General features: G+C 61.8%; 57 protein-coding genes (2 of these 57 cut by a window edge). 23 read left to right on the forward strand and 34 right to left on the reverse strand.

Features of this window, described 5'->3' with window-relative positions; translation table 11 throughout:
* Positions 1-508, reverse strand: partial view of a peroxidase-related enzyme gene (locus KTR60_RS25170; protein ID WP_228401367.1) — the 5' portion only. Its footprint begins 65 nt before the window's first position; only the first 508 of its 573 coding nucleotides appear in the window; its start codon is at positions 506-508; its stop codon lies beyond the left edge, outside the window.
* 154 nt (positions 509-662) lie between these two features.
* Between KTR60_RS25170 and KTR60_RS25175 the strand changes: the two genes are divergently transcribed.
* Positions 663-1,541, forward strand: coding sequence for an AraC family transcriptional regulator (locus tag KTR60_RS25175; protein ID WP_228401368.1), 879 nt, complete (start codon positions 663-665; stop codon positions 1,539-1,541).
* A gap of 63 nt (positions 1,542-1,604) precedes the next feature.
* On the opposite strand, the gene KTR60_RS25180 is transcribed toward KTR60_RS25175, so the two are convergent.
* Both KTR60_RS25180 and KTR60_RS25185 read right to left on the reverse strand, forming a co-directional pair.
* On the reverse strand, positions 1,605-2,252 hold the full coding sequence (locus KTR60_RS25180; protein WP_007730017.1) for a CoA transferase subunit B: 648 nt from the start codon (positions 2,250-2,252) through the stop codon (positions 1,605-1,607).
* A complete protein-coding gene (locus KTR60_RS25185) occupies positions 2,249-2,995 on the reverse strand; it encodes a CoA transferase subunit A (RefSeq protein ID WP_030536554.1) in 747 nt (248 codons plus the stop codon). Before KTR60_RS25185 ends, KTR60_RS25180 begins: the two co-directional genes overlap by 4 nt.
* A 171-nt stretch (positions 2,996-3,166) precedes the next feature.
* On the opposite strand from KTR60_RS25185, the gene pcaH reads away from it, so the two are divergent.
* Genes pcaH through KTR60_RS25215 form a run of 6 tightly spaced genes read left to right on the forward strand, consistent with a single transcriptional unit; the run spans position 3,167 to position 9,095 of the window.
* Positions 3,167-3,886, forward strand: coding sequence for a protocatechuate 3,4-dioxygenase subunit beta (gene pcaH, locus KTR60_RS25190; protein WP_007730015.1), 720 nt, complete (start codon positions 3,167-3,169; stop codon positions 3,884-3,886).
* Positions 3,879-4,520 (forward strand): protocatechuate 3,4-dioxygenase subunit alpha, encoded by a 642-nt coding sequence (gene pcaG, locus KTR60_RS25195; protein WP_042924957.1) that lies wholly within the window; start codon positions 3,879-3,881, stop codon positions 4,518-4,520. Before pcaH ends, pcaG begins: the two co-directional genes overlap by 8 nt.
* A gap of 11 nt (positions 4,521-4,531) precedes the next feature.
* Positions 4,532-5,860, forward strand: a complete 1,329-nt coding sequence (pcaB, locus tag KTR60_RS25200) for a 3-carboxy-cis,cis-muconate cycloisomerase (protein ID WP_003940620.1) — start codon at positions 4,532-4,534, stop codon at positions 5,858-5,860.
* Complete coding sequence (gene pcaD, locus KTR60_RS25205; RefSeq protein WP_228401369.1) at positions 5,857-7,038, forward strand: 3-oxoadipate enol-lactonase; 1,182 nt, start codon at positions 5,857-5,859, stop codon at positions 7,036-7,038. Before pcaB ends, pcaD begins: the two co-directional genes overlap by 4 nt.
* Positions 7,035-7,859, forward strand: coding sequence for an IclR family transcriptional regulator domain-containing protein (locus KTR60_RS25210; RefSeq protein WP_054828151.1), 825 nt, complete (start codon positions 7,035-7,037; stop codon positions 7,857-7,859). Before pcaD ends, KTR60_RS25210 begins: the two co-directional genes overlap by 4 nt.
* Before the next feature lie 24 nt (positions 7,860-7,883).
* Positions 7,884-9,095: an acetyl-CoA C-acetyltransferase gene (locus KTR60_RS25215; protein WP_007730007.1), complete on the forward strand. Its 1,212-nt coding sequence runs from the start codon at positions 7,884-7,886 to the stop codon at positions 9,093-9,095.
* Here KTR60_RS25215 and KTR60_RS25220 read toward each other — a convergent pair whose 3' ends face one another.
* Entirely contained in the window at positions 9,096-9,635 is a 540-nt protein-coding gene (locus KTR60_RS25220) for a MarR family winged helix-turn-helix transcriptional regulator (RefSeq protein ID WP_099698127.1), read from the reverse strand.
* Between the two features lie 72 nt (positions 9,636-9,707).
* Here KTR60_RS25220 and KTR60_RS25225 point away from each other — a divergent pair, with 72 nt between their 5' ends.
* Entirely contained in the window at positions 9,708-10,433 is a 726-nt protein-coding gene (locus KTR60_RS25225; protein ID WP_054188428.1) for an SDR family NAD(P)-dependent oxidoreductase, read from the forward strand.
* Here the strand turns inward: KTR60_RS25225 and KTR60_RS25230 are convergent, their stop codons facing one another.
* The 3 genes from KTR60_RS25230 to KTR60_RS25240 all read right to left on the reverse strand — a co-directional run bounded on the left by KTR60_RS25230 (position 10,434) and on the right by KTR60_RS25240 (position 12,249).
* The gene (locus KTR60_RS25230; protein ID WP_228401370.1) at positions 10,434-11,153 is read right to left on the reverse strand and encodes a dienelactone hydrolase family protein; all 720 of its coding nucleotides are present in this window, start codon (positions 11,151-11,153) and stop codon (positions 10,434-10,436) included.
* 46 nt (positions 11,154-11,199) lie between these two features.
* On the reverse strand, positions 11,200-11,604 hold the full coding sequence (locus KTR60_RS25235) for a hypothetical protein (RefSeq protein ID WP_228401371.1): 405 nt from the start codon (positions 11,602-11,604) through the stop codon (positions 11,200-11,202).
* Positions 11,605-11,715: 111 nt separating this feature from the next.
* Positions 11,716-12,249, reverse strand: a complete 534-nt coding sequence (locus KTR60_RS25240) for a hypothetical protein (RefSeq protein WP_228401372.1) — start codon at positions 12,247-12,249, stop codon at positions 11,716-11,718.
* 344 nt (positions 12,250-12,593) lie between these two features.
* Between KTR60_RS25240 and KTR60_RS25245 the strand changes: the two genes are divergently transcribed.
* The gene (locus KTR60_RS25245; RefSeq protein WP_003939930.1) at positions 12,594-12,797 is read left to right on the forward strand and encodes a cold-shock protein; all 204 of its coding nucleotides are present in this window, start codon (positions 12,594-12,596) and stop codon (positions 12,795-12,797) included.
* A 69-nt stretch (positions 12,798-12,866) separates the two neighbouring features.
* Here the strand turns inward: KTR60_RS25245 and KTR60_RS25250 are convergent, their stop codons facing one another.
* The 4 genes from KTR60_RS25250 to KTR60_RS25265 form a co-directional block, all read right to left on the reverse strand.
* Entirely contained in the window at positions 12,867-13,595 is a 729-nt protein-coding gene (locus tag KTR60_RS25250; protein WP_228401373.1) for a Clp protease N-terminal domain-containing protein, read from the reverse strand.
* 70 nt (positions 13,596-13,665) lie between these two features.
* Positions 13,666-14,451 (reverse strand): alpha/beta fold hydrolase, encoded by a 786-nt coding sequence (locus KTR60_RS25255; protein ID WP_042447011.1) that lies wholly within the window; start codon positions 14,449-14,451, stop codon positions 13,666-13,668.
* 83 nt (positions 14,452-14,534) lie between these two features.
* Positions 14,535-15,527 carry an ABC transporter substrate-binding protein gene (locus KTR60_RS25260; protein WP_007729992.1) on the reverse strand — a complete coding sequence of 331 codons (993 nt, stop codon included), beginning with the start codon at positions 15,525-15,527 and terminating at the stop codon, positions 14,535-14,537.
* Positions 15,528-15,955: 428 nt separating this feature from the next.
* Positions 15,956-16,594, reverse strand: coding sequence for a DUF2461 domain-containing protein (locus KTR60_RS25265; protein ID WP_003939783.1), 639 nt, complete (start codon positions 16,592-16,594; stop codon positions 15,956-15,958).
* 86 nt (positions 16,595-16,680) lie between these two features.
* Between KTR60_RS25265 and KTR60_RS25270 the strand changes: the two genes are divergently transcribed.
* Positions 16,681-17,526: a mechanosensitive ion channel family protein gene (locus KTR60_RS25270; RefSeq protein WP_024487521.1), complete on the forward strand. Its 846-nt coding sequence runs from the start codon at positions 16,681-16,683 to the stop codon at positions 17,524-17,526.
* Between the two features lie 94 nt (positions 17,527-17,620).
* Here KTR60_RS25270 and codB read toward each other — a convergent pair whose 3' ends face one another.
* Positions 17,621-18,952: a cytosine permease gene (codB, locus tag KTR60_RS25275; protein WP_228401374.1), complete on the reverse strand. Its 1,332-nt coding sequence runs from the start codon at positions 18,950-18,952 to the stop codon at positions 17,621-17,623.
* Complete coding sequence (locus KTR60_RS25280; RefSeq protein ID WP_003940577.1) at positions 18,949-19,413, reverse strand: nucleoside deaminase; 465 nt, start codon at positions 19,411-19,413, stop codon at positions 18,949-18,951. The genes codB and KTR60_RS25280 overlap by 4 nt, the downstream gene beginning before the upstream one ends.
* Before the next feature lie 175 nt (positions 19,414-19,588).
* Between KTR60_RS25280 and KTR60_RS25285 the strand changes: the two genes are divergently transcribed.
* Together KTR60_RS25285 and KTR60_RS25290 are read left to right on the forward strand one after the other, a co-directional pair.
* Positions 19,589-21,109, forward strand: coding sequence for a PucR family transcriptional regulator (locus tag KTR60_RS25285; RefSeq protein WP_228401375.1), 1,521 nt, complete (start codon positions 19,589-19,591; stop codon positions 21,107-21,109).
* 26 nt (positions 21,110-21,135) lie between these two features.
* Positions 21,136-21,780, forward strand: coding sequence for a formylglycine-generating enzyme family protein (locus KTR60_RS25290; RefSeq protein ID WP_228401376.1), 645 nt, complete (start codon positions 21,136-21,138; stop codon positions 21,778-21,780).
* On the opposite strand, the gene KTR60_RS25295 is transcribed toward KTR60_RS25290, so the two are convergent.
* Together KTR60_RS25295 and KTR60_RS25300 are read right to left on the reverse strand one after the other, a co-directional pair.
* Positions 21,763-22,338 carry an AAA family ATPase gene (locus tag KTR60_RS25295; RefSeq protein WP_228401377.1) on the reverse strand — a complete coding sequence of 192 codons (576 nt, stop codon included), beginning with the start codon at positions 22,336-22,338 and terminating at the stop codon, positions 21,763-21,765. The two genes, KTR60_RS25290 and KTR60_RS25295, sit on opposite strands and share 18 nt — an antisense overlap.
* A gap of 18 nt (positions 22,339-22,356) precedes the next feature.
* Positions 22,357-23,466, reverse strand: a complete 1,110-nt coding sequence (locus KTR60_RS25300) for a DUF6670 family protein (protein WP_047272028.1) — start codon at positions 23,464-23,466, stop codon at positions 22,357-22,359.
* Between the two features lie 146 nt (positions 23,467-23,612).
* On the opposite strand from KTR60_RS25300, the gene KTR60_RS25305 reads away from it, so the two are divergent.
* From KTR60_RS25305 to KTR60_RS25315, 3 genes are read left to right on the forward strand one after another with little or no spacing between them, the layout of a single operon-like run.
* Positions 23,613-24,455 carry an alpha/beta hydrolase gene (locus KTR60_RS25305; protein WP_019745522.1) on the forward strand — a complete coding sequence of 281 codons (843 nt, stop codon included), beginning with the start codon at positions 23,613-23,615 and terminating at the stop codon, positions 24,453-24,455.
* A 2-nt stretch (positions 24,456-24,457) separates the two neighbouring features.
* Positions 24,458-25,024 carry a nucleotidyltransferase family protein gene (locus KTR60_RS25310; protein WP_050654563.1) on the forward strand — a complete coding sequence of 189 codons (567 nt, stop codon included), beginning with the start codon at positions 24,458-24,460 and terminating at the stop codon, positions 25,022-25,024.
* Between the two features lie 58 nt (positions 25,025-25,082).
* Positions 25,083-25,886, forward strand: coding sequence for a transglutaminase-like domain-containing protein (locus KTR60_RS25315; RefSeq protein ID WP_030536536.1), 804 nt, complete (start codon positions 25,083-25,085; stop codon positions 25,884-25,886).
* Between the two features lie 6 nt (positions 25,887-25,892).
* On the opposite strand, the gene KTR60_RS25320 is transcribed toward KTR60_RS25315, so the two are convergent.
* The 4 genes from KTR60_RS25320 to KTR60_RS25335 form a co-directional block, all read right to left on the reverse strand.
* Entirely contained in the window at positions 25,893-26,864 is a 972-nt protein-coding gene (locus KTR60_RS25320) for an alpha/beta hydrolase (RefSeq protein WP_030536535.1), read from the reverse strand.
* A 143-nt stretch (positions 26,865-27,007) separates the two neighbouring features.
* Positions 27,008-27,445: an SRPBCC family protein gene (locus KTR60_RS25325; protein WP_007729979.1), complete on the reverse strand. Its 438-nt coding sequence runs from the start codon at positions 27,443-27,445 to the stop codon at positions 27,008-27,010.
* A 76-nt stretch (positions 27,446-27,521) separates the two neighbouring features.
* On the reverse strand, positions 27,522-28,052 hold the full coding sequence (locus KTR60_RS25330) for a gluconokinase (RefSeq protein WP_003940404.1): 531 nt from the start codon (positions 28,050-28,052) through the stop codon (positions 27,522-27,524).
* A 12-nt stretch (positions 28,053-28,064) separates the two neighbouring features.
* Positions 28,065-29,453: a GntP family permease gene (locus KTR60_RS25335; protein ID WP_003939838.1), complete on the reverse strand. Its 1,389-nt coding sequence runs from the start codon at positions 29,451-29,453 to the stop codon at positions 28,065-28,067.
* A gap of 133 nt (positions 29,454-29,586) precedes the next feature.
* On the opposite strand from KTR60_RS25335, the gene KTR60_RS25340 reads away from it, so the two are divergent.
* Positions 29,587-30,315, forward strand: a complete 729-nt coding sequence (locus KTR60_RS25340) for a FadR/GntR family transcriptional regulator (protein WP_047272025.1) — start codon at positions 29,587-29,589, stop codon at positions 30,313-30,315.
* A 97-nt stretch (positions 30,316-30,412) separates the two neighbouring features.
* Positions 30,413-31,420: an NAD(P)H-dependent glycerol-3-phosphate dehydrogenase gene (locus tag KTR60_RS25345; RefSeq protein ID WP_003940093.1), complete on the forward strand. Its 1,008-nt coding sequence runs from the start codon at positions 30,413-30,415 to the stop codon at positions 31,418-31,420.
* Positions 31,421-31,474: 54 nt separating this feature from the next.
* On the opposite strand, the gene KTR60_RS25350 is transcribed toward KTR60_RS25345, so the two are convergent.
* From KTR60_RS25350 to KTR60_RS25365, 4 genes are all read right to left on the reverse strand, one after another.
* Positions 31,475-32,311, reverse strand: a complete 837-nt coding sequence (locus KTR60_RS25350; RefSeq protein ID WP_047272023.1) for an SDR family oxidoreductase — start codon at positions 32,309-32,311, stop codon at positions 31,475-31,477.
* Positions 32,312-32,484: 173 nt separating this feature from the next.
* Entirely contained in the window at positions 32,485-33,204 is a 720-nt protein-coding gene (locus KTR60_RS25355) for a M50 family metallopeptidase (protein WP_003940327.1), read from the reverse strand.
* Complete coding sequence (locus KTR60_RS25360; protein WP_042924931.1) at positions 33,201-34,388, reverse strand: ATP-binding protein; 1,188 nt, start codon at positions 34,386-34,388, stop codon at positions 33,201-33,203. Before KTR60_RS25360 ends, KTR60_RS25355 begins: the two co-directional genes overlap by 4 nt.
* Positions 34,389-34,857: 469 nt before the next feature.
* Positions 34,858-35,898, reverse strand: a complete 1,041-nt coding sequence (locus KTR60_RS25365) for an NAD(P)/FAD-dependent oxidoreductase (RefSeq protein WP_228401378.1) — start codon at positions 35,896-35,898, stop codon at positions 34,858-34,860.
* 662 nt (positions 35,899-36,560) lie between these two features.
* Between KTR60_RS25365 and KTR60_RS25370 the strand changes: the two genes are divergently transcribed.
* Genes KTR60_RS25370 through KTR60_RS25385 form a run of 4 tightly spaced genes read left to right on the forward strand, consistent with a single transcriptional unit; the run spans position 36,561 to position 41,955 of the window.
* Positions 36,561-38,198, forward strand: a complete 1,638-nt coding sequence (locus tag KTR60_RS25370) for an ABC transporter substrate-binding protein (protein ID WP_134929666.1) — start codon at positions 36,561-36,563, stop codon at positions 38,196-38,198.
* A 36-nt stretch (positions 38,199-38,234) separates the two neighbouring features.
* Complete coding sequence (locus KTR60_RS25375) at positions 38,235-39,188, forward strand: ABC transporter permease (RefSeq protein ID WP_047272018.1); 954 nt, start codon at positions 38,235-38,237, stop codon at positions 39,186-39,188.
* 1 nt (position 39,189) lies between these two features.
* Entirely contained in the window at positions 39,190-40,041 is an 852-nt protein-coding gene (locus tag KTR60_RS25380; protein WP_047272016.1) for an ABC transporter permease, read from the forward strand.
* Positions 40,042-41,955, forward strand: coding sequence for an ABC transporter ATP-binding protein (locus tag KTR60_RS25385; RefSeq protein ID WP_151098313.1), 1,914 nt, complete (start codon positions 40,042-40,044; stop codon positions 41,953-41,955).
* A gap of 774 nt (positions 41,956-42,729) precedes the next feature.
* Here the strand turns inward: KTR60_RS25385 and KTR60_RS25390 are convergent.
* The 6 genes from KTR60_RS25390 to KTR60_RS25415 form a co-directional block, all read right to left on the reverse strand.
* Positions 42,730-43,053, reverse strand: coding sequence for a putative quinol monooxygenase (locus tag KTR60_RS25390; RefSeq protein WP_228401379.1), 324 nt, complete (start codon positions 43,051-43,053; stop codon positions 42,730-42,732).
* A gap of 122 nt (positions 43,054-43,175) precedes the next feature.
* A complete protein-coding gene (locus KTR60_RS25395) occupies positions 43,176-44,642 on the reverse strand; it encodes an NAD-dependent succinate-semialdehyde dehydrogenase (RefSeq protein WP_054827041.1) in 1,467 nt (488 codons plus the stop codon).
* A complete protein-coding gene (gene gabT / locus KTR60_RS25400; RefSeq protein WP_134929664.1) occupies positions 44,639-46,027 on the reverse strand; it encodes a 4-aminobutyrate--2-oxoglutarate transaminase in 1,389 nt (462 codons plus the stop codon). Before gabT ends, KTR60_RS25395 begins: the two co-directional genes overlap by 4 nt.
* A gap of 23 nt (positions 46,028-46,050) precedes the next feature.
* Positions 46,051-46,812, reverse strand: a complete 762-nt coding sequence (locus KTR60_RS25405; RefSeq protein WP_228402302.1) for a maleylpyruvate isomerase family mycothiol-dependent enzyme — start codon at positions 46,810-46,812, stop codon at positions 46,051-46,053.
* A gap of 42 nt (positions 46,813-46,854) precedes the next feature.
* Complete coding sequence (locus tag KTR60_RS25410; protein ID WP_054827039.1) at positions 46,855-48,504, reverse strand: amidohydrolase; 1,650 nt, start codon at positions 48,502-48,504, stop codon at positions 46,855-46,857.
* 88 nt (positions 48,505-48,592) lie between these two features.
* On the reverse strand, positions 48,593-49,921 hold the full coding sequence (locus tag KTR60_RS25415) for an MFS transporter (protein ID WP_054827038.1): 1,329 nt from the start codon (positions 49,919-49,921) through the stop codon (positions 48,593-48,595).
* A gap of 150 nt (positions 49,922-50,071) precedes the next feature.
* Between KTR60_RS25415 and KTR60_RS25420 the strand changes: the two genes are divergently transcribed.
* Positions 50,072-51,247 (forward strand): PucR family transcriptional regulator, encoded by a 1,176-nt coding sequence (locus KTR60_RS25420; RefSeq protein WP_228401380.1) that lies wholly within the window; start codon positions 50,072-50,074, stop codon positions 51,245-51,247.
* A 56-nt stretch (positions 51,248-51,303) separates the two neighbouring features.
* On the opposite strand, the gene KTR60_RS25425 is transcribed toward KTR60_RS25420, so the two are convergent.
* Complete coding sequence (locus KTR60_RS25425; protein WP_065351473.1) at positions 51,304-52,317, reverse strand: AraC family transcriptional regulator; 1,014 nt, start codon at positions 52,315-52,317, stop codon at positions 51,304-51,306.
* Positions 52,318-52,386: 69 nt separating this feature from the next.
* Between KTR60_RS25425 and KTR60_RS25430 the strand changes: the two genes are divergently transcribed.
* Positions 52,387-53,622: an MFS transporter gene (locus KTR60_RS25430; RefSeq protein WP_228401381.1), complete on the forward strand. Its 1,236-nt coding sequence runs from the start codon at positions 52,387-52,389 to the stop codon at positions 53,620-53,622.
* Between the two features lie 87 nt (positions 53,623-53,709).
* Here the strand turns inward: KTR60_RS25430 and KTR60_RS25435 are convergent, their stop codons facing one another.
* From KTR60_RS25435 to KTR60_RS25450, 4 genes are all read right to left on the reverse strand, one after another.
* Positions 53,710-55,086: an amidase gene (locus KTR60_RS25435; protein WP_054827037.1), complete on the reverse strand. Its 1,377-nt coding sequence runs from the start codon at positions 55,084-55,086 to the stop codon at positions 53,710-53,712.
* Entirely contained in the window at positions 55,083-56,297 is a 1,215-nt protein-coding gene (locus KTR60_RS25440; protein ID WP_228401382.1) for a DUF1116 domain-containing protein, read from the reverse strand. Before KTR60_RS25440 ends, KTR60_RS25435 begins: the two co-directional genes overlap by 4 nt.
* Before the next feature lie 71 nt (positions 56,298-56,368).
* On the reverse strand, positions 56,369-57,256 hold the full coding sequence (locus KTR60_RS25445) for an alpha/beta fold hydrolase (RefSeq protein WP_047271999.1): 888 nt from the start codon (positions 57,254-57,256) through the stop codon (positions 56,369-56,371).
* Positions 57,257-57,298: 42 nt separating this feature from the next.
* Positions 57,299-57,671, reverse strand: partial view of a sodium:solute symporter family protein gene (locus KTR60_RS25450; protein WP_047271997.1) — the 3' portion only. 1,178 nt of this gene lie beyond the right edge of the window; only the last 373 of its 1,551 coding nucleotides appear in the window; the start codon falls outside the window, past its right edge; its stop codon occupies positions 57,299-57,301.

Genomic DNA, 57,671 nt, shown 5'->3' on the forward strand with positions numbered 1-57,671 from the left:
CCATGCGATTGCTGAGCCCGAAGAATGCAGTGATCGCGGCGATGTCCCACGCGTCCTCGTCGCCGAAGCCGTGCACACGAAGGGCGTCGAAGTCGGCGTCGGCGATTTCGTGCGAGGCGGAGTTCACCTTGGTGGCGAAGTCGAGCATCGCGCGCTGACGATCGGAGATTTCTGCGGTGCGATAGTTGACCGCAACCTGGTCGGCAACCAGCGGCTTCTTCTCGTAGATACGCAGAATTGCGCCGTGCGCGACAACGCAGTACGTACATTTGTTGACCGCAGAGATCGTGGTGACGATCATTTCTCGATCACCCTTGGTGAGTGCGGAATCTTCCTTGAGCATGATCGCGTCGTGGTATGCGAAGAATGCCCGGAACTCGGCTGGGCGCCGAGCGAACATCAGGAAGACGTTGGGCACGAACCCCGACTTCTCCTGGATCTCGAGAATCTTGGCGGCGATGTCCTCGGGCACCTCGGTCAATTCAGCCTGCGGAAAACGGGTGCTCACTGTGCCTCCTGGTCAGCCATCGATGTTCGATTCAAGATAATGATGATTAACTGAGTTGTCCAGATGCATTTCCTGCCCTACTTTTTCGGGCACGGATAGTCGGGTACGGCCCAAGCGATCTGCGTAGCGTGAAACCCGTGAACAGGAAGACACGATGATCGACGGACTGAACCGCGCGCTCGACTACATCGAAAGCAATCTGAGCGGCGAGATCGAGACAGCCGAGATGGCAAGGCTGGCAACCACCTCGGAGTATCACTTTCGGAGGATGTTCTCGGCCCTGGCTGGCATTCCCGTATCCGAATACATCCGTCGACGTCGACTCACCCTGGCTGGTCCCGAGTTGTCCGTCAGCAGATCAGGAGTGTTGGAGACCGCCGTGAAGTACGGCTACTCGTCCGCGGAAGCCTTCACACGAGCGTTCACCGCATTTCACGGCGTGAGCCCCGGCGCGGTCACACGCGCTCCCGCCGTTCTCAAATCCCAACAGAAACTTGCCATTCACGTGACACTGGAAGGAGCCACACCGATGGACTACATGCTTGTGGACAAACCTGCCCTGACGGTAGTCGGGTTCAAGACCCGGGTTCCATTGGTTCACGAAGGTCCCAATTCTGCGATCGAAGATTTCACCCACTCCGTGGACAAGGTTGCGTTGCGAGGGTTGCGCGAGCTCTCCGATCAGGACCCGGCGGGAATCGTCAGTGTCGTCGACAATTTGGCGCATCCCAGAACCGAAGGCACAGAACTGGATTACTACCTGGGAGTGGTCACCGGCAAACCTTCACCCACGGGTTTCGATGTGCTGACGGTCGACGCACACACGTGGGCCGTCTTCACCGCCGACGGGTCGGAAATCGAATCTGTGCAGTATTTGTGGCGAGATATCTACACGGAATGGTTCCCTGCCAACCCTTTTCGCTCCGTACCTGGTCCCGAGATCATGCGTACCGAATACAACGACGATTTCACCGTCGCACGGTTCGAGCTCTGGATTCCGGTCGAGAGCGAGCTGAGCGACGTCGGGGCGTAAAACAGCCGCCAGGTCGGATGGAAGTCACGACCCGGCGGCTGAGCCATCAGATGAAACAGACTGTCAAAGAATCAGTTTCGCTCCGGTAGCAGCAACCACGTCCTCGACGCTGATGCCCGGCGCCGTCTCCACCAGGCGGAGACCGTCGTCAGTCACGTCGATCACGGCCATGTCGGTGATGATTCGCTGGACGCAGCCCTTACCGGTCAGCGGAAGCGAGCACTCCTCGACGATCTTGTGCTCACCCTTCTTCGAGACGTGCTCCATCATCACGATGACGCGCTTTGCGCCGTGGACCAGATCCATCGCGCCGCCCATGCCTTTGACCATGTGGCCAGGGATCATCCAGTTCGCGAGGTCTCCGGTGGCACTGACCTGCATGGCACCGAGCACGGCAACGTCGACCTGGCCGCCGCGGATCATGCCGAACGACGCTGAGGAGTCGAAGAACGACGCACCGGGGAGAACGGTGATGGTCTCCTTGCCCGCATTGATCAGCTCGGGATCGAGTTCGTCCTCGGTCGGGTACGGCCCCACGCCCAGAACGCCGTTCTCCGAGTGCAATACAACGGTGATATCGGTCGGGAGGTAGTTCGGAACCAGCGTCGGCATACCGATGCCGAGGTTCACGTACTGCCCGTCCTCGAGTTCGCGCGCGACGCGGGCCGCCATCTCTTCGCGGGTAAGTTTGGTGGGTAGTACAGAAGTCATGCTCGTACCGTCCGATTCTCGATGCCGACCGTCACGGGGCCGACGTGGACAACACGCTGAACGTGAATGCCCGGCGTGTGGATCTCGGCGGGGTCGAGCTCACCCGGCTCTACGAGGTGCTCGACCTGCGCAATGGTGATGCGCCCCGACGTTGCTGCAGCCGGATTGAAGTTCTGGGTACTCGCGCGGTAGACGAGGTTGCCATGCCGGTCACCTTTCCAGGCATGGACCAGTGCATAGTCGGCGACGATGCCGCGCTCCATCACGTAGGTGACGCCGTCGAAGTCACGAGTTTCCTTGGGCGGACTGGCAACTGCGATGCCGCCGCTGCCGTCGTAACGCAGTGGCAGGCCGCCGTCGGCGACCTGGGTGCCGACGCCGGCCGGGGTGAAGAACGCGGGGATGCCCGCTCCCCCGGCGCGCATGCGCTCGGCGAGCGTGCCCTGCGGCGTGAGTTCTACTTCCAGCTCACCAGAAAGGTACTGACGCGCGAACTCCTTGTTGGAGCCGACGTACGAGCTGACAGTACGACGGATACGCCCCTTCTCCAGAAGCACTCCGAGCCCGAACCCGTCGGTGCCGCAGTTGTTGCTCACCGTTTCGAGTGATGTCGCGCCCTGCTCGAGGAGCGCATCGATGAGGATTTCCGGCACTCCGACGAGCCCGAAACCTCCGACAGCGATCGTGACGCCGTCCGGCACGTCGGCGACGGCCTCGGCAGCAGTGGGAATGACTTTGTCCATCATGTCGATCACAGTAGCGCGACCCGTACGTATTGTGAACCCCCGTCCGCATAACGAACATTTTTCGCCCCCGGCATTGCCTGGGTCACATCTACGAACTATTCTGTTCGCAGAGCGCAACACATGTACACATTGCGAACAACTTCACGTAACCGAACGACGAGGTTCCCTATGCTGCATCTACCGCCGAGGTACCAGCGGCCGACTGGCGTCAACGCCCCGGCCGATTTCGCGGACTACAAGACGACTTCCCTTCGCCACCCGAAGCAGCCGCTGAAGCTGCTCCCCCAGCGGCTCACGGAGCTCACCGGGCCGGTATTCGGCGAAGATCGCGTCGGCGCCGGCGAAAACGACCTGACCATTGCCAACGGCGGCGAAGCACAGGGACAGCGCATCGTCGTTCACGGCCGCGTACTCGACGGCGACGGAAAACCCGTCCCCCACACACTGCTCGAGGTGTGGCAGGCCAACGCCGGTGGACGCTACCGCCACACCGGCGACAACTGGCCCGCGCCGCTGGATCCGTTCTTCAACGGCCTGGGTCGCTGCGTCACCGACGCGAACGGCCACTACAGCTTCACCACGATCAAGCCGGGCGCCTACCCGTGGATGAACCACGACAACGCCTGGCGACCGGCACACATCCATTTCTCGCTGTTCGGCACGGCATTCACGCAGCGCCTCGTGACGCAGATGTACTTCCCCGACGATCCGATGTTCTTCCAGGACCCGATCTACAACGCGGTACCCGAAGCAGCACGTCACCGCATGGTCAGCGTCTTCGACTACGACGCCACAGTCCCCAACTGGGCTCTCGGGTTCCGCTTCGACATCGTCCTGCGCGGCCGTAACGCCTCCGTATTCGAGAACGAGGAAGACCACGATGACTGATCACACCGCGAAGCCCGCACCCACTTATCCGGTCGTCCCCGGCGACTTCACCACCACCCCCTTCGGTGTCACGCCCTCTCAGACCGTCGGGCCGTACTGGCACATCGGCCTCCCCTGGACGGACGGCCCCGACGCCGCTCCCGCCGATGCCCCCGGACGAATCACGCTGGCCATCACGGTGATCGACGGCGCCCGTACACCCGTCGCCGACGCGATGATCGAAACATGGCAGGCCGATACGCTCGGACGCTTCAACCATCCGGACGATCCCCGTGGCGCAGTGGAGCTCACTCCGGCTGGTTTTCGCGGATTCGCCCGCAGCGCAGCGGATCCCACGGGCACTGCACTGGTCCACACTGTCAAGCCCGGTGCGCAGCCCACTGAAACGGATGCGGACGAGGCCCCACACGTGAACGTGTCGGTCTTCGCTCGCGGCATGCTCGACCGCCTGGTCACCCGCTTGTACTTCCCCGAAGACGCCGACGCACACGCAACAGATCCGGTGCTGTCCTCACTGAGCGAAACCGAACGCGCGAAGCTGGTTGCAACCAAGGTCGACGGTGGGTACTCCTGGACGGTCTATGTTCAGGACGAGGACGCGAACGGCGTCGAGACGCCCTTCTTCGAGCTGTAAGAGGAGTACACATGCCCACTCGCGGCGCACTGTTCGACCCGGTGTTCGGGGCCACCCGCGTATCGGAGCACCTGTCCGACCAGGCGTGGGTCACCGCGTTGCTCGACGTGGAGGCCGCACTGAGTTGTGCGATGGCCACAGTCGGGTTGGCGGACGGGGAACATTGCGCCGCGGTGGCTGCTGCCGCGGCCGAACTCTCACAACCGGGCGGTCTGGACATCGTGGCGCTCGGCCGCGCGTCGGCCGCCGGCGGAAATCCCGTCATTCCGCTGGTGAAGATGCTGCGCGAAAGGGTCGGACAGGAAGGTGTGCCTGCCTCCGTGGTGCACCCGGGCGCCACGAGTCAGGACATCATGGACTGTGCGCTGATGCTGTTGACGCGACGCGCGGGCGCGGTGGTTCTGGCCGACCTGACCCGCGCCGCCGATTCCGCCGCCCACCTCGCCCGCATCCATCGCTCTACTCCGATGGTCGCGAGAACCCTGGGACAACAAGCACTTCCGACCACCTTCGGGCTACTGGCATCGAGTTGGTTCACCGCACTCGACGCCGCAGCGATTCGCCTCGAGATCGTGCTGTCCACGTTGCCGGTTCAATTCGGCGGCGCCGCAGGCACACTCGCTGCGTTGTATCCCGACGGGCTCAGGATCGCCGACGCGCTGGCCGACGAACTCGGCCTGGCCAGGCAGGTCACTCCCTGGCACACCGACCGCGTGACTATCGCAGAACTCGCGACCACACTCGGTATCGTCGCCGGCGCCGTTTCCAAGCCCGCCACCGACATCACCGTCATGGCGTCCACCGAACTGTCCGAGGTTGCCGAGAGCGCTCCGGGCGGCTCATCGGCCATGCCGCACAAGCAGAATCCGGTTGCCGCGATCACCGCCCGCGCGGCAGCGCGACGTGCTCCCGCGCTGGTGGCCACAGCCCTGTCGAACATGGATCACGAATTCGCTCGCGCCGCAGGCCCCTGGCACGCCGAGTGGGAAACCGTCACCGATCTCCTGCGTCTGGCAGGCGGAGCGGCGCACCAGCTTTCCGTGAGCCTCACCGGCCTGCAAGTACACACCGAGTCGATGGCTCGCAATCTCGACATCACCGGTGGCCTGATTCTCGCCGAGCGTGTCACCAAGGCCCTGTCCGCACACACTGATCGAGCGCGCGACATCGTCACCGCGGCAGCCACTTCCGGAACCAGATTGGATCGTGATCCCGCCATCGCAGAGCACCTGAGCGAAACCGAGATCGCCGAACTACTCGACCCCGCACACTATCTGGGCCACGCCACCGATCTGGTCGACCGTGCCCTCGCCGAACGCCCTACAGGAGGATCCCGATGAGCGTCGCGCTCAACTTTCAACAGACCGGCAATCCTGATGCTCCCGCAGTAGTTCTCCTGGGTTCACTCGGATCCGATCTGTCCATGTGGCAGCCGCAGATTCACACGCTGTCGAATCGGTACCGCGTCATCGCCGTCGACCATCGCGGCCACGGCAAGTCACCGGTGCCTGCGGGCCCCTACTCAATTGCCGATCTCGCCGGCGATGTCATCGCTCTCCTCGATTCGCTCGAACTCGAGTCCGTACATCTCGTCGGGCTCTCCCTCGGCGGCGCTGTCAGCCAATGGATCGCCGCGCACCACCCCACTCGCGTCGAGACGTTGACGTTGATGTGCACGTCCTCGCAGTTCGCCCCGGCTCAGCCGTGGATCGATCGCGCCCAGGCTGTCCGAGCGGACGGTATTGCATCCATCGCGGCCGCCGTGGTCGGACGCTGGTTCACGCCGGGTCTGGCCGACAACGATCCGGAACTAGTTGCCCGCCACGTCGCAATGGTCGAAGCCACACCCGACGAGGGCTATGCCGCCTGCTGCGAGGCGCTTTCGGTATGGGACGGCCGCGCCGACCTGGCCCGCATCGTCGCTCCGACGCTCCTCATCGCTGGCGAGCAGGATCCGGCGACGCCTCCGTCGACGTTGGGTGCGATCGCCGACGGCATCGCCGATGCGGTACTGCACGTGGTCGATCCGGGCGCACACCTGGCCAACGTCGAACAAGCCGGGCGCGTCACCAAACTACTTGCAACGCATATTGCCTCGCACACATCTGCGCTCGCCCAACGTAGCGCCGCGGTGTCGGCCGGCATGACCGTACGACGCCAGGTGCTCGGCGACGCCCACGTCGACCGTTCCATTGCCGGTGCCACCGAGTTCACCGCCCCTTTCCAGGACTTCATCACTCGCACGGCGTGGGGTGACATCTGGTCGCGCCCCGGCCTCGATCACCACACCCGCAGGCTCCTCACTCTCGCGATCCTCACCGCCGTCGGCAACGAACACGAACTCGACATGCACATTCGCGCTGCGCTGCGTGCCGGGATCGATCCCGACGAACTCGTGGAAGTATTTCTCCATACCGCGGTCTATGCGGGTGTGCCGAACAGCAACTTGGCTTTTGCGCTGGGAAAGCAAGCACTCGCGGACCTCTCGGCCGAACCTGAGGAGAACGAGACAACATGAGTGAGAACAGCAGCGAGCAGGCGCCGGGACCGTCCCCGGACTACGTGCAGTCGCTGGCCCGTGGGCTTTCCGTCATCAAGGCTTTCGACGGTGAGCACCCGCGTCGCACCCTCAGCGAGGTTGCCAGGCACACCGATCTCACGCGTGCGACCGCTCGCCGCTTCCTGCTCACACTCGTCGAACTCGAATACGTACGTACTGACGGTTCGGTGTTCTGGTTGACGCCTCGCGTCCTCGAACTCGGCTACAGCTACCTGTCCAGTCTGTCTCTCCCCGAGATTGCCGGGCCGCATCTGGAAGCTTTGTCCGCCAAGGTCCGTGAATCCACGTCCGTGTCGATCCTCGACGGTGACGACGTCGTCTACGTGGCTCGTGTTCCGGTCAGCCGCATCATGACGGTGTCCATCACCATCGGCACGCGCTTTCCCGCCTATGCGACGTCCATGGGCAGGGTCCTGCTCGCGGGCCTACCCGACGACGCATTAAACGCATACCTCGCCCGAGTGTCCTTCGCCCGCCTGACCGGCAAGACCATCTCCACGGCCGACGGACTACGCGCCGAACTCGAGAAGATTCGCGCCGACGGATTCGCGATAGTCGATCAAGAACTCGAAGAGGGTCTGCGCTCTCTTGCCGCACCCATCCGGGACGCAACCGGTGACGTGGTCGCGGCCGTCAACATCTCCACCCAGGCTGCCCGCTACAGCGCCGAAGCTGTTCGCGGTGAACTGGTTCCGGCCGCAGTCGCCACTGCGGACGCCATCTCCGTCGATCTCGGACGTACTCAGTCGTCCAACAATCACTCGGCTGCCACCCGCTGACCGAGCAGACCCAAGGAAGAACCAATGCCTGACGTTGTCATCTGTGAACCGCTCCGTACCCCTGTCGGCCGCTTCGGCGGTGTCTTCCGTGACGTAGCCCCGGAAGATCTCGCCTCGACGCTGATCACCGAACTCGTCACGCGTACCGGCATTTCCGGCGCGGAGATCGACGACGTCATTCTCGGCCAGGCTTCGCCGAACGGTGAGGCTCCGGCGATCGGACGCATCGCGGCGCTCAACGCGGGTCTGGGCATCGATGTTCCCGGCATGCAGGTGGATCGCCGGTGCGGGTCGGGATTACAGGCAGTCATCCAGGCCGTCATGCAGGTTCAGTCCGGTGGCAGTGACCTGGTCCTCGCGGGCGGTGCCGAGTCGATGAGCCAGGCCGAGTTCTACGCAACCGGAATGCGTTGGGGCGTCAAGGGTGAAGGAGTTGCGCTCAGCGATCGTCTCGCGCGGGCCCGCGTCACAGCCGGCGGACGTGACTTCCCGGTTCCCGGCGGAATGATCGAAACGGCAGAGAACCTGCGCGCCGAGTTCTCCATCAGCCGCGAGGATCAAGATGCACTCGCGGTTCAATCCCATCAGCGTGCAGTCGCCGCACAGAAGAACGGCGTCTTCGCCGAAGAAATCGTTCCGGTATCCGTTCCGCAGCGCAAGGGCGAGGCCCTGCTCGTCGACACCGACGAGCATCCACGCGCCGACACCTCGATGGAATCGCTTGCGCGCCTTCGTCCCATGCGCGCAAAGATCGACCCCGACTCCACCGTGACTGCAGGTAATGCCAGCGGTCAGAACGACGGCGCAGCACTGGCGATCGTCACCACCGCCGACAAAGCTCGTACCCTCGGACTGCGACCGCTCGCACGCCTCGCGAGTTGGAGCGTTGCGGGCGTTCCGCCGCGCACCATGGGCATCGGCCCCGTACCGGCGTCGGAGAAGGCACTCGGCCGCCTCGGGCTGTCCCTGGCGGACATGGACGTCATCGAACTCAACGAAGCCTTTGCGGCACAAGCCCTTGCAGTCCTGCAGAGTTGGAATCTCGAGGCCGACGACCCACGCATCAACCCCAACGGCTCCGGCATCTCCCTCGGACATCCGGTCGGAGCTACGGGTGGACGAATCCTGGCCACCCTGTTGCGCGAGATGGACCGTCGCGAAGCGCGTTACGGCCTCGAGACGATGTGCATCGGCGGCGGGCAGGGCCTGGCTGCGGTCTTCGAGCGCCTGTCCTGATCAAGCCCCGACGTGCGCGACGCCGGAGTCACCGAGTTCGCCGCGTAGGCCGTCGAGAAAGACACGCAGCAGTTCGGTGAGTTCGGCCTGCTGCTGCTCGGTGAGAATCGACGTCAGTTCGGCTTCACGGCCGAGAACTCGGTCCACCAATTGCTCCACCAGTTCGTGACCGGCGGCAGTGAGGGTCACGAGCACTATTCGTGACCCTTGCGCGGCGGAGGACCTCTCCACCAGACCCGCGTTCTCCGCGCGTGCGAGTCGCTGCGAGATCGCACCGGCCGTGACTCCGGTCTGCTCGGTGATCTGGCGAGTCGTCAACTGATACGGCTCGCCGGATCGCCGCAGGACACTGAGTAGGTCCAGCGTGGCTGTGTCCGCACCGGCCGAGGCGAGTACCCGTCGGCGATCCTCACCGAGCAGCTTGGCGCACATCCACAGCCTGGTGACGATGCCGATACCCTCCACGGGCGTGCCCGGCCTTTCGCGAAGCCACGCCAAGGCAACCGCGTCCACCGCGTCGTCCGGGTTGTAGTCGCCCACCACTGCACACCTCGTTTAGCTCTAAATGATACGTTCTTCGTATAGGTCTAAACGTAGCTCACGGAGGTAGGCATGACACGCACAGTTCTGGTAACCGGCGGCGGAACAGGGATCGGGCGCGCAGTTGCAGCGGCGTTCGCCCGGGACGGAGACACCGTTTTTGTCACCGGCCGACGCACGGAACCACTCGAAAAGACCGCGGAGGAGTTGGGCGATAATGTTCACGCCTTGACTTGTGACAACTCCGACCCGAAAGACCTGAAGCGGCTGCAGGATTCGCTTCCGGGAACCATCGACGTCGTGGCGCACTGCGCCGGCGGTAACACGGACTTCGATCGTGAAGCGCCGTCAGATCTGGAATCCCTGGCCGCCGGGTGGCGGGCCAATCTGGACTCCAATCTGATCTCGGCAGTGTTGACCACAGCAGCAGTTCGAGATCGAATCCCCAGTGGCGGTGCCGTCATCACCATCGGATCGATTGCCGCCGACAAGGGAGCTGGAGCGTACGGCGCTGCCAAAGCAGCAGTTGCGACGTGGAATGTCGATCTGGCCGCCGAACTGGGCCCAGAAGGCATCACGGCGAACATCGTCTCCCCCGGTTACATCGCCGACACCGAGTTCTTCCGGGACTTTCTGACGGACGAGCGTCGCGCGATGCTGATCGAATCCACCAGCACCAAGCGCGCCGGAACCCCGGACGACATCGCATCAGCCGTCCATTTCTTGGCCTCACCGGGTGCCCGGCAGATCACCGGTCAGGTATTGGCAGTCAACGGCGGCGAGAGAACCAGTCGCTGATCACGCCAGGTGGCGCTCGAAGAACGAGTCGATTCGCTTCCAGGCATCCTGCGCTGCAACAGGATCGGGACCGATTCCGAGGATGCGCTCCAAAGGACGAAGCACCTTGGGTCCGGCCTCCGCGTCGTTGAGGAACGCGTGGCCGGCGGTGGGGTACTCCTTGACGTCGTTCTGGATACCGGCATTGCTGAGCGCCGTCTCCAGCTTCGCTGCAGCACCCCGGAGCGAAAAGTCCTTGCCTCCGAAACTCCCGACGATCGGGCACGCATCCACCACGGCCTCATCGAGTTTGCGTGGAAGCTGACCGTAATTGACCGAGGCAGCGTCGAAATCTCCGGCGCTGACCATCGCGAAGCCGCCGCCCATGCAGAATCCGATGACACCGATCTTTCCGGTGCAGTCCCGGGATTCCACCAGCCAACTGCGAGCGACTTCGATGTCGGTGAACGCCTTGCCGTGTCCTCGAAGCATCGACGTCATGGTGGGCACTAGGCACCGCTTCGCCCCGCCCGCGCTGTAGAGGTCGACAGCAAGCGTCAAAAACCCCGCAGCGGCCAGCCGCTTGGCTTGCCGCTGCATCACCTCCTCGAGCCCGAAGGCCTCGTGAATCATCACTACCCCCGGCCACGGGCCGGGGGTAGTGGGGGTTTCGAGTATCGCTCGCAGCGGTTGTGATCCGCCGACTACTGCGGCGCGGCCCGTCAGATCTATGTCCACCATGTCTCGATGCTAGGCCGACGCGGCGTCAATAGGCTCGGAAGCGAGGTCAGGGGAGCTGTTTTCCCTGGCCCGCTGCAAGCCCGGTCAAGACCTCGGCGAGCTGCGGCAAGGCGTACGGTGCGCTCAGTGGACCGAAATTGTCGACAAAGGCATTCGAGAGCAGAAGTTCGACCGGCGCATAGGCTCGCGCCTTCACCGCGGGGAGGTTCTGGAAAACTGCGAAGTTCTCCAACCTCGTCGTCGCTTCCTGATCAGAAGCGAGGCTGAGCAAAATGTCTGCGGGTGCGAGTACCTCCGCCTGCTCCATCGACAGCGCAGTCATCTGCTCGGCGTTGTATCCGCGATAGTCGAGTCCGAGTTCGCGCAGCAGAACCCCGGGCGCACTGGCATCCCCCTGCACATACAACTGATCGCCGTACATCGAGCCGATCATGATCGTCTTGCCACCCAAGCCGTTCAGCGAAGCGGCGGTGTCGGAGATCAGGGCGTCGGTCCGGGCGATCGCTGCAGCAGCGGCCTCGTCGACAAAAGCGGCCTGCCCGACCGTGGCGACGCCGTCACGCTACGAGGTGGTCCAGTCCAGCGCGATGACCGGCGCGATCTGGCTGAGCCTCTCGGCTGCCGGTTCGAGATAGGTCTTCATTCCGATGATGAGATCCGGTGAGTAGCGCGCGATGATTTCCGGGCTGATTTCGCCTGTGGTGTCGAAGCTTTCGAGATCGGCTATTCCAGCGGTGCTCTGCCACGGCAGTGCACCGCGGTCCCACGCACCCGTATTGCCGTAGGCGACTGGGTGAACGCCGAGAGAGAGCAGGAATTCGAGATCCGTGAAGTCGCTGGCAACAACGATCCTTTCCGGCTTCCCCGAGATCGTGGTGGTTCCGAGCGCATTGATCACCTCACGTTGTTCGCCGGCATCAGAAGCATCTGATGTAGTCGAACACCCCGCAAGGATGGCGGCCGCTGCCGCCGCGCCGACGCCGAAGAACCCACGGCGACTGAGCTGGTCCACCAGTTCAGACGTCGTGGATTCACAAATCGTTCCGTACATGTATGCACTCTCCTTCTCGGCGACTGCTGCGCGCGCCGAGGGCACAGCGAAAGAGAGGTTAGCCCACCCTCATCTTCCATAGGGTTCCTATGTTTGCGATTCCGAGATCGGAGCGATAAAAATGGACCGTTCTCGAGCGGACAAGTACATTCCCGCTGATCTATCACCGCAGGCAGTTGGGCGAGCCACCAGTCCCTGCCTTCGGCGATCGGGTCGCTCCAGCGTCGAAAATCAGTCGAAGATCAGTTGCCATTCCCTCCTCGAAAGCTTCCGAATTACCGTCTTTTGCACGTCGCCCACCGTTCGACTTGCGCGGCGTGGGAGGATAGACATATCGAGATCGGGACTTCGATGTGAGGGCCCGGATCGAGTTTGTAGGGAGTATCGGTATGGCACAGGGCATCGTGAAGTGGTTCAACGGCGAAAAGGGCTTTGGTTTCATCGCTCCCGACGACGGAACACCGGACGTGTTCGTTCATTACTCTGAAATCTCGGGCAACGGCTACAAGTCGCTCGACGAGAACCAGCGTGTGGAGTTCGAGGTTGGCCAGGGCCAGAAGGGTCCTCAGGCCACCAATGTGCGCGCTGTCTGATCAGTGACACAAGAAGAGGGCCGCACCCGCAAGGGTGCGGCCCTCTTCTGCATCGGATTCACCTCTGAATCACTGATCCTGAATGACGGCCAACGCTCCAACGATGTTCGACTCCGCCACCGACTTCGAGATTCCGAGATCAGCCAGAACGCCTGATCCGTCTTCGAGTTCGAGCAGCGCGAGCAGGATGTGCTCGGTTCCGATGTAGTTGTGGCCCAGGCGAAGAGCCTCACGGAACGTCAGTTCCAGGACCTTGCGCGCACGAGCGTCGTACGGAATGAGTTCTGGTAGTTCGGAAGTCGGAGTCGGTAGTACACCGGCCACTGCAGCTCGGACGGATCCGAGCTCCACCCCTTGCGCCACTATCGCCTTCGCAGCCAACCCGGCAGGCTCCTCGACGAGCCCCAGGAGCAGGTGCTCCGGCTGGATCTCTGCGTTACCGGCGGCGCGGGCTTCGTTCTGCGAGGCCATGACGACGTTCTTCGCCCGGGGAGTGAACCGGTTGAACCCTTCGTTCGGATCCATCGGCTTCTGATCACTCGGCGCCTTGGGAACAAAACGCTTCTGCGCAGCCTGCTTCGAGACACCCATGCTCGCGCCGATCTCCGTCCACGACGCTCCCGACCTGCGCGCCTGGTCGACGAAGTGACCGATCAGGTGATCTGCAACTTCACCGAGATGATCAGCGGCAATCACGGCGTCGGAGAGTTGGTCGAGAGCATCGGTGTGCACCTTCTTGATCGCGTCGATGAGGTCGTCGAGTCGAACCTTGTTGGTCATTTCCGCTGGTTTGCTCATGCGTCAACCCTAGGTTGACGCAATCGAAAGCGTCAACCCTAGGTTGACGATCGTCTTCGCCGCCCAGTGCTCAGCCGGAAAAGAATTCACGCAGAGCCGGGACAATAGCGTCGTCGGCGACGCCGTGGCCCTGACCGGGGATCTCCAAAGTCTTTGTCCCCGAGACTTTTGCAGCGATTCTCGTCGCCGAGGCAGGTGCCCATTGACCACTGTCACCGCCGTACATGACCAACGTGGGGACGGTAATGGAGGCAAGCCAGTCGAGCGACTGACAGCCGTGATCACACACAGCGACGTCGTAAGGCAAGGTGTGCGCGATGGCGCACATGTCGGGCCAATCGGCACTCCGCTTGATCTCGTCGACCATCTCCGCGGATGCACCGGTCAGATCCAGAAAACGCGTCACAGCACCTTCCCTGTCGCCGCCCGCAATCAATCGCTCCAGGTCACTTTGGGCAGTCTCGTCACGCTGGTCGTCGTCCATGTACGGCGCCTCGTAGACGGCGAGCTTACGCATCGGAACGGCCTGCGCAGCGGCCTCCAAAGCCAGCGCGGCACCCGACGACAATCCGTAAACGAGCGGTGTTTCACCGGTGGCAGCGACGACCGCCCGCAAGTCCTCCACCTCGGCGTCGATCGAGAACGCGCGACTGTCACCGCTGTCCCCGCGTCCGCGCCTGTCGTACGAGTACACCGTGAAGTCCGCCGCCAACTCTGCAGCCAGGGAATCGAACCATCCGCGGTCGCAGAACGCTCCGGCGACCAGGACCACTGCTGGTCCGGCACCGGAGCGTTCGTATGCGATGGTCGTACCGTCGCGGGATTGCACTACCGCTGGGGATTGCTCTGTTTGCACGTCGATCTCCTCAGGTCTGGTCAATGCCTACCTGATTAGACCGCCCGCGTTACCGAAACTCATCGGTCCGGTCGGCAGAGGCTTCAGCTGATCTTGTTGTACAGGGCATCCCAACCCTGTGCCACGTACGAAATCGTGTAGATCGAACCGTAGAACGTAGAGCCACCCAGACTGGTGACGTTGCCCGCCTGCACTGCCGGGAGTCGCTGCCACAGCTTGCTCGCCACCAATGCCTGGTACGCGGCACTGTCCTCGTTCTCGGTGATCATGAAGCCGTCGACGCCGGCCAGCACGTCGAGGCCTTCGAGGCTGACGCCGCCCTCGGGATCGAGCCCCTCCGAGGTGGCGGTTTTGCCACCGATGTCGCCGAGCGTCATGTCGCTGGGCTTGTCGCCCTTCTCGGAGGTACGGATGCTCGTGACGTACAGCGTGTTCGTGTCCGGCATGAACGAGACACTGGCGACGGTCTTGGACGCAATCTTCTCGGCATGACGACTGCGGATGTCGGAAATCAGATTGTCGTAGTCGAGCGTCAATCGATCGAGTGTGGCCGTTCGACCGAGCCAGCCCGACAACCGCGAGAGGTTTGTGCGCCAGTCGTCGGTGAACTCTGTCGTCAGAACCGGTGCGATGGTGGACATCTCGGCCACCGGCCACCACTCGCTCTCGTAGTTCAGGCACACGATCAGGTCGGGCTCGAGCGCCAAGATCTGCTCGCGGTTGGGGATCTCCGACAGGAACGGTACCGACGAATCGATAGGCACCCACGGTGTCGCCTGGGCGTACGTGTAGCCGACGAGCGGAAGTTCCAGCGCTACAGCAGGTTCCAGATCGAGCCGCGAGTCGATCGCGACAACCCTCTTCGGATTGACAGGAATGTCGTACGTTCCGAGAGGTGTCGTCACAGAACGCATTTCGGTTTCACCCGAACTGCTCCCGCTGTCACCGCAGGCCGCCAGGAACGCGCCCAGCCCGGCGATTCCGGCACCGAAGCCGAACTGCCGACGTGTGAGGTCCGAAACGAGGCGGTTGTCGGAGTAGCCCTCGGGAAGCAAGAGCGTGGATTGAGCGGGCATGCGTGTCGAACCTCCAAAAGAAATGAATCATCCACTGTTGCGAGCGGATAAGGATGCCCTAACAGCGTACGCAGGGAGGGTCGTCGCGATCGGCCCAGAAATAGTCGAATCAGGCCAATTCGCACCCCTTACTTGTCGAGTTTGCGCATCTCGACGAAGTAGACCGCACTGAACGCGAGGTAGGTGCCGACGATTCCGAGGACCGAGATGATCAGGACGAGAGCGAGAAACATAGCCATGATGGTCTCCACTGACACGGGTTGTTCACGATGTCGATCGAGAGAAAATGGCTTCGAACTGCGGCGCTGCGACTCGAAGCGGGGCCGAAACTTTCGGTTACACACACCACGCTAGCCCCAGGCGTCTCGAGTTTTGATGAACTCGAGGTGAACTCTCCTACGGCTACGTCACACTTTTCTGTCGGACGGTCAGTTCGGTCCGAGCACCTGTCCGGACCATTCGACCAAAGGCGTCAGTGCGCGCCACGCTGTGCGAACTTCCTTCAATGTCCTGGCGCTGTCTAGCCACGACGGGCTTGGGTAACTACGACCAGCAGTCAGCGACTTGTGACGCAGCAATTCGATCCGCGGGTGATCGACCGTGTATCCGCGAGGCGCCGTCTTGAGCTTGTCGCCGCCGATCGTGAATCCGGCCTTCTCGACGGAGGCCAGGATCTTCTCGAGCTCCGGCCCTCGAACGTCGTCGTCGACAGCCGCACGATAACGCGCGATGGTCTCCGAACTGCTGGCGTAGAAACCACCGGCCACCATCAACCCTGCCGCGTCGATCTGCACGTAGTAGCCACAGCTCTCGGCGAGACCGACGAACGCTCCCTGGTGCGTCTTGTACGGGATCTTGTCCTTCGAGAATCGAACGTCACGATACGGCCGAAAGAGCTTGGCCGTGCCGAATTCGTCCTCCAACGCCGCGGTCAACGACGCCATCGGACGACGAACCACTTCGTCGTACGTCTCCTTGTGCGCTGCCCACCAGGTCTTGCTGTTGTCGGCTTCCAGGTCTTCGTAGAAATCGAGTGCAGCAACGGGTATGCCAGTGAACGCAGCCATGACGTAAGCCTAGCTGCCTGTTCGGCTTTGGACCGTCTGCCCTGCACCGATGCCCGGATCGGCCCGAATCCGTAGACTGCATGGAGATGATTTCCGAAATACAAGCATGGGAACTGACCGATACCAACCGAGACTGGTTGATTCACCGACCCGTCGAGATCGCGATCTACGTGGCACTCGCAGTCGTTCTGCGCTTCGCACTGCACCGCGGGATCGATCGAATGTCGAAGCCTCGCAAGTCTCCGAACGCCAAGGTGAACGAGCGCAGATCGCAGCGAGCCCGGACCATCGGTTCGGTACTCAAATCGACGGTGTCCATCGTCATCCTCGTCTGGTGTGTGCTGCAGATCCTCGGCATCCTCGGGATCAACGTCGCGCCGTTCATCGCATCCGCCGGCGTCATCGGTCTTGCCATCGGTTTCGGTGCACAAAACCTGGTGCGTGACTTCCTCTCCGGCATCTTCATGTTGCTCGAGGATCAGTACGGTGTCGGCGACGTCGTCGATCTCGGCGACGCGGTCGGCACCGTCGAAACAGTGGGCCTGCGTGTCACCACGATTCGAGATGCCAACGGCACCTTGTGGTACTGCCGCAATGGCGAAATCCTGCGAGTGGGCAACATGAGTCAGGGTTACGCCACTGCAGTTCTCGATCTCCCCATCGCCCACAATGCGAACGTGCACAAAGCGTGCGAGGTGGCGACGCGAGCTGTCCTCGAGGCGGCGGAGTCCGAACCGATCAGGGCGGACATGATCGACAAGCCGGAGATGCTGGGAGTCAATTCGGTTACTGCCGAGGCAATTACCATTCGAGTGACGGCGCAGGTCAAGCCTGGGCGCCAGTGGGCAGTCCAGCGCGCATTTGCACGCTCGGCGCTGACTGCGTTCGAAGAGCAGGGAATCGAGGCCCCGTACCTGCCTGTTCTGCGCTGACGGTTGAAACGGAATCGACTGCCCTTTCCATCAATTACGCGAGCCCCCGGCGGGGTCGAAACCACCGGGGGCTCGCTGGTGCCTGACGCACGATTCAGACGGTGGAGGTCGAGACCTCCCGATCTGCCGAGCTGTTGCCAAACACCCTGTGCAGGAACATCGTCAGAGCAATTGCTGCCACGATTCCGATCAGCGGTGGGATTCCCACCTCGAACTCACCGGAAAGCCAAGCGAGGAACGCTGCGACGGCATAGACGGCGAGGTTTCGCCAGTGGACCGGCTGCGGGGTGTAACCCTCGGGAATGCCGCGCCGCCAGCGGCACAGGAAGTCCGCGATGATCACACCGCCCAATGGCGGGATGAACGTTCCGAGCAGGCTCAGATAGTCGACAAGATGGTTGTGCACACCGGTCAGAGCGAGCGCCGTGCCGATCACACATCCACCGATGACGAACGGGGTCTTGCGAGGCTTTCTGAACAGTTCGGCACCGGCCACTCCGAAGGCGTATGCGGTGTCTGCGTTGCTCTTCCAGAGGTTTCCGAACAGCAAGACCAGGCCCCAGCCGACAAGCCCGAGGTTGTAGAGGATCAACACGAAGTCACCCTCGTGGAACGTGATGGCTCCGATGGCGCCGAACAGGATCATCAATCCGTTTCCGAGGAGGAACCCGATAACGCAGGCCCACACCGCTTGTGATCCGGAGCGAGCAAATCTGGTCCAGTTGGGCGCTTGCGTTCCCGCCGATACAAACGTGCCGACGACAGTGGTGATTGCGAGCGCGATCGTCATGGTCGTCTGCGGTTGAACCGAGACCAGGCCGGAGAATCCACCGACCTCTTCGAGGGACCGGAACACGACCCAGCAGGCCAACGCCAGGATCAAGGGCGTCGAGACGAGCGAAACCCAGTACATTCCGCGGTAGCCGTAGCAGGCGGTGACGCACATCAAGATGCTCGCCGCGATCATCACCGACGCCCGCGCGAGATAGGACTCCCAGCCCAATGCCTGCGCGGTGAGATCACCGATCGTGCCGATGATGACTCCGTACCAGCCGATCTGGGTACCGCCCAGCAGGATCGAAGCGAGCTTGGACCCGCGAGTGCCGAAACTGTAGCGCGCCATCACAACTGTTGTCAGCCCGGTTCGGGCTCCGACGAACCCCATCATGGCGACGTAGACCCCCAAGATGGCGGATCCGGCGGCGATCACCACCATCAGTTTCCAGAACGAGAACGCGGTACCGAGCGCTGCTCCGGCCAACATCGTCGGTGTGAAGATGGTGAACCCCAGCAACACCACCGCGAGCGAGAAGAACGGCTTACGTGCATGAAGCGGAACCGGAGTGACGGGATAGTCTGGATCGATCGGGTGGCCTGCGCTCTCCGAATCGCCTGCGACCGTGGCAGGTTCGACGGCGCTGCTCATACAACTTCGCCGATGTCTTCGAGCCACAGGCTCGGGCGCTCGGCCAGCATGCGGTCCATCAGTGCCACACACTCCGCGTCGTCGACGACGTCGACCTGAATTCCGCTGCTGCGCAACCATTCCTCCGATGCCTCGAAGGAACGATTTTCGCCGACCACGATTCGAGGGATCTCGTACAGGCGCGCCGTTCCGGCGCACATGAAGCACGGCGACAAAGTCGTGTAGAGGACACACTCGCGATACACCGAGGCCGGCAGTCGTCCGGCGCGCTCGATGCAGTCGGTCTCTCCATGACGGATGGCGCTGTTCATCTGGACCCGACGGTTACGTCCGACTGCGAGAACCTCGCCCCGGTGAATCAGCGCCGCGCCGATCGGCACGCCGCCCTCCTCCCAACCGATCTTCGCCTGTTCGATCGCAAGTCCGAGAAAATACTCATCGGTGTGTGCCGGATGATTCATGTGCGCTCCTGGAGTCTGACCAAAATCGTCGATTGTGGCTCGTGTCACAATCCGACCACGGTGGTAACAGCCCGACAAGGGACAACCTGTCAGTTCGGCAGAACTAGCTCTATGACGAAGTGCCCCCTCGGCGGACGATATAGAAATGCTCCCGACTCTGCGACAAGTTCTTGCGATGCCCTCGTTCAAGGCCGCCGCAATCGAGGTGCTCGCGGGCGACATCGATACCGCGGTGGTCCGCTGGGTCCATTCGTCCGAGGTGTACGAAATGGGTGGGCTGCTGTCCGGAGGTGAGGTCCTTCTGACCACGGGCCTCGGTCTGCACGGGCGATCTCCCGAGCAGCTCACCGCCTACATCGACCAATTGGCGGACGCGGGATGCGTCGCACTCGCGATGGAAGTCGGGCGCTCGTTCCTCACGGCCCCTCCCGAACTCGTCGAAGCTTCGCGCCGACGGGGACTCGCGTTCTTGGCCCTGCACGCAGTAGTGCCCTTCGAGCGGATGGTCGAAGACTTTCACGACCTCATGCTCCGCCGCACTCTCGGTTCGGCGCAAGCGGGCGAGCCTGTCTGGCAAGAACTTCTGAGTCTCGTGGTTGCAGGCCAGGGCATGACTGCGCTGCTCGACAAGGTGTCACGACTCGCGGGGTGCGGCGTCGATCTGCTCGACGCGGATGGCAGAACCGTCGAGCGCAGCACAACCGGCGCAGAGCGATCCGAGACCGAACGCACTATCCACGACGTACGCGGCCCGACGAACTCACTCGGTCGACTTGTCCTGTGCGGGCCGGCAACCACACGCCGAACCGCCGTCGCAAACTGCGCCGCCGTCGCGGTCGCTCTGGAACTCGGCCGTCACGGCGATCTCGGCCCAAGACAGTCACTCGCCCAATCGGTGATCACCGACGTGGTGGGCGGTGTGCTCACATCGCACGGCGACTTGTCCGAGCGACTGACAGCGGCCGGGTGGACGCCGTTGTCGGAGGGGCACCACGTCCTCGTCGCCGCTGTCGACATCGATCGGCAAACCCCGGTTCGAGAGCTCGCTGACCAAGTACGCGACGCCGTGCGGGCCGTGCTCGGCTCCTGTGTCGTCGGGACTGCGGCCAATCACGTCATCGTGCTCGCGCATGGGTGGGCGTCCGCATCCCCCGCTCGAGTGCGGACTGCGTTCACCGAAGCCGACGAGCTGCTACGCCGCGGGCCGGGCGGTTCCGCGGTACGCACGCTCGGAGTGGCGACGCCGGTCGCGGATCTGTCGGGCGTCGGGGCTGCGGTCGCGCAAGCTCGCGAAGTCGTCCAGATCGCGCGGCGCTTCGGCTCCCGGACCGGAGTGATCCTCGCGAGGGACGTCGGCGTCCAACGACTGCTCGCCGCCGGAACGACACCCGCTTCGCTGTCCGTGTTCGTAACCGAGCAACTCGGTTCGCTGATCGCATACGACACAGCACATTCCGCCGACCTCGTCCGAACGCTCGACGCGTACCTCGCACATCGGGGCGGCAAGGCGAGAACCGCGGATTTCCTCGGCATTCGGCGTCAGTCGCTTTATGCACGGCTCACGCGTATCGAGAAGCTGATGGGTGTTTCCCTCGACGATCCGGCACAGGTGGTCTGCCTCGGGCTTGCGCTGACCGCATGGCGCATGCGCACCGGCCTTGATCCACAAGCAGCGTTCGAGCGTCTCCCCGGGTGAGCGACAACCTCTGCGATGATGAACGAATGACCGGAGCAGCGGAGTTGATGATCGAGATCCCTGCCGGCGAGGTGCACCTTCGGGACGACCGCAAAGGTACTGCGTGGACCTCGAAAGTCGAATCCTTCCGCCTCGCAAGCCATCTCACCACCAGGGCGCTGCTTCACGGAGATTCGTCGGACGATTCGAGCAAACCAGCGGTCGACCTTTCATGGAAGGACGCCATCGCAACCTGCAACGCACTTTCGGTCGCGGACGGTCTGACACCCGCATATCGAGACGTCGACACCGATTCTCCGCAGTGGGACCGGGGCGCAACTGGCTACCGGCTCGCCACCGAGGCCGAGTGGCAGTACGCATGCAAGGCCGGCACCTCCGGCTACCGCTACGGCGAGATCGACGAGATTGCTTGGTACAGCGACAATTCAGAGGGTAGGGCTCGTCCCGTCGGAACGAAGGCACCCAACAACTGGGGCCTGTACGACATGATCGGCAATGTCTGGGAATGGTGCTGGGATCTCTACGACCCCGAGGTCTACGGCGCGTACCGGATCTTTCGCGGCGGCAGTTGGGCCGAAAGCGAGCGCGGTTGCGGCGCTACCGTAAGGAGGCGAAGCCATCCGACGTTTGCAATCGACGACCTGGGATTTCGCCTAGCTCAAACGATCTGAGGGCAGACGACTGAGGACTTCGAGCACAGCCTCGATCTCTTCTCGACTGCGCAGCCGAACTATCGGCAACGACGGCACATCGACAAGAACCGTGGCCATTCGCTCGGCGTTGCGTCCGTCGGTTCGCCAGGCCCAGCGCACCACGTGATCCGGATCGAACAGAATGGTGTGCAGTGGAGGCTCCATGTTGCGATTCCACAACACCTCTCGCTGCAATCGCCGACGCACGGTTCGTGTGATCACCTGGCGCATCACCGTCCGCCGAGGCAGATCCAACCACAGCATCAGGTCCGCACGCTCGGCCAGAAGTCGACGCACCGCACCGTACTGCCACTCGGTCACCCAGGCCGGCTCGCTCGAAAAGCGTCGTACTTCGGTTTCGAAACTGTCGAGCGGAATCCAGCCGCGCCCGTGGAACAGCGAGTCCAGCTCAGTGTGTTCGATCTCGAGAAGCCGCCCGATTCGACCGGCGAGAGTCGTCTTTCCGGCACCGGAAGTCCCCGCGACAAGGATCTTCTGCGGACGAATCGTCAGCGCGGCGGGGTCTACGAAAGGCACCGATACACCCTAGGGGCCTTACACTTCGCAGTCCACCCATTCGATGTAACCGGTGCCGTTGATCGACGCACCGTCGAAGCTTCCCCGGTAGGTATACGCGCCGACGTATCCCTTGCCGTGACCGTAGCGCCACTCCGAGTCGATCTCCGCCTCGAACTCCACGACCGTCCTGCCGTAATCGCGCACCTGCCAACGCAGTACGCGCGGCACACGCATCTCGCGACCCTGTGGGTCGACGTGCAATGCGTCGGCGTACTCGAGCACGTCGAACTCGACGTCGTCGAAGACCTTCGCACTACCGTCGACAGTCCGAATGTAGGCGAGCTTGCACGCCGAAACCCCTGACGCTCGAACATCGGTGAGCAACAACTGATGCCGGTCGTCCAGTTGAACGATCTGGTAGGTGAAAAAGTCGGCCGGGAGCTTCCACGACTCGGGAAGCGCGCGGCGAGTCAGCGATTGCGGTGTCATGCACCGCGCGTACTCGACGGTGCACGGAGCCGAAATACTCACCGGTCCATCCGGACTCGCAATTGTTCCGGAGCACTGTGCCAGCAGACTGACGTGGTCGTAGACGGGATTACGCACGAACCACGACGCTTGGTCCGTTGCCACGATCTCGAGATCGACGTCGAATGAGTCGTATCGCCCGGTGACACGGAAGTTCGGATAGCTGTTCTCGATGATCAGGTTGTCACCGAAGGCGATTCGCGAACCATCTTCTTCGAACGCACACTCATCGGCAGCGTCGTACGCCCGGTAGAAGTGATGGCCCGGCGCTGCGGTGGAACTCAGCACGGTTGCGGTGTTTCGCGCGTCGGGTGCAGCGAGATAGTCGTTGTCGAACACCACCGTCCCGGTTGCACCGATCAACGTCATGGTGTTGAGGTAACGGAAAGGCCCTGGCAGCCGGGGAACGAAGATCCCGTAGTGCGTCCACGCAAACTTCCGCGAAGCCAGGTGCGGACGCAGCATCTCGGGCCGATCGAACGGGCGTACCGATTCCGCCATTCGCTTGTCGATCAGCGGTAGCGCGCCGTCCAGCAAAGCCCGAACCGCGGGTCGCCACAATCGGCGCGAGCGGGTGGCGGGAACAGGGTCGGAACGATCAACGGTTTGTCCGGTCACGCCCCTAAGTTAATGTAACCAGCCGTAACAAACAAGTGTCGAAGTCTCCTCGACGACCTCACACCCTGAACACCCGCGCTCTGCCCACCGGGCGAATAGCATGTGAGAATCCGCGTACCGGAACCGGTCGCAGAGAGGGCGCAACAATGCAGCACGAAGAGTCGTCGTTCACCGGAGTCGCCGGTACCAAGATCGTCTACGACGTGTGGACACCGGACCGCGAACCCACCGGGGTTCTCGTCCTGTGCCACGGACTCGGCGAACACGCGAGGCGCTACGACCATGTTGCTGCGCGGCTCGGGGAACTCGGGCTCATCGTGTACGCACCCGACCATCGCGGGCACGGACGCTCTGGCGGCAAGCGCGTTCACCTCAAGGAATTCTCCGACTTCACCGACGACGTCCACACGTTGTTCTCGATCGTGACGGCGGCACATCCCGGCAAGGACAAGTTCCTGCTCGGGCACAGCATGGGCGGCGCGATCGCCCTTTCCTACGCCCTCGACCATCAGGCCGATCTCAAAGCCCTCGCCCTGTCCGGACCTGCGGTGATCATCGCAACCGGCACTCCGAAGATCGTGATGCAGCTGGGCAAGATCGTCGGCAAATACCTCCCGGACGTGCCCGTCGAGAACCTGGAAGCTGCTGCCGTATCGCGTGATCAGAAGGTCGTCGACAAGTACAACGCCGACCCGCTGGTTCACCACGGCAAGGTTCCCGCCGGCATCGCGCGCGGCATGATCACCGCCGCGGAAGGCTTCCCGGCGCGCCTGCCCTCGCTCACCATTCCCGTACTGCTTCAACACGGCTCGGACGACCGTTTGACGGACCCGGCCGGCAGCAAGCTCGTCGCAGATCTGGCCGGCTCTTCGGATGTGACCTTGAAGGTGTACGACGGCCTGTACCACGAGATCTTCAACGAGCCTGAGCAGGAAGAAGTTCTGAACGATCTGATCGAGTGGCTGCGTCCGCGGGTCACCGGAGCATAGTCATGTCTACGTGCGGGATCCTGCTGGCGGCCGGGGTCGGATCCCGCATGGGCAAGCCCAAAGCGCTCGTCACAAACGCCGAGGGTCAGTCTTGGCTCCACCACGGGGTGACGACACTGCAGTCCGCAGGCCTCTCACCGGTCATCGTGGTCCTCGGCGCGCAGGCAGAGGACGCCCTCGAACTACTGCCCACCACCGATGTCATTGTGGTGATATCGGATTGGCAACACGGAATGAGCGCGTCACTGCGCTGCGGACTCGAGGCCGCCATGCGAATCGACGACGCAGATGCGGCAGCGATCTCTCTGGTCGACGTCCCGGACCTCAACGCCGACACCGTGACGCGGATCGTGGGTCACAGCTCCCCATCACGAAACATACTGCGAAGAGCTGTCTTTCACGGCCGTCCCGGCCATCCCGTCCTGATCGGACGCGACCACTGGCCGACGCTTGCAAAGTCACTCACCGGGGACGGCGGCGCCAACACCTACCTACGCAAGAACGGGGTCGAGTTGGTGGAGTGCAGCGACCTCAGCAGCGGCGTCGACGTCGACTACCCCGAAGCCTGATCGCACGTCACAATCCTCCCAGGTGGTGGGTGTCCGTATTCGGTGTAAAGATGGCCCGATGAAACGTACAGTCGCCGCCCTGCTCGACATCGAGATCGACGAGGCGACCAACCTGGAGTTCAAGATCGCGGTGACGCGCGCGCCGGGTGTCGAACTGCTGGAAACGATGTCGTTCGTCCATGACGGCAATCCGCTCGAACCCCGCGAGATCACCGCCGAACACGGTACCCGGATTCACCTACTCGACTGTGCCCCAGGCAAACTGATCGTCAGCTACGACGCAACCGTCATCGGCCGCGCAGAACCGGCGTCGGTCAGCGACTACGACGTGTCGAAATATCTGCGCCCCAGCCGGTATGCCGAGGCCGACAAGTTCTTCGGTTTTGTCGCCGGGCAATTCGATCTCGCCACTCCCCCGGCCGAACTCCTCCTCGAAGTCACTCGCTGGGTGAGTACACATTTGAGTTATGTTCCCGGCACCAGTCGCGGCACCGACAGTGCGGTCGACACCTTGCTCGCCGGCGCCGGAGTGTGCCGCGACTACTCGCACCTGACCATCTCACTGCTGCGCGCCGTGGGGATTCCCGCTCGACTGGTGGCCGTCTACGCGCCGGGCTGCGATCCGATGGATTTTCACGCCGTAGTCGAAGCCAATATCGACCACGTCTGGCGCGTGGTCGATGCAACGCAATTGGCGCCGCGCAGCAATCTTGTGCGCATCTCGACCGGCCGAGATGCCGCAGACACAGCCTTCCTCGACAATCACGGCGGTTCGATCACGTTGCACGCCTCGGAAGTTCGCGCAGTCGTCGACGGCGTTCTCGACAACGACGACTACGCAACACTCACATCGATCGGCTGAAAAGCGTCAGGCGCTGATCTGGTTCTGCGAGGCCATCGTTCGCTCGAGGAACTTGATCGTGAGATCGACGATCGCCTTCCCCTCCCGAAGAGCTTTCCCGATCACCGGGAAAGCATGGATCTGCCCACTCCAGATGTGCGTTTCGACGGCTTGTCCTGCCTTGATCAAGTTTTCGGTCATGATCTCGACGTCGGGACGCATCAGTTCGTATTCGGCGGACACCAGGAACGACGGCGGAATCAGACTGGCGTCGGCGTTGATCGGCGACTGCGCACCGGGAATCTCGTCCGGACCCTCGAGCCACCGGTCCTTGAGCTTTTCCACCTGTGACATCGGTAGGTAGGCATCACGTTTCATGAAATCGGGATCATGGTCCTCGAGGTTCACGTTGAGAAGAGGGGAATATCCCACCACGGCAGCGGGCCGCGTGATTCCGCGCAGTGCGGCAATTTCGGCGACCTTCATGGCCAGGTATCCGCCCGCCGAGTCACCGGCAACCACAATCTTGTTCGGGTCTTCGGCTGTCTCGAGCAACGCGGTGTACGCGGCCATTGCGTCCTTGACCGAGGTGCCGATGGAACCTTCCGGCAGCTGGCGGTAGCGCACGGAGATCACCGGTACTCCGGCCTTCGCAGAGAGCAAACCGCACAGTGCCCGGTGCGTTGCCAGACCGCAGAAGACGAATCCCCCTCCATGGAAGTAGAGGATCGTGGCGCCGGCCAACTCGCCCTGCGCTTTGCGTGGATGCTGCACCTTCTCGCTGGGCACACCACCCAGCGTGAAAGGCTCGATATCGAGGTTCTTCGGCTTCGGCAGTTTGTCCGCCATCGCGTCGAGTCGCTCGAGTTGGCGGATACCACGTTCGGTGGTCGGCCAGAGGGTGAACATAGGCTTCACGAACGTCCTGGTCAGGCAGAAGATGACCCGCGCTCGCGGACTCACGTTCCAATGCCATACCGTCGAATCTCGCGTCCGCATAGCGTCCTCCCAGGTCAAGCCGTTTTGTGCATTTGAGTTACACATACTTGTCGGCTGCTGATGTGAACGATAACTGACGCTGCGTCAAAATGACACGACGGGTATGGATCAATTGCTCGAGCGTGTGCAAGTTCTGGTCGCGATCACGGCCGGGAGAGATATGCGCACAGTCCGCGGTGCCCTCCACGCATCATCGCTTCATGATTCCACTCGAACAGCGGCTTCGCGACCTTCGCGGCCAGACCAAGCGCTCCGGACACCGCTACCTGTTGCCGAAATTCGGCTGTGCAACCAGATCCAGCGGGGCGCACCGCCCAGCTACTCCACCCGGTCATTGCGCCGGTGAGACGCACTTTCAGAAAGCGGTCAACTGAGTCTTCCACCTCGCGTCGCCCGAAGACCAGCAGCGTCAGAGGGACAGCGCTGCGGATGGACATGGAGCCTGAATGCTCGTCGATCGTCCCGACTCGGCGTATCTGAGGCCACCACTGCGAATACCGTTCGGCATCCGCGAGAACCTCGTAGACGCGGTCAGCAGAGGCAGGAAGCGTCCAGACGCTGTGGAAGTCGAAGTCGGTCACGGTTCAGTCCGTCTGCGCAGCAGCAGTCACCCAAGCACCGTAACCCGAACCGCGGGTGCCTACACGCCGGGCTTGCTCAGTATTCGAATGTCTCCACCCGTCGCAGGATCTCCTCCGCGATCTTGGCGGGACTCCCGCCCACGTCGACGACGATGGCCTGTTCGTCCGGGTCGACGGCCTCGAGTGTCGAGATCTGGGAGTCGAGCAGCGAGGCGGGCATGTAGTGATCGAGGCGAGCGGTCAATCGCTGGCCGATCTGATCCCGCGAACCGGCGAGGTGCACGAACACGACGTGCTCACCGCGAAGCACGTCGCGGTAGCTGCGCTTGAGTGCCGAACACGTGACGATGCCCGGCTGACCGGCGTCGGTATGGCTCTTGATCCAGACGGCGATCTTGTCGAGCCAGGGCCAGCGGTCTTCGTCGTTCAACGGATGCCCGGTCGCCATCTTGTCGATGTTCGCCTGCGGGTGGAGATCGTCGCCTTCTTGAAGGTCCCAACCCATCGCTCCGGCGAGCATGCCGCCGACCGTCGACTTTCCCGAACCCGAGACACCCATCAGGACGAGCACGGGGTACTGCTTCTGCTGTGCCGCTTCGCTGTTCATGTGCTCGCCTACCTAGATGAATGCGCTCAACACGAGCACTCCGGCCAGGCCCGATACCGAGATGATGCATTCCATCACGGTCCAGGTCTTGAGGTTCTGTACCACGCTGACGCCCAGATACTCCTTCACCAACCAGAATCCGGCGTCGTTGACGTGCGAGAGGAAGAGCGAGCCCGCGCCGATCGCCAAGACCATCAGCGAGACATGTGCGGACGAGAGATCGGCCGCAACCGGAGCAAGGATGCCCGACGCCGTCACCGTTGCCACCGTCGCCGAACCCGTTGCGACGCGGATCAATACCGCCACCAGCCAGGCCAGGAACAGCACGGGAAGGCTGCTGCCCTTGATCGCGTCGGCGATCACTCCGGCGATACCGGTGTCGATCAGGACCTGTTTGAAACCGCCACCAGCGCCGACGATCAACAAGATGCCTGCGATGGGAGGTAGGGAACTCTCGAGTGACTTCGAGATGGCCTTGCGGTCCATTCCGCCGCCGCGACCCAGCAGCACCATACCGACCAGAACCGCGAGACCCAAAGCCACAACGGGTGTTCCGAGGAAGTCGAGGACGGACTTGGGGAGTGCCTCGGAATCGGGTGCGATCACGTCTGCAAATGCCTTGCCCAGCATGAGAACAACCGGCAGGAGGATCGCTGCGAGAGTAGCCGCGAACGAGGGACGCTGCTTCTTCTCTTCCTCGCCTCGATCTTCGCCTGTGACAAAAAGATCCGGGACCTTCACGTCGACCCACCGCGCGGCGTACTTACTGAAGACCGGTCCGGCGAGAACAACAGTGGGGATCGCAACGAGGACACCGAGCGCGAGGGTGAGGCCGAGGTTTGCGTTCAAAGCCGAGACTGCAACCAGCGGTCCTGGGTGCGGGGGAACCAACCCGTGCATGGCCGAGAGGCCGGCGAGGGTGGGGATCGCGATGCGCATCAGGGACAAGCCGGAACGCCGCGCGACGAGGATGATGACCGGCATCAACAGGACGAGACCGATTTCGAAGAACATCGGCAGACCGATCACTGCGCCGACCAGAGCCATCGTCCACGGAAGCGCCTTGGTGCTGGAGCGGCCGACCAGCGTGTCGACCACTCGGTCGGCACCGCCGGAATCGGCGAGGAGTTTGCCGAACATCGCGCCGAAACCGATCAGGATTCCGACGCTTCCCATGGTCGACCCGAAGCCGGTGGCGAACGCCGCGACCGACTCGGCCGATCCGAGGCCGGCCGCCAGACCGACACCAACCGCACCGATGGACAGTGCGAGGAAGGGGTGCAGGTCGAGCCAGGTGATCAGCGCGATGATAACCGCGACGCCGGCGACTGCAGCGATGATCAATCGTGCGTCGCTACCAGCGGGGACGACCTCGGCCGCCAGCAATGCTGTGGTGTTCATAGGGACTCCCAGTCCGATGAGTGATTGAGGTCACTGTTCCTTAATTAACCTACAATTTCAAGAGCAGACACTAATTTGTAGTATTTATTCGGCTTCCACCGGGCTTACTCCATACGCATGGGACGATCTACGTATGCCTTCTGTCCCGTTTCAGCAGTTACACGACTCGATGCTGGAACAGCTCGGCCAAGACATAGTCGGTGGTGTGCTCGCTCCGGGAACCACGATCTCCGCCGACGAGGTGGCAACGCGATACGACGTGTCGCGAACCGTCATCCGCGAAGTTGTCCGCGTTCTCGAATCCCTCGGACTCGCCTCGGTTCGTCGACGCGTCGGAATCACCATCCTGGGCTCCGAACACTGGAACTCGCTCGACCCCAATGTCATCCGCTGGCAACTGGCCGGTCCTGATCGGTTCGAGCAACTTTCGATCCTCAGTGAACTCCGTTCCGGCATCGAACCTCTGGCTGCGCGACTGGCCGCAACTCGCGCCACACCTGAGCAGTGCGGCGCTCTCACTGCAGCCGTCATCGGCATGTCAGCTACCTCGCGCGCTGCCGATACCGACGCATATCTCGGCCATGATTCCGACTTTCACCGCACACTGCTCGCCGCTTCCGGCAACCCGATGCTGCGGGCGATGTCGCAGATCGTCGTCGAGATACTCGAAGGCCGCACCCGCCACTCGTTGATGCCCCACGAGGCCGACCCCGAAGCGATTCACCTGCACGGAGTGGTCGCATCTGCTATTCAGGCCGGGGACGCCGACGCCGCGGAAGCCGCCATGCGCTCGATCGTCGCGGAATCCGCAGAAGCGGTCGAAACAATGCGCGAAAGCCCCGAACCGCCGCCTCATCTGTAAGTCGAGCCACAGACTCGGCGGAATTGGCCCGCAACTGCTCCGCAAGTGGAACGCTTGGCGCCATGACAGCACTCGCTACCCAGAACAGCGCACTCTGATGGCCCGCCCGGTACGCGTCGTCGTCCTCGGTGCCGGATCGTGGGGAACCACGGTGGCCGGCCTCGCTGCCCGCAACACCCCGACCCTGTTGTGGGCACGCAATTCCGAAGCAGCCGACGAGATCAATTCGCAACGGACCAACTCCAAATACCTTGGTGAGCGCAAACTTCCCAAGGGGCTCAAGGCAACCTCGGATCTGGTCGAAGCCGCCCGCGAAGCGGACGTACTCGTGTGCGGGGTGCCATCGCACGCCGTTCGCTCCACCCTCGCCGAGATCGCCAACGAGGTTCGGGCGTGGGTCCCGGTGTTGTCACTGTCCAAGGGTCTCGAGCCCGGCACCCGGCAGCGTCCCACCGAAGTGATCGCCGAGTGCCTGCCCGGCCATCCCGTCGGATTGCTCGCGGGCCCCAACATCGCCAAGGAGATCGTCGACGGCATGGCCGCGGCATCGGTCGTGGCGACCCAGGACGATCGTGTCGCCGCCGCGCTGCAACCCCTGTTCGCGTCGTCGGTCTTCCGCGTCTACCGCAACACCGACGTGCTCGGCTGTGAACTCGGCGGCATCCTCAAGAACATCGTTGCCATCGCCTCGGGCATGGCCGACGGTCTGGGAGTCGGTGACAACACTCGTGCGATGGTGCTCGCACGTGGTCTCGCCGAGATGACCCGACTCGGTGAGGCGATGGGCGCCAACCCGCGCACTTTTGCCGGCTTGACGGGCGTCGGCGATCTGATTGCCACCTGCATGGCTCCGACTTCTCGGAACCGTCGCGTCGGCGAAGCTCTGGCGCAGGGATTGACCGTCGAGGAGGCGGTCGCCAAGCTCGGTCAGGTCGCCGAGGGCGTCAAGACCGCCCCCACTGTCATGGATCTGGCCCGTGAATACGGCGTCGACATGCCGATTGCCGCGGAGGTCGAGGCCGTCATCGGTGGTCGCCAAAGTGCCAGCGACGCATATCGCGGACTTCAGAAGGTTGCCCCGGGCGGCGAGCACGAGGTGGCGTGAGGAAGATCTACAGGTATCTAGCGATTTGGCTAGATACCTGTAGATCGCCCGAGATCACGGAATTGGCGCGTCGACGAAGATGTCGATCGCCAACGGTGACTGACCGCCGTACTGCGAGAAATCCGAGATCCCCGCCTCGCGCAAGATCTCGACGTCGAGCACTGTACGACCGGTATCCGTGCCGGCGGGACGCCCGAGAATCTCGACAGCCGCATCGGCCATGATCTCGGGTGAACGCGAGTGCTCGATACTGTCGTCTCCCCCGAGCAGGTTTCCGACAGCGGCCGTGGCGATCATGGTCTCCGGCCACAGGCAATTACTCGAAATCGGTGCACCTGAATACTCTGCGGCGATACCCAAGGCCGCCAATGTCATTCCGTATTTGGCCAGCATGTAGCCCGGATGAGCACCCAACCAGTGCGGCGAAAAGTTGAGCGGCGGCGACAGCGTCAACACGTGCGCATTGGCCGAAACCCGAAGGTACGGAAGGCACGCGCGGGTGAGCGCGAAGGTACCACGGACATTGACCTGCTGCATCAGATCGAATCGCTTCATCGCGAGATCTTCGGTTTTCGAGATGTCGAGGACGCTCGCGTTGTTGACCACGATGTCGATGCCACCGAAGTGCTCTACCGCTGCAGCCACGGCCCGCGCGATGTCGTCGTCGTTCCTCACGTCGCCGACGACCGGAACGGCATGACCCTCGAGCTCGTTCAACTCGTCCACAGCCGTGTGGATAGTTCCGGGCAGCCTGGGATCCGGCGTATCGGTCTTGGCGAGCAACACGATATTTCCGCCGCGGCGCGCTATCGCACGGGCGATGGCAAGTCCGATGCCACGGCTTCCCCCGGACATGATCGCGGTTCGTCCGCGGAAGTTCTTGTCGTCCAAAACGAATCCTTGTCATCGTCGACGGTCTTCGTCGTTGCGGGTGTGGCCGCGGGAAGTCCCGGCACGACCACTCGGCGACTTCCACGATATGAGCGCCTTCATGCGATGACTACGTCCGCAGAGCATCAACAATCGTTGGTCCGTTGTCCTGACGGGACAACGGATCAATCCGGTCAGCCACCCACCGGGCGCAGAATCCACCATCCGCCGAGCACGAGCACCGCGACGTTCACGAGCAGGAACAACCCGACCCAGACGATCGCGGGTATCGGTGAGAGCCTGGCCAATTGGTCGGCGTCCGAGTCCGGTGCCCCGCCTCGTCGCATTCGCTGCCGTTGAAGTTCCACGACCGGGCGTGGTCCGGCAAAGAGGAGGAAGAGCGTCAGGAAGTACGCTGCGGCCACTTGCTGCTCCTGGGTCCCCCACCAGACGAGCCCGAACAACACGGCTCCCACGACTGCAAGTGAGAAGACTCCGTAGAGGTTTCGGATCAGGACCATCATCACCGCGATGACGAATACGCCGATCCACAGCACCGAGACCGCACGCTGCGCGCCCAACAACCCGGCCGCGCCGAGTCCGAGAATCGACGGTCCGACGTACCCCGCGAACGTCATCAGAATGACGCCGAAGCCGGTCGGTTTGCCCGACGAAATCGCGACACCCGACGTATCCGAATGCAGGCGAAGACCTTTCAACCGTCGACCGACCAGGACGGCGACGATCAGATGAGCGCCCTCGTGTGCGATGGTGACGACGTTGCGGGCGATCCGCCACAGGTGTGGTTCGAGAACGATGATCACGGCGATCAACGCGGCCAGTTGAACCACCCAGGCCGGCGGATTGGGACTGAGCGCCGCCACCCGATCCCACGCGGTTTCGAGCGCGTTCACTCCGCTTGTCCGCGCAGGTATCGGCCGAAGTGCGGGACCGTGAATCCGATGGACCCACGTTCTGCCGAATAGATCAGCCCCTTCTTGATCAGTCCATCGCGTGCCGGCGACAGGGAAGCCGGTTTGCGCCCCAACTCGACGGCGATCTTCGCGGTTGCGACGGGTCCGTCGTCACCGGCGAGATCGGCCATGGCGCGCATGTACTCACGCTCCGCAGGTGTTGCTCGCTCGTACCGCGATCCGAAGAAACCGACAGCGAGTTCTTCCTCAGCCGTCGGTGCGCCGACGCGCACGTCTTCTGCCGTGATCGGACTCGACGCCGCCACATCCCACGTGGCTTTCCCGTAGGCCTGAACGAAGTACGGGTACCCGTCAGCCGCTTCGTACAGAGCGTCGAGCGCGGATTCGGTGAACTCGACCTCCTCACGCTCGGCAGGCGCAATCAGTGCCTGATCTGCAGCTTCACGCTCGAGGCGGTCGATCCGGTGGTAGCTGAACAGGCGCTCCGAGTAGCTTTTCGACGCCGACAGCACAGCAGGCAGATGCGGAAGCCCCGCCCCGACGACGATCAACGGTGCCGCGTCCTGACTCAACTCGTGGCAGGCCCCGCAGATCGCCGAGACATCCGCGGCACCGAGGTCCTGCATCTCGTCGATGAAGATTGCGATCCCGACGCCGACATCCCTGGCCAGCGACGACGCGTCGAGCAGCAACTCGACCAGGTCGATCTCGATGTCGCCGCTGTCTGCCCGGCCTTTGATCGCGGGTGCGTCGATGCCTGGTTGCCAGCGCTCCCGCATTCCCTTGTCCGCAGTGGCGCGTAGGGCAAACGATTTGAGGACTCCGAGGAACTGCTCGACCCGCTCCGGATCGCGATGGGAGACCGCGATCTCGCGGACCGCCATGTGGAGTGCTGACGAGAGTGGGCGTCGTAAATCCTGGTCGGGCCGCGCCTCGATCTTCCCAGTCCCCCAGCTTCGGGAGATCGCGGCCGAACGCAACTGATTGAGCAGGACGGTCTTTCCGACGCCACGCAATCCGGTGAGTACAACACTTCGTTCCGGGCGGCCACGCGCAATTCGCTCGAGAACGACGTCGAAGGCGTCGATCTGCTTGTCGCGCCCGGCGAGTTCCGGCGGTCGCTGACCGGCACCGGGGGCATACGGATTGCGCACGGGGTCCATGCCCATCGACGGTACAAGCAGGGTAGACGAATATCCCGCTCTCTAGCGCGTGTCCTAGAGAGAACTAGTAACTGCTATTGCACCCCGTGAACATCGTACTATCGCCGTATGCAATGGCTTCGGGCGGGGATCGGAATCATCGCGGGGGGCGCGCTATGGGTCATGTCGTTGCTCGCGTCCACACCAGACACGCTTTGCCAGGACAACTATCCCGCCCCCGACTCGCCTGGTCCGGGATACTTTTCAGCTGTGTGGAAGGCACATCGTCTTCCGCTGCCTGTGCCAGCAGCCAGATGCACGACACATCTAGTCGATGTGGACTCCACGGCTACCTCGGTCGTCGTGGACTGACCGATGGCCAGTTTGGGGGTTCTCGGCATTACCCTCGTGGTGGTCTCGTTGCTAACCCTAAAACGCCCTACCGAAAACTGAGCGCCCAGCATCCCGTCTACCTGTTCGAGCCCGACCGCTAGATGAAGTCCCCGGCCACGTGGGCCCCAATTGCTCCGGCCAGAATGATCGCAGGATGCGCCGCGGCCAGATAGAGCCCCGACACGTCTTCGGCGAAGCCCAGCAGTGGCCGGCCACCGCGTGGAATGGGACGGTCAGCGACTACCGCCTCGATCAGTTCCACGTGTTCACCGCCCACGAGCTGACTGCGGACCGCCTGCAGGGTCGGCTCGGCAAGCTCATGAGTGTCTCCGGAGAACCCGAACGGAACATCCTCAACCGCAATCAGTGTCGTGTCGTCCAATTGCCTGATCTCGAAGTCCGGGGTGGAGAGGATTCCGCTCACCAATCGGTGCGGCGTCGAGAATCTGATGAGGCAACACGGTGAGGCGCCGACCGCGACGTCGACTCCCGCCGACGCCGCGAGGCCGGGGATGGCAGTGCCCGCGGAGAGGATTGTGGTCGATCCGTAGACGGGACCGTCGGCAGTCACTACTCCGCACACTCTCTTGCCTTCCGTGTACATCGAGAGCGCACTGACATCGGAATGCACTGTGGCACCGTATGCTTCGGCACCCCGCAGGAGCGATCGAGCGAACGCAACCGGGTCAACTCCACCATCGTCAGGCGCATATGCCGCTACCGCGGGCGCTGTGCGCAATCCCGGCTCACGAGCAAAGACCTCATCTTCACCGATGAGTTCGACTGGATGACCGAGTGCGCGATGCGCGTCGACGAACTTTCGAGTCTCCGCTTCCGTCGTCTCCCACGTGATCGCGCCTCTGCGGCGCAGACCGAATGGCTCGACGAGTTCGCGCTCCAGCCGGTCGAACTCGGGTGCGGCGCCATGTCGGCACGGATCGGAGTAGGTTTCTGCTGCACTCTTCGAGAGGCCGACCCAGGCAAACGAGTTGCCGGTCACCCCTCCCGCCACCGAGCCCCGCTCGAGCACGGTGACTCGGAGACCAACGCGCGCCAGATGATACGCGATCGACGCGCCGACGACACCGGCACCAATCACCAGGATCGGGCTGTCGTTTCGACCATTCGGATGCGTCACCAGTGGACCATATCTGCGAGCCGCAACCTGGATCCACTCGATTTGGATGCGAGGACTTCGGCGGTTAATGGAGGACTAGGCCTGTTCCCGCTCGGCGGCGAGAGCGACCGCCCGTTCGAAGGTATGGACGAGCACTGCACGCCGAGCACCCTAAACTCGAGCCACTCCCCACGCGGTGAACCTGCGGTCACCAGTCATCGGAGTACACGCAGCAGTTCCCAAAAGAGAACAACAACCGCCCGTGGGCACCGACAGGCCCGCCAGACCGGGCGTAAAGCCCGCCCAGTCTTGTCGCCAAGTCGCCGATCAGGTAACCCGAGGTCATCCGCGCGCTGATGCTTTGAGGCTGTCGACATTGGCGACGGGTCGCACTGGTGAACGCCCAGTCGTGGCCGAGGCCCTAAAGAAGCTCTCCAACAACCGATCCCGACTTCAGGTCGCATCACCCCCAGAACACCGATACTGAAATCCCGGCTTCCGTCTGAACGCGTTGGCGTGCAATCTTTGCTCTGACTCTGTATCTCGGGACTTTCCAAAGCACTCTTCCGATCGTCGAAAAATATCCGCGCTGGATTCGACAATCGTCTAACGATATGTGACCTACATCTCCGTAGCGTTACCCGTCATATCCGGTTGGGTTTTCGTGAACAGGGAGTTGACGCTTGAAGAAGCCAGTTCTACATCGCGCGATGCGCGCTTACACGCGAACCGCCACGTACGCGGTATCGGCAACAGCACTCGTCCTCGTGGTTTCCGCGTGTGGCTCCGCACCGGGCGCCACACAGACTCGAACGATCACCGACGATCCGATACCCGCCTTCACCTTCGCTCTTGCAGCGGCTCCGATCTCCTTAGATATCACTAAGGATTTCGGTCCTTCCATGCAGGTTCAGACCCTGTTCACCGAACCGCTGGAACGGCTTTCCGGTGAAGGAGAGTTGCGACCTCATCTCGCCGAAGCCGTATCGGTTCCTGACCCGACGACCATCGACTACGTCATCCGGTCCGACGTGCGATTCTCCGACGGAACTCTACTGACCCCGGAGGACGTGATCTGGAGCCTTCGGCACGTCTCTGATTCCGCAGCCGGGGCGCAAACTGCCGGCGAGCTGGAAAGTCTCGAAAGCATCGAACAAACCGGACCGATGCGGGTGACTGTGAAGTTGTCGCATCCCGATCCGGTTGCCAGGCAGAGCATCGCGCTATTCGGACTGATCCAACAGGCAAGGTTCGCTGAAGAACATGCTGCCGAATTGGGTACTGCGCAAGCGGTTCCGGTGGGCACTGGCCCGTACCGGGTCCAAGAATATTCAAGTTCCGGTGTGCAACTTGTCCGTAACAATGACTACTGGTCGGAGCAACCTGCACCGGAAACTCTGAAGTTCGACGTGATTCCGGACGGCAACACCGCTCAGTTGGCAATGCGATCCGGCGACATCCAAGCTGCGAATGTGGCCGACATCAAGAAGCAGTCACAGTGGAAGCAGATCGGTGGAATCGACACGATCGAGGTCCCTCTGACCAAGCTCACGTATTTGACGTTCGATACCAGTACGAGTCCGTTCGACGATGTCCACGTGCGGAAGGCCGTCGCGCACTCGATCGATCGAAAAGGAATCGCAGAGGCGGCATTCGGCAACGACTCCGCGATATTGAAGGGTTTGGCAACTCCGGAAATGTTGACCGGTGTCGCCGGTTCCCCTGGGAACGCGCAATCCTTCCTGGACGGAATCGGCGGAATCGAGTTCGACAGTAACCTTGCGGCGCAAGAACTTGCCGCCTCGTCGCACCCCCAGGGATTCACGGTGGAGGTCCCCTACACCGACAACGTGAACTGGACGGAACTGACGGTACTCAACCTGCAACAAAACCTGGCGCCACTCGGTGTGACCGTTGTTCCAAAGCCCATCACCCAGACCCAATGGATTTCCGACCTGTACGCCCACAAGGTTCCCGGAATCGGATTCCTGTCGATTACCGCATCGACGCCCGACCCCAAATTGATCGGCTCCGTCGTCGGAAAGGAGAACGCTGTCGCACCGAAATTCAACGCCTCGAATTGGTCTACCGATTCCGTCGAACAGGCGCTGCCCGTCCTGAACGGATCGACCTCACCCCTGGACCGATGGACTGCCGCCCAGACCATCTTGACCGGCATCCACGAACAACTTCCGTACGTCCCGCTGTTCAATCCGAATCTGGTCTACGCAATTGCCGACGGGTTCGCCTTCGATCGCGACATGTCCTTCTACGACTTCGTCAACGGTTCGTGGGTTACCGCAGTGAAGGCAACGTCGTGAACGACTATCTCTCCCACACAACGAGGTTCGATTGAGATGGCAGTAGCGGCGTTCATCGGCAAGCGACTCGTGGTGTCGGCCGCGCTGCTTCTGGTAATCAGTTTTCTGGTGTTCAGTCTGCTGTCGGTGACGCCAGGCTCTGCAATTGCCGTCCTTGTCGGCTCTCGTCCGAGCACACCCGAACTGATCGCGGCCCTGGAGGCACGACATCACCTCAACGATCCTTTCCTTGTTCAGTATTGGCACTGGTTGGTCGATGCACTGCAGCTCGATTTCGGGACGTCGACCAGATCAGGTGCGCCGGTGACCGGCATCATCACCGATCACCTACCGGTCTCGATCCAACTGGCGGTGTACACACTTGTTTTGGTGGTCGGGATCGGGGTCCCCTGCGGAATGTCAGCGGCGTATCAGCGCGATAAATGGGTGGACAGAGGTATCTCGATGGCTTCCGTAATAGGTATGAGTGCACCAGGTTTCGCAGTCGGAATGTTGCTGATTTTCGTATTCGGACTCGAGCTCGGACTGTTCCCCGTTTACGGCGTGGGCAATGGATTCTTCGATCGCTTGGTGCACCTCACCCTGCCAGCAACAGCACTCGGCATCGCGCTCATCGCACTGCTGATCCGGCAGACACGCGCCGGAGCGCTCAACGTGCTCCGGCAGGACTACATGACATTCGCGAAAGCTCGTGGTCTCGACCCCTCACGGGTCTTCTTCCGATATGCGTTACGGAACTCCGCAATGCCGGTGGTGACTGCGGCCGGTCTGATACTGATCGCTGCGCTGTCCGGCGCCGTACTCGTCGAGACCGTGTTCTCCGTACCGGGAGTCGGTTCGCTGATGGTGCAGTCGGTCACCGAAAAGGACCTACCCGTCGTACAAGGGTTGGCCGTGTGTCTCGGCGCCTTCGTGATTGTCGTCAACCTGGCGGTGGACGTGGTAGCTCTCCTCGTCGACCCGCGCATGCGGTACGCAGGAAAGGGATGACATGACTGCACTCACCGATCGCGAAAAGAGCAGGCAGGGATCGCGAATTCCCATCACCGTTGTGATTGCACTGGTGATCCTCGGTGTGATGGTATTCGCGGCTGTCGCCGGTCGGCTCATAAGCCCTTACGACCCTTACACTCAGGATCTTCTCCGCGGTGTGACCGGTTCCGATCGCACACACTGGTTGGGCACCGACGATATGGGACGCGATGTCCTCTCCCGTTTGATCGACGGTACCGGCCGCTCCGTGCTCGGACCGCTGTGCGTAGCGATGGGAACAGTGATAGCCGGCGCATCCGCGGGGCTGGTCGCCGGATATAACGGCGGTGCACTCGACAACGTCCTCAACCGATTCGCAGACCTCGTGTATGCCCTGCCCGCGCTCCTCGTCGCCATCGTGCTCCTGGGGATTCTCGGCGGGAGCTACTGGCTGACTGTGGCGATTCTGGTTTTCCTGTCAGTACCGAGCGCCATCAGAATAGTCGGCAGTGTGACGCGCGTCCAGGTTCGTCTGCCGTACATCGACTCTGCGAAGACCCTCGGATTGACCGACTCACGGATCATGATCCGCCATGTGCTGCCCAACATCGCGCCCACCGTGCTCGCCGTCTTCCTGCTGGATTTCGTCGGAGCGTTGGTCGCCTTCTCGTCGTTGTCATTTCTCGGTATCGGTATCGCCCCCGGGGCTGCAGATTGGGGATCGATGCTCTCCCAGGGGCAATCGATGATCTCCGAGAACCCCTGGGTCGCAGTCGCCCCCGCAGCCTGTCTCATCCTGACCGGCAGCGCCGCAACTATCTTCGGCGACTGGTTCTTCAAACGGCTGTCAGACTCAGGAGAACGGAAGTAGATGACTGTGGAAGATGTGACAGTACAATCGGAAACGGCCGATGCGAATGGCCCCCTCCTGAAAGTTTCCGGGCTATCGGTGTACGCGAACAGGTCGCAGGTGCTCGTCAGCGATGTCAACATCACGGTCCCCCGAGGCGAGACTCTCGGGATAGTCGGCGAGTCTGGCAGTGGAAAATCGATGGCAGTTCGTTCGCTTGTCGGTTTGCTACCGCCGGGAATCTATGCACAAGGAGCAGCAGATTTCGACGGAATCCCGTTGATCGGCACACGCGAACGTGAACTGCGATCGTTACGGGGCTCCCGAATCAGTCTTTTGATGCAGGACCCGTTCAGCATGCTCAACCCCATCCACACGGTAGGCGAGCACGTGCGGGAGACACTCCCGCCAAATGTCAGAAAAGGCGGACGCCAACAAGTTCGGGCCGAAGTTGCTGCGCGTCTCGCGGAGGTTGGCTTGGATCCCGCCGTCGCACAAAAGTACCCCTTTCAGCTCTCCGGGGGGATGCGGCAACGAGTTGCCATGGCGGCCGCGCTTGCCGGCGATCCGGAGTTGCTGATCGCCGACGAACCGACAACTGCACTGGACGTGACCACCCAGGACGAAGTCCTCCGACTTCTCGCCGGTCTACAGAAGTCACGAAACATGGCGCTCATCTTGATCACTCATGATCTGCACGTGGCGATGGACGTCTGCGATCGGATCCAGGTCATGTACGCCGGACGCGTGGTGGAGGAGGCTACGGTCGCCGATCTTGCCCGCACCCCGACGCATCCCTACACACGTGGGCTGATGTCGGCCAGTCCCCCTGTCGATCGTCGAGTCGAACGGTTGACGTCGATTCCCGGCAGTGTGCCCAGAGCCGCAGCCGTCGAGGCGATCTGCGCATTCGCTGACCGATGCGAATGGTCTGTCGGCGAATGCTTTTCAGCCCGACCAGCTCTTACTCCCATCACGATCGAACACGCTTCGGCTTGCATCCGGATCGATCGGATTCACGACGAGTTTCCCCGCGGTTCCGAGTTCGAACCACCTCTACCTCAACAATCCGAGTCACGATCTTTCGACACCATCGGCCCACCGATAGTCGAGGTTGCGAACGTACACAAGGTATATCGCGCCAAAGCGATGTTCGGCATGCCCAAGGACTCGCACGCCCTCCGCGGCGTGACTTTCTCGATCCGCGCCGGCGAATCAGTGGGACTGGTAGGTGAATCCGGCTCAGGGAAGACAACTATCGCTCGTGCTCTCCTAGGTCTGGAGCACGTCACCTCCGGCCGGATATCGGCATTCGGCAGAGAGCTCGCGCCCACTGGATCCACTGCGCGAAAAACCAGAGTCGAGTTGGCCCGGGAGATCCAAGTAGTGTTTCAGGATCCGTACGCAGCGCTCAATCCATCCCGAACCATCGGTGCAGCCTTGCGAGAAGCTATAGCCGTACGAACCGGAGCGGACAAACGCGATAGCGATTCCGTAGCCTCGGAAGTCTCGGAGTTACTCGGCAAGGTGGGACTACCAGGCAGCTACGCCGCTCTCCGTCCGGCTGCGCTCTCGGGTGGCGAACGTCAGCGCGCCGTGATTGCCCGGGCAATTGCCGTTCGACCCAGGCTGCTCATCTGCGACGAACCTGTTGCCGCCCTGGACGTGTCCGTGCAGGCCCAAATTCTCGAGCTGCTTCGCTCTATCAGAGCGGAAAACGGGATGAGCATGCTCTTCATCACTCACGACTTAGCAGTCGTGAGGCAGATGACCGATCGAACAGTGGTTCTCTACCGGGGTGAAATCGTAGAAGCCGGCGAGACAGAGGCCGTGCTCGACGCACCAAATCACCAATACACACAACGACTGCTCGCATCGGTTCCATCCTCCATTTCAGCAGTTGTGCAACGTAGTTCAAATGCAATCCCGAGGTAGCACTGCTGGATACGGCGACCGGGCACCCACTCTTGAACTGCCGGCACGCAACACGAATGCCGACCTCGGATTTGCATGGAACATCCGCCGATCCTGCACCTCCCGACGGACCGACACGGATGCACGGACTGCCACAGAAAACACCACTTCGTGAACCCGAAGCCGTGACGCCGAAAGACATCGACGTACAGCATCGCCAAGGCCTTGCAAGGCTGCAGACGATATCCAGCTGAGATCGGATAGTCACCGCGTCCGACGAAAGAGGACCACCCACCGTCATCGGCCATCTCGGCGAGCCCGTAGGTCCGTCCCACGTGGCGGGCGAGCACTGTTGCGCGTTGTACCCAGCGCCCGTCATCTACACCCAGTGACGATCCTGGGCGATCCTGCAAACAGGCTGCCGGTTCCGAACACCACGGGCACGGCAGCGAACCTGAGAAGCATTGCCGTCGAACCGTATCGGAGGCCACCCTGCATCTGGTTGGTGGTGGAACGCGTGTCGGCAAACTGCCGACGAAGCTTGCGCCAGCGGCGAACTTTTCGTTCGGAACGTACGTGACTCGTCTGATTTCGGCTCCGTTGAACCCGACGCCTTCCGCCGGTTCGAGTGCCAGTCGGCTGCAGCAATGCTCTTGCCGAACATCGCGTGAGCGTCGTCGGAGGACACGTCTACTCGTCGGGATCTCTTGGCGAGAAAATTCGGTCCTCCATCATGCCACCAGCCAGGCCGATCACTCTAAGAATGCTGGGACGCGGCTCGGTGGCCTTAGGCCATCAGCGACCACTCTCGTCTGAGTACGTGCGCACAATGCGATCGGTGAGAAGTGGAAGGATCTTGTCCGTGCCGATAGATGCAAAGTGCGGCGAAGTTCGGTGCGCTTCGAAGCCGGCTTCGTCGATGTACATCTCGAGGATGGTTACGTGTAGCGGATTCTCGACGTTGCGGAAGTACTCGTAGCCGAGATTGGCGGGCTCGTTCCGGCTTGCCTCAGCGAGTTGGGCCAGATGGCCGAGCACCTCGTTCGTGGTTTCCTCGTCCAGCCGGTATTCGGCGATTACCCGAAAGTTCGACGTAGCGGGCCGTGCGTTCTCAGTCACGAAAATTACTCTCTAGTAGTAGATTACGAGCAAAAGACAGTGCCTGACTGCAACTCAACGACGACCACGTGCGGTACGAGTCCTGACGCCTACTGACGCTTTTCGCGCGGTCGATTCAAGTGTCATCGGGGTGTCAATGTGTACTTCGTGGACAAAAACTCGCGAATTCCTTCGAAGCCGCCTTCTCTTCCGATCCCCGAATGCTTGATGCCGCCAAAAGGCGCTGCTGCATTCGAGACGAGACCGGTGTTGAGGCCCATCATCCCGGTTTGAAGTTTTTCTATCATTCGCTGGCTTCGGCCGACGTTCTCTGTGTAGACATAGCTGACCAAGCCGTACTCGGTGCTGTTGGCAATGTGCACGGCCTCGTCCTCGGACGAAAAGCGAGTTATTGCCAGCACTGGTCCGAATATCTCCTCGTTCACCATCCGAGCTTCAGGCCCGATCTTGTCGATCACGGTCGGTTGAAAGAAGTTGCCCGGGCCGACGACGGCCTGACCGCCGGTGACAATCTCCGCGCCGGTGTCCACCGCGTCAGCGACGAGACCTTCTGTCTTCGCGATGGCTTTCTTGTCGACCAGTGCACCGATGTCGTAACCTTCGTCGGCCCCACGACCAATTTTCAACGCAGCAACCCTTTCACTTACTCGACGAACGAATTCGTCGGCCACGGAATCGTGTACCAATATGCGGTTTGCGGCGGTACATGCCTGACCGATGTTGCGGAATTTCGCGAGCATCACGCCGTCGACCGCTCGGTCGATATCTGCGTCCTCGAAAACCACGAAGGGTGCGTTGCCGCCGAGCTCCATCGAAGTACGCAATACGTTCTGCGCAGCAGCTTCGAGCAGTTTGACGCCAACCGCCGTCGAGCCTGTGAAGCTCAGCTTGCGAAGGCGTGGATCCGATAGCAGGGCACTGGACTGAGCGCTGGGATTCGACGTGGGCACTACGTTCACCACACCCGGCGGAAGTCCTGCCTCTTCCAGCAGCTGCACCAGGTAGATCGTGGTCAGCGGAGTGAGTTCCGCCGGCTTGATGATGGTGGTGCAACCGGCGGCGAGTGCCGGAGCAATCTTGCGGGTTGCCATCGCGAGTGGGAAGTTCCATGGTGTGATGAAGTAGCAGGGCCCCACAGGGAGGTGCGACACTGTGATGTTGCCTGACCCTTCGGGGTTTCGGCGATAGTCTCCGCTGACGCGTACGGCTTCCTCGGAGTACCACCGAAGGAACTCTCCACCGTAAACGACCTCACCGCGCGCTTCGGCGATCGGCTTCCCCATTTCCAGGGCGATGAGCAGAGCAAACTCTTCTTTGCGATCCATCAGCAAGTCGAATGCTCTGCGGAGGATGTCCGAACGTAGGCGGCTAGGTGTTTCGGCCCACTCTTGTTGTGCTGCAACGGCTGAATCGAGGGCGCGAATGGCGTCGTCGACCGTTGCGTCGGCAATCGTCTTGATCACATGCCCGGTTGCAGGGTCTTCGACGGCGAAGGTCGCGCCCGAACTCGATGGCGCCCATGTTCCGCCGACGCCGATACCGGTTTCGACACGGTTGAGTAGGTCCTGTTCATGTGGCTTCAATGTCATGACTGGCTTTCCTTTGTGGCTGAGACCGGGGCGTGCGCACGGAATCCGTCGACCACGACGCGTAGACCTTCGCGCAGCAGTTCGTCCGAAATTGCGAGCGGAGGGAGAACTCGGATGACGTTTCCGTAGGTGCCGCAAGTAAGAACCACTACGCCATGATCCGCGGCGAATTTTGCGACGGAAGCGGTCAGAGCCGGGTTCGGATCTGTGCTGTCGGGGTGTACTACTTCGATGGCCTTCATCGCGCCGCGGCCACGGATGTCACCAATACGGTCGTCCGAGGCGCCCAGTTCGGTGAAGACCTCATCGATGATCGCCGCGATTTCACGTGCACGAACAACCAGGTTGTTCTTTTCGTACGTTTCGATTGTGGCGAGCGCCGCGGCGCAGGAAATCGGGTTTCCGGCGTAGGTGCCCCCGAGAGCGCCGAATTGTGGTGAATCCATGATCTCTGCGCGGCCAGTGACCGCGGCCAGTGGCAATCCACCCGCGATACCTTTTCCTGTTGCGATGAGATCAGGTACGACTCGCTCGTGGTTCGCAGCGAAGAGATCACCGGTACGGGCGAACCCGGTTTGGACTTCGTCGAGGATGAATACGACGCCGTTGGCAGTTGCCCATTCGGATAGAGCAGGCAGAAAACCGGTCGCGGGTTCGATGAATCCACCCTCGCCCTGGATGGGCTCGATGACGATTGCTGCGAGATTGGAAGCGCCGACCTGTCTTTCGATCTGCAGGAGCGCAATTTCTGCCGCCTCCACTCCGCTCAGCCCATCGCGATATGGGTACGAGGTTGGAACACGGTAGATCTCGGGTGTGAACGGACCGAAGCCGTTTTTGTAAGGGGTGTTCTTCGCAGTCATGCCCAAGGTGAGGTTGGTTCTGCCGTGGAACGCGTGATCGAAGACCACAACCGCATGTTTGTTGGTGAAGGAGCGTGCGATCTTGATCGCGTTCTCGACGGCTTCGGAACCGGTGTTGAACAGTGCTGTGCGCTTCTCGTGGTCACCGGGGGTGATCGAGTTGAGTTTCTCAGCGACCGCGACGTAGCCGTCGTATGGGGTGACGGTGAAGCAGGTGTGAGTGAACAGTTTCGCTTGGCGAGTTATGGCTTCGACAACGGCTGGAGCTGAATTGCCGACGCCGGTGACGGCGATGCCCGAACCGAGATCGATCAGAGAATTGCCGTCGGCATCGATCAAGATGCCGCCTCCGGCTGCGACGATCGATATGGGTACAACGTGCCCTACACCGGCCGCAACGGCCGCCTCTTTTCGACGCATGAGCACCTGCGATTGCGGTCCTGGAATTGCGGTTACGAGTTCTCTGTGTTGCGACACCAGTGGGCCGCCTGTTACTGACGAGACTGACAATTCGTTCCTCATTTTCGTGTTGTCGATAGTGAGCGTCAGAGCCAGCGCGGAGCTGTCGGGGCTGTGCCGATCTCGCGGCCCGACGTGTCGACCGCGGACACTGCGATGTTTCTGCGGCCGGTCACCCACATCAGCAGATTCGGAAGCGACCCGGACACAGCCGTGCGTGCCGTGGTCGAATCGGCGGTGGTGATGTGACTCGAAGCCGGTTCGAACTCTTCACCGGTGTCCGCAACTGTCATGTGCACGCGATAGTCGTCTCGGGTGGCCCATGTATCCAGGACATTGTGAATTATTCGTCGCTGCACCGCCGGCGGTATGTCCGCTGCACTCGCCGAATAGTTGAGATCGATTGCGTGTAACCACAATTCGCGAGATCGCATCCACACTGTATCGACGACCGGTATCCGCGCACCTTGAGCGTTGTTTACCTCGGTAGACCAACGATTGTCGGGGACTGCGCTCCAGGCGATTTCGAGCGCTCTCGCCTCCCTGTCGCCGAGTTCACGGAGTTCGACTTTCGACAGTGGTGCTGCACTGTCGATTTCCCGGCTCCGCGCATGGGCAGACTCGTACATCGGTTTCTCGATGCCTGTCGTCGCCCAATCCACCAGGCGGCCGAGGGCGCGGGCGTTGAAACCGACGTGCGCGACCACGTGCGCGCGAGTCCATCCTGGAAGCAACGAGGGTCCACGCAGTTCGTCGTCACCGAGTTCGCGCAACGTCCGGTCGAAGTGCATTTGTCCGGCTTTCACGTAGCCGAGATCGACGGCGAGTTCGTCAGCCGGCTCTCGCATCACGTTCACGGCATTCTCCTTCACAAGATTACGAGTAATTCTTCAGCGAGTCGGTCGGGCATCATGGGTGAGGTTTCCTCCGAGTATTGTTGCGACGACGTCGATCTCCGATATGTTCGGCGCCGTGAGCGGCGACGACGAGAACACGGCAAAGTCCGCAAGTTTTCCCCGTTCGAGGGTGCCTTTGTCGTCGATCTGACCGGTCGCGCGCGCAGCCCATTCCGTGTGCGTTCGAAGGGCTTCCTCCGGTGTGATCGCCTCGTTCGAGCCCAGGACGAATCCGGTGTCGGTACGACGATCGACGGCCGACTGCATACCTCTACGAAGATTGTTGTCGGCGACAGGAAGGTCTGATGAGCCTGCGAGTATTGCTCCCGCATCGATGACCGATCGCCCACGGTAAAGCCACGGTTCACGGTCGGTCCCGACAAGATCGACAATCTGATCGCCGAGCGGCCCTATGAAACCTGCCTGGGGGGTCACAGCAATGGCAAGATCGCCGGCACGCCGCACTTGATCCGGTCGAGCGATGCCGAAATGTTCGATACGGCACGGAGCTGTGTGGCGGCCGTAACTCTTCTGCGCCTCCTCGATCAGATCCAGGGCCAGGTCTATTGCTGCGTCTCCAATCGCATGCAGCGCAAGCGGCCACCCCGATCGATATGCCGCGAGTGCACGCTCTCGATACAGTTCCGGCGTGTCGAGGAGGTATCCCCGATTATGTTCATGGCCACAGAAGTCCTCTGTCACAGCGGCGGTCGCCCCGAGCAAAGAACCGTCGAGAAAGACCTTGACGTGCCCCAACTGAACGTGGGAATCGCCGAAGCCGTAACGAATCCCGAGGTCCAAGCCCACTCCTGTCCCCTCGCCGCAGAAGTCCGAAGCGTTCGCAGCAAGGGGATGAAGAGCGTCGATTGCCGGCATCAACTGTGCACGAGCGTGCAGATGATCGCGATCTGCGGCCAATTGATAGGCCGCGATTTCGATGGAGCTGTGGCCGATCCAACCGCCACCGACACCAGCTTCTGTGAAGCTTGTTATCCCCTGTGCAGCAAAGCGTTTGGTTGCCTCGTCGATTGCCTCGGCGAGCCGCTCGGTGGAGTAGGGCAAGAGCAACGCCTGCACCAACCCTTGCGCCGACTCTTCGACTACACCGGTAGGGCGGCCCTCGTCATCCCGCACGACGACACCTCCGACGGGAACTTCGAACCCGTCGTCAAGCGCACCGATGAGACGCAACGTAGCGGTGTTCGCAATCGCAGCGTGACCAGAGGTGTGCCGTAAGTACAGTGGCCGGTCTCCCGTCACGGCGTCGAGCCGATCGATAGCAGGGAATTCGCCGCCATAGTGCCCCTGGTTGAAACCTGTGCCGTGGACCCAGGCATCGGCGTCATCACCGATACGCTCTACTTCGGCCTCGATCAGCCTGTAGAGATCCTCGAGACTGGCGGCGCGGCTGAGGTCTATCGACGCCAATCCAAGTCCCCACCAGACGGTGTGACAATGAGCGTCGATCAGACCGGGCGTCACACAGGCGTCTGCGAAGTCCAGGGTTCGTATCGCCTCGATACCGGCGACCTCGTCGTCGAACCCGACAATACGGTCACCGATTACCCCGACAACCGAAGCGATCGGCCGATCAGGATCCATAGTGATGATTTCGCGCGCCCGCACAATGAGATCGAGTTGCATAAGAGAAATGTCCTTGTCCAGTAATCGAGCCGCGTCTGATCCAGCGGTACGAAGTGCGATGTTTCGAACACCAGCCGCGCTACGTTTCTCAGTGCTTGAAGCCGGGGAGGTCCACGCTGAATTTCGGCGCGATCGCTCCTGCCGATGCGGTGATCAACGAGATCAGCGCGAGAACCAACGCAGCTGGCCACCAGTGATCATGAGCTGCAGCTACGAGGCTGGTAACCAGAAGTGGAACGAATCCCGCAATCATCGCGGCGGTGTTGTTCGCGACGGCAACACCTGTGAATCGGGTTCGCGCCGGAAAGAGTCCGGTCAGAACAGCTCCTGTACCTGCGTAGGGAAACGACAACGTCGCCACTGCCAACGTCATCGACAGAACGATGAGCACGGGAACGCCCGAAGTCAGTAGCAGAAAGGCCGGCAAAGCGACTACGGCAGAGGCGATCCCGCCCCACAAGATCACCCGACTCGAACCGAACCGCGCGCCCAACCGCCCGCTCAACAAGATCACGAAGATCTCGACTACGGCCGCGACGATAGTTCCGAGCAGCATCAACGATCGGCTGTATCCGAGTACGTTCACTCCGTACCACACACAGAATGTCGTGACGAGGTAGAACCCGCCCATTCCGAGAAGTGAAGCCGCCATTCCGATCAAAATCTGACGCCAGCTGTGTTTGAAGGCTGTGCTCACGGGATTGGTCGCCAACTCCCCAGCTTCCTCGAGCTGACGGAAGACAGGGGATTCTTCGAGTTTGCGCCGAATATAAACCGCGACAAGAAGTAACGGTAACGAGAGGAGGAAGGGAATGCGCCAACCCCAGGATTCGAAGTTCTGCTGCGAAATTGCAATGGTGACCAGAAAAAACCCACCAGACGACAGAATTGTTCCGATCGGAGATCCGATGAGGGGAATCACTGCGTATCGCGCCCGCATATGCAGTGGCGCGTTCTCCACCACCAGGGTCAAGGCACCTGACCATTCCCCTCCTACGAAAAGGCCCTGCACGATTCTCAGCAGCACGAGCAGCACCGGCGCCGCGATGCCGATCGCTGCGTAGGTGGGCAGTATGCCGATCAACGCGGTAATGATGCCGATACCGACGATGGTGATCATCAGCGTCTTTCGGCGGCCGATCCGATCGCCCATTGCACCGAAGACAATGCCACCGATCGGTCGGGCCGCCACCCCTACTCCGAAAGTGGCGAACGAGGCAAGTGCGGCCAAGGTTGCGTTGCCGCTGGTGAAGTACTGAACATTGAACACGAGAGCGGCCGCGGCACTGAACAGGAAGAAGTCGTAGTACTCGAGCACGGAACCGACCAGAGCGCCGAGTGCGACCTTGTTTGCGCTCTTCTTGTCGAGCTCATGAACGGCTCCGAATTCGATCGACGTCGATTGTGTGTACGTCATAACTCTCCATCAGGGATGAGGGATTCGGTCTGCTTCTGTCCCCAGGGGATTTCGGCCTGTTGCAAGCATTTCAGGTTATTCGCTCACTGTCCCTAGGCATTCCCCGCCGATTACGGCCACGAATTTGTGCATATGCCCTATTCTGACTTGGTGAACCACTTCGCCCCCTCACGACCGGGCAACGAGCCGGACGCCCGCGACTCAGGAAGATGGCAAGAGCTGCTCGACAGCCTCGACGTCGCCGAACTGACCGACACCTTCGTCAAACGTGTCGCCTCGATCGCCGGCTACGACTCGTCGCCGCTACCGACGTCCGAGATCGAACGCACAGGCCGGATGGCCTTCTCCGCCATGCTCCAAGGTCTGCGCGCGGGAGGTCTGCCCGATTTCGTCCCCGTCGCGAACGATGTCGGCATCTCGCGTGCACGGGCAGGGATCCCCATCACCTCATTGATGACCGCGATCCGATTGGACTACAACGTGCTGTGGGAGGCCCTCACCTCCGCGTCGTCAGCGACGGATGCCGAACTGTTGGTCCGACACACGTGGATCGTGCTCCGCACCGTCGACGAGTACGCCGCACAGACACAAGGGGCCTACATGGCCGAACGAGAACGCATGCTGAGAGAGGAATCGTCTGCGCTGCAAGGACGCATCGCAAACCTGTTCCAAGATCCCCGATCCACAGACACAGATCAACTGGATGCCATTGCAGCCGAACTCCGAATCCCACAACGCGCCCCCCTTCTGGTCATCGGAGCTGCCGGTGACGACATCCCGGCGCTACGAGTGTTCATCTCCGAAACCGAGCGCTCCGGACGAACGGTGTACACCCACTACCTCGGCGACGTCCTGATTGCCTTCACACGCAGATTCGACCTCGACGGACCGCAAGTCACCGATGTCGGCCGGAACCTCCTCAAGCTTCGAGTCGGAATTGTCAACGCCGACACCGGTCTGTCAGCCCTTCGCGCGGCGGCCAATACCGCACGAGCTCTCACACGAACAATCACCAGCGAAGACCACGCGGCTCTCACCTGGGACCGAGGGTGGGCGAGACTGGCCAAACTAGGCCTACAAGAATCAGGAAACGGGCTACTCACCGACGTAGATGACGCCTTGGTGACCTGCGGAGACGCGGAGCGGGCCCGTCTCGAAGAATGCGTGCGCAGCTATATGAAAACAGGCAGTATCGGGGAATCGGCAAACGAGCTGTTCTGTCACCGCAACACCGTGTCCAATCGCCTTCATCGATTTGCAAAACTCACCGGTTTGGACCCCACGATTCCTGAACAATCCGCGAGACTCGTAGTGGGTTGGGCATAGAAGCACTCGAAACCCCTTCCCCTTTTACCTTCTCGGGGCGATCGCTGTCGGAGGCATCACGCAACGAACTGTATGGGCGAGGTAGCTCTGCGTGCGCTGGGAGGCTGCCCGGTAACGCGTTTGAAAGCGCGGCTGAACGCAGCTTGAGAGGTGTAACCAAGACTTCGAGCCATGGCTTCCACCGACATCGTGTCCTGGGCCAGCCACTGGCTGGCAAGAAGCATTCTCAGTTCCGTCGCGTACCGCAGAGGCGGTACGCCGATCATCGCATGGAAGCGCTCCGCGAACACCGATCGGGACACATGGCACTGCGATGCCAACTCCGCTACCGTCCAATGATGTCCGGGATCCCGGTGGACAGCCAAGATGGCTCCCGCCAGTCGCGGATCGCGCAGCGCAGCCACCAGTCCAGAGGCATTGTCGCAGCCACATTCAACCCACCCTCGCACGATCATCGCAGCCACGACTTCAGCGAGACGCGCTGAAACACCAGCAAAACCGACACGCGCCGAACAGGTCTCACGCCTCATCGCAGCAAGGATCGGTAAAAGTCCGGGATATCGCTCCCCCTGGGCGTCGGCGATCATGATCTCGGGCATGATACGACTCAGGCCTTGCATCCCGCCAAGATCGAATTCCATGTAACCGGTGAACAATACGGCGCTGGGAGACAGGTCGGCGGCGAGGCCGACATTCACGTCCCCCACCGCATCACCGAGGGGTTCGGAGTCGTAGCTGTCGATGCCCTGAACCACTACGCCCGGCCCGGACAGCCACTGATGGGGTCGACCGTGCGGGATGAACACAGCGTTACCCGCTGACAGTTCGTGGACGGTGCCGTTCTCGGCACGCAGGAACGCGTGACCGACTGCGAGAAAGTGGAAATAGGCACGGCCCGGTTTCGCATCGAAGCCGATGCCGAATCGCGGACCGGCATGAACGCGACGGTACTGCACTCCACGCAACCGCATACTCGTCAACAGTTCGCTGATGAGGTCGGAGGACGAGGCGAACGTCCCGGCAGCCGACTCGGCCGGACTCTTGATCAAAACGGCCGGATCCTCAGTCATAGATCATCCTGAAAGTCGTATCTAGTGTTGACTCAAAGCCTTTCATGCGATCCAGGAGAAGTACAACCGTTGTCCAGTGATGTATGCAGCACCGCGCCCGATACCCGACCCGTCCGAGCAGCCGCAGTTGTCGACCCGCCACCGCTGCCGGTAACACCGAAGTGGATGGCGGTGATGTCACTGGCTCTGGGCGTATTCGGACTGCTTACGGCCGAGTATCTTCCGGCCAGTCTGTTGACTCCGATTGCCGATGATTTGGGTGTGCCGGAAGCACTGGTGGGCCAAGCAGTCACCGTCACGGCTGGAGCAGCAATCCTCTCTGGACTACTGACGGCAAGCCTGACACGACGGATGGACCGGCGGATTGTTCTGCTCAGCTTCACTGTGCTGATGATCGCGTCGAACTCGCTCGTGGCCCTGGCCCCGAACATGGTGGTGCTGTTGGCGATGCGGATCCTGCTCGGCATTGCGTTAGGTGGTTTCTGGAGCATGGCGGCTGCCACGGCGATGCGTCTGGTACCGGAATCGTCGGTACCTCGCGCTGTATCAATCATTTTCAGCGGTATCGCCGTAGCAACCATCGTGGCCGTGCCGCTCGGTAGTTACCTCGGTGAACTGTCCGGTTGGCGCAGTGCCTTTTGGGTCACCGCAGCCCTCGGGGTCGTGACGCTTGCCTTCCAACTGTTCGCGTTGCCCCCGATGGCACCGCGGCACGAGGCACGGTTGAGAACTTTGTGGTCGGCGTTGGTACATCCACGCTTCGGGATCGGCATCGTCGGCATGTTGCTCGTCCATATCGGGCACTATGCACTGTTCACCTACATTCGGCCGGCGCTCGAAACCATGGTCGATGTCGGCGCCTCCACCTTGACTGTTCTATTGTTTGCCTTCGGAGTGGCGAACTTGGCAGGCACACTTGTCGCCGGATGGCTCCTCCAACTCAGCCTGCGTCTGACATTGGCGCTGATGCCCTTACTGATCGGGATAGCTGCTCTAGGTCTGGCACTGGTGCCTGCAACTCAGAGCGTAAGCGCAGCCTTGGTGGTGTTGTGGGGCTTGGCATTCGGCGGAGTTTCGGTGGCGTGGTCGACGTGGGCGACCAGGACCGTGCCCGACAAGGCGGAAAGTGCAGGCGGGATCGTGGTGGTCGGTGTCCAGTCCGGAATCGCTGCAGGTGCCGCAGCAGGCGGTGCGATGTTCGGAGCCGGGGGTGCCATGGCGGTGTTTTCGGTTTTCGGAGTCGTGCTGATTGCGTCAGCATTGTTCATCACATTGTCCGTGAAGAACCCCGATCACCTTGCGTGACATCGGTTACCTGCATGCGGCGGCAGACTGGGACTACGAATCAGCGAGGTCAGCTGATCGGTGCGCGAGCAGCGTGATCTGGCCCGGTCAACTCTCGAACAGCTTCCGCGCCTCGAGCTTCGCTGCGAACGAGAGAAGACCAGCCTCGGTGTGTGGGCGTCCGACGAGCTGTACACCGACAGGTAGACCGTCGACGTCGGCTGCTGGAATGGACACTGCGGGCAGTCCGATGAGACTCCACGGCGCGGTGAGTGAGAGCAGACCACTTGGAACGTCGACCGGCTGATCCTCGACACTCACCCGACGGCTGAACAGCGGCGGTGTCGAAAAGGGAATCGTAGGCAGCGCAATGAAATCGACCGCACTCAGTAGCTGAGCAACACCTACACGGAACTGTTCACGAATCGCGATCGCCTGCAAGAACTGCGAATCGGTGTACGTGCCGCCCATCTCGAGACGCTCACGCACCTCTGGGTCGTAGAGATCGGGTGCGAGACTGAGCCTTTCGGCGTGGACCGCGTGAGCTTCACGCCCTTGGATGACACGATAGGAGAAGCGAAGTGCCTCCGCGCCGTGGATATCTATTTCGTCGGTGAGGAACGGTGCGACCAGATCGCGGGCAGAACGGGCAATCGATGGTTGAGTGGCATGAATTGATCTCGGCGATATCCAGCGAACGCGCACACCGGCGACGGAAGTGCACTCGGCCGGTGGTGAGAAATCGTCGATCAACGCTGACAGTACGACGTGTGCATCAGCCGCACAGCGAGCCAGAACACCCACGGTGTCCATCGAACTGGCCAGAGGAAGTACTCCGTGCGTGCTGATCGCCCCTTGTGTGGGGCGAATGCCGACGACGCCGCAGCATGCTGCGGGGATTCGCACGGAACCACCGGTATCGGTGCCGAGTGCGACTGGAACGATGCCGGCAGCGACGGCGGCCGCCGAACCGCTACTAGACCCTCCGGACATGTGCCCTAATGCATGTGGGTTACGAGTGGGTCCAGTAGCAGCACGATCCCCCGTCGGACCGTTCGCGAATTCATGCGTCGTCGTCTTCCCGATCACTATCGCACCTGCTCGTCTGAGCCGCTCGACGCAATCTGCATCGCGAGTGGCGATCCGATTCACGAAATGGCGCGAACTAGCGGTCGTCGGCAGACCTCGTACATCGATCATGTCCTTCACCGCTATCGGCACCCCGTGCAGCGGACCCCGGTCAGCACCTGCGGCCAATTCTCGATCGGCGGCGGCTGCGGCGGCACGAGCTCCGGCCACGTCGATGGTGACGAACGCGTTGATTGTCGATTGCGAGCTCTCGGCCTCCTCGATGGCAATCCCGATCAAGTCCGCTGACGTGACCCGACGTGCCCGAAGGTCCGCAGCCAGGTCCGTGATGGTTCTTCGGCTGAAGTAGCCGCCAGTTGCGGATACGTGGACGGCCGAAGGGGGATTCTCCGTCATGCCGCCGACACGGTGAGCGCCGCGATGGCCTCGCGGAAGGGTTCGATCGGGGCGATGAGCAGACCGGCGCCCGCGTGTCCGCCCTCACGCAGGGCGGCACCCATGTGGATACGTGGAGTGATCGCGGTGGAAACCACACGTGCCGCGTCGATTCCGAACGGAACGCCACGAAACTCTAGATACGGAATCTTCCACTGGGGGTGCTCAGTGTGAGTAATGCCGTACATTGCCTCCGTCGTTTCGACCATGTTCTGAGCCGATCCGCCGCTGTAATCCTGAAGCGAAAAAGCAGCCGCCGCCGAAAGGCCGCCGAGTCCCACCGTCTCGGTGATCAGGCTCTCCCCGCCCATGTACGCAGTATCCTCAGCGGTGATCCCGTCGAAATATTTCGCCTGCAACGTGGGAATCGGCGCGCGAAACCATCGCTGGCCGGTGCCAGCTGTACGAATCGCGAACTCCTTCCCGCTCAACGCCATAGCGGTGACGATGCTGCTGTGCGGTGTATTGCTGGCGGTTGTCGCGATGCTCTTACCCGTCGCCATCGCGACATGGAGAAAGAACAGATCGTTCTGACTGAGGAAGTTCAGAACGTCGCGGGTTGCTGCGGTGAAGCCGTTGGCCTCGAGAACAGACTCGTAGATCTGCTCGAAGAACACCGCTGTTGCCGCTGTATTACGGCTGTGCAAGTCATCGCCCATGCCGAGGGCACGCCGAATGATGGGACTGGTGTGTAGACCGCCGTTGTGTCGTAGTGCCGCTGAGAGGGCTGGTCCGAGCACGTCCTTGATCCAGGTCAATTGTTGGTGTACAGCCTCGTTCCATACCCCGTAGGTGAGGCGTTCGCGGGCACTTCCCTCGTAGAGAACGCAGTGTCCGCGCGAACCCGACATCGAATCTTCGACAACGAGGACAGGCATCGACGCCGTCGTCACCCCGGTCAGCGAGCCTACGCACCCGTAGTCATGGCACGGCCGGACGAGGATTTCTCCCGCATGCAGGAGAGCGTCGGCCTCTTCCACCGAGTTCGCGAGCCCCTCGAAGAGTGCTGCTCCCAGTATCGCTCGGCGCTGGCCTCCTTCGTATGCAGGCCAGGGCAACGGGGCTCCCGAGGTGAGGATGGTGTGGCGGGTCATGCCGGGCAGCGCATCGAGTGCCGGGGTGACATCGATCAAGACGGGGTCTGCTTGCAGCATCGCATTCACTGCGACCATATTTGCATGAATTCGCCTGTCCGACAATAGGTCTTGCATAGAATCTGCCTTTTGCTCGAGCTGTGTGTCGGTCATGCCCACCGACCGAGGAAATCGATCACAGCAGCATTGACTTCAGCGGGTTTGGACGCACTCAGGAAGTGATGCCCGTTCGGGATCGTCTCGAGGCGCACTTCGGCCGCACGGGTGAACAGTTTGATTTCGTCCTCGGCGTTGGCCACTGAATAAACCTGGTCTGCCGTGCCGTGGAGCCACAGAACCGGCTGCGTCACTTCGTCCAATCGCCCGAACAACCCGTCGCGATCACGGAGATTGATCGTGGCGAGCCGCAGTCGGTGCCGGCCCGCGTCGCCGGAGTAGTTCGTGCGGTAGATCTCGAGCCACCTCACTCGGTCTTCCGGGCTCAAGCCTCCCAGCGCAGCGTCGAAGGTGGCATCGACGAAATCATCGGGAACAACCCAGTCGTCGTCGACCGGCTCGCCGAAGGCCTCGATGTAGGGGGTGCAGAATCCCGGCCCGTCCCAGCACCCGAGGTCGCGGCTGCGTTGACTCTCGACGTCCAGCGAGGTACCCAACGGAATCAGGCCTTTGACTACCTCTGGTGCCAGCAAGCCCATTCGGGTGGCAATCCACCCCCCTTGCGAAGTCCCCAAGACGAATGCGTTCGGAATGTCCAGTGCCGCAAGAGCCTGCAGGTTCGCAACTGCGCTGTCCCAGTAGGTGAAATGCTTGTATGTCGAACGGGTTCGGCCATGACCGTACGGCTCGAGGGCCAGTAGGTTGGCCCTGTCGGTCAGCGCAGTATCCGCGAACTGGTCGCGGTACAACTCCGCAGAGGTGGTGTACGAGTTGATCATGACCAGGGTCGGCAATTCGGGGTTGTAAGGTCGCCCGAACGTGGCCCCTATGACCGAGCCGCCGAGGTGGGGGATGGTGATGGTTTGATCGAACGTGCTCATGAACTCAATTCCTCTTCTTTGTGGGGCAGTCCCGAGATCGGGTCACGGTAAAGGTGCGGGCGCTATCTGGCCGGCACTCGGTATGGGTGTTGTCTGGCCTGGGCTGCGGGACGGCTCTCGGGCCGACTCGAAGAGCTGATCAACTCGTTCCAACTCTTCCCGGTCACTGGCTCGAAGGAGGCTGACCGCGACGAAGACGACAAGATTGGCTACGAGGCCGACCAGTCCGGAACCTAACCCCTCAAGCCACGGCACTGCCCCGCCTTGGTCCATGTACGGAACCGTCAGCGCCAGAGCGATTACCGCACCGACGAGCAGCCCGGCGATTGCGCCGTCCCTGTTACCTTTGCGCCACATGAGTCCGCCGAAGATCGGTACGGCAAGTTGGATGATGGCTTGATACGCCAACTGCGTG

Source organism: Rhodococcus sp. C1, assembly GCF_020809065.1.
In the GTDB taxonomy this organism is placed as follows: Bacteria; Actinomycetota; Actinomycetes; order Mycobacteriales; family Mycobacteriaceae; genus Rhodococcus_F; species Rhodococcus_F qingshengii.

Coding starts and splice junctions, on each gene's coding strand:
- KTR60_RS25375 (WP_047272018.1), top strand. CDS start 38,235: ATGGCAGTAGCGGCGTTCATCGGCAAGCGACTCGTGGTGTCGGCCGCG.
- KTR60_RS25180 (WP_007730017.1), bottom strand. CDS start 2,252: ATGACTTCTGTACTACCCACCAAACTTACCCGCGAAGAGATGGCGGCC.
- KTR60_RS25280 (WP_003940577.1), bottom strand. CDS start 19,413: ATGAATCATCCGGCACACACCGATGAGTATTTTCTCGGACTTGCGATC.
- KTR60_RS25335 (WP_003939838.1), bottom strand. CDS start 29,453: ATGAACACCACAGCATTGCTGGCGGCCGAGGTCGTCCCCGCTGGTAGC.
- KTR60_RS25285 (WP_228401375.1), top strand. CDS start 19,589: ATGCCCTCGTTCAAGGCCGCCGCAATCGAGGTGCTCGCGGGCGACATC.
- KTR60_RS25385 (WP_151098313.1), top strand. CDS start 40,042: ATGACTGTGGAAGATGTGACAGTACAATCGGAAACGGCCGATGCGAAT.
- KTR60_RS25175 (WP_228401368.1), top strand. CDS start 663: ATGATCGACGGACTGAACCGCGCGCTCGACTACATCGAAAGCAATCTG.
- KTR60_RS25445 (WP_047271999.1), bottom strand. CDS start 57,256: ATGAGCACGTTCGATCAAACCATCACCATCCCCCACCTCGGCGGCTCG.
- KTR60_RS25425 (WP_065351473.1), bottom strand. CDS start 52,317: ATGACTGAGGATCCGGCCGTTTTGATCAAGAGTCCGGCCGAGTCGGCT.
- KTR60_RS25380 (WP_047272016.1), top strand. CDS start 39,190: ATGACTGCACTCACCGATCGCGAAAAGAGCAGGCAGGGATCGCGAATT.
- KTR60_RS25395 (WP_054827041.1), bottom strand. CDS start 44,642: ATGACATTGAAGCCACATGAACAGGACCTACTCAACCGTGTCGAAACC.
- KTR60_RS25315 (WP_030536536.1), top strand. CDS start 25,083: ATGAAACGTACAGTCGCCGCCCTGCTCGACATCGAGATCGACGAGGCG.
- KTR60_RS25305 (WP_019745522.1), top strand. CDS start 23,613: ATGCAGCACGAAGAGTCGTCGTTCACCGGAGTCGCCGGTACCAAGATC.
- codB (WP_228401374.1), bottom strand. CDS start 18,952: ATGAGCAGCGCCGTCGAACCTGCCACGGTCGCAGGCGATTCGGAGAGC.
- pcaD (WP_228401369.1), top strand. CDS start 5,857: ATGAGCGTCGCGCTCAACTTTCAACAGACCGGCAATCCTGATGCTCCC.
- KTR60_RS25270 (WP_024487521.1), top strand. CDS start 16,681: ATGATTTCCGAAATACAAGCATGGGAACTGACCGATACCAACCGAGAC.
- KTR60_RS25245 (WP_003939930.1), top strand. CDS start 12,594: ATGGCACAGGGCATCGTGAAGTGGTTCAACGGCGAAAAGGGCTTTGGT.
- pcaB (WP_003940620.1), top strand. CDS start 4,532: ATGCCCACTCGCGGCGCACTGTTCGACCCGGTGTTCGGGGCCACCCGC.
- KTR60_RS25225 (WP_054188428.1), top strand. CDS start 9,708: ATGACACGCACAGTTCTGGTAACCGGCGGCGGAACAGGGATCGGGCGC.
- KTR60_RS25415 (WP_054827038.1), bottom strand. CDS start 49,921: ATGACGTACACACAATCGACGTCGATCGAATTCGGAGCCGTTCATGAG.
- KTR60_RS25435 (WP_054827037.1), bottom strand. CDS start 55,086: ATGACGGAGAATCCCCCTTCGGCCGTCCACGTATCCGCAACTGGCGGC.
- gabT (WP_134929664.1), bottom strand. CDS start 46,027: ATGAGGAACGAATTGTCAGTCTCGTCAGTAACAGGCGGCCCACTGGTG.
- KTR60_RS25265 (WP_003939783.1), bottom strand. CDS start 16,594: ATGGCTGCGTTCACTGGCATACCCGTTGCTGCACTCGATTTCTACGAA.
- KTR60_RS25410 (WP_054827039.1), bottom strand. CDS start 48,504: ATGCAACTCGATCTCATTGTGCGGGCGCGCGAAATCATCACTATGGAT.
- KTR60_RS25310 (WP_050654563.1), top strand. CDS start 24,458: ATGTCTACGTGCGGGATCCTGCTGGCGGCCGGGGTCGGATCCCGCATG.
- KTR60_RS25250 (WP_228401373.1), bottom strand. CDS start 13,595: ATGAGCAAACCAGCGGAAATGACCAACAAGGTTCGACTCGACGACCTC.
- KTR60_RS25185 (WP_030536554.1), bottom strand. CDS start 2,995: ATGGACAAAGTCATTCCCACTGCTGCCGAGGCCGTCGCCGACGTGCCG.
- KTR60_RS25330 (WP_003940404.1), bottom strand. CDS start 28,052: ATGAACAGCGAAGCGGCACAGCAGAAGCAGTACCCCGTGCTCGTCCTG.
- KTR60_RS25345 (WP_003940093.1), top strand. CDS start 30,413: ATGGCCCGCCCGGTACGCGTCGTCGTCCTCGGTGCCGGATCGTGGGGA.
- KTR60_RS25405 (WP_228402302.1), bottom strand. CDS start 46,812: ATGCGAGAGCCGGCTGACGAACTCGCCGTCGATCTCGGCTACGTGAAA.
- KTR60_RS25210 (WP_054828151.1), top strand. CDS start 7,035: ATGAGTGAGAACAGCAGCGAGCAGGCGCCGGGACCGTCCCCGGACTAC.
- KTR60_RS25215 (WP_007730007.1), top strand. CDS start 7,884: ATGCCTGACGTTGTCATCTGTGAACCGCTCCGTACCCCTGTCGGCCGC.
- KTR60_RS25320 (WP_030536535.1), bottom strand. CDS start 26,864: ATGCGGACGCGAGATTCGACGGTATGGCATTGGAACGTGAGTCCGCGA.
- KTR60_RS25440 (WP_228401382.1), bottom strand. CDS start 56,297: ATGGTCGCAGTGAATGCGATGCTGCAAGCAGACCCCGTCTTGATCGAT.
- KTR60_RS25290 (WP_228401376.1), top strand. CDS start 21,136: ATGACCGGAGCAGCGGAGTTGATGATCGAGATCCCTGCCGGCGAGGTG.
- KTR60_RS25340 (WP_047272025.1), top strand. CDS start 29,587: ATGCCTTCTGTCCCGTTTCAGCAGTTACACGACTCGATGCTGGAACAG.
- KTR60_RS25260 (WP_007729992.1), bottom strand. CDS start 15,527: ATGCCCGCTCAATCCACGCTCTTGCTTCCCGAGGGCTACTCCGACAAC.
- KTR60_RS25360 (WP_042924931.1), bottom strand. CDS start 34,388: ATGGACCCCGTGCGCAATCCGTATGCCCCCGGTGCCGGTCAGCGACCG.
- pcaG (WP_042924957.1), top strand. CDS start 3,879: ATGACTGATCACACCGCGAAGCCCGCACCCACTTATCCGGTCGTCCCC.
- pcaH (WP_007730015.1), top strand. CDS start 3,167: ATGCTGCATCTACCGCCGAGGTACCAGCGGCCGACTGGCGTCAACGCC.
- KTR60_RS25230 (WP_228401370.1), bottom strand. CDS start 11,153: ATGGTGGACATAGATCTGACGGGCCGCGCCGCAGTAGTCGGCGGATCA.